This window comes from Shewanella sp. 6_MG-2023 (genome assembly GCF_030547195.1).
Classification (GTDB): domain Bacteria; phylum Pseudomonadota; class Gammaproteobacteria; order Enterobacterales; family Shewanellaceae; genus Shewanella.
Map to the genome: position 1 here is coordinate 57,672 of NZ_JAUOQU010000014.1, position 53,297 is coordinate 110,968.

A 53,297-nucleotide genomic window follows, 5' to 3' on the forward strand; every position below is an offset into this window, starting at 1 on the left:
CTTTTTGACACTTGGATGCCACATTTAGAGCGTAATAACCGCAGCTACCTGACCATTGCCATTGGTTGTACTGGCGGTCAGCACCGTTCGGTTTATATTGCCGATCAGCTCGCTAAACGTTTCAACAACTCTAAGCACAAAGTCAGCGCCCGCCATAGAGAGCTTGGCATTGAATAAGCTAACCACATCGCCAGCCAAAACGGTGGCCTATTCAAAGCAAATTACCATCAGTAACAAGCTAGGCTTGCATGCGCGAGCGGCGACTAAATTGGCAATTTTAGCTACCGAGTTTGACGCAACTATCACCCTTATCCAAGGTGAGAAACAAGCCAGTGCTGCCAGTGTATTGGGGTTATTAATGTTAGAAAGTGGCATTGGTAAAATCATTACTGTTGAAGCTCAAGGCCGTGATGCAGAAAAAGCCCTTGAGGCCGTATGCAAGTTAATCAACGATAAATTTGACGAAGAAAGCTAACCGCCTGCGCCCAGTAACATCTCCAAGGAAACACAGCGACTCACCTTTACCATTATTTTATTAGCTATACTCAACACACCACCAAGCAGTATTAGCGTATTTATGAATTGCGCATCAAGCCATCAGATATTAGAAATTTCTTCATTCTTTCCGGTGAGTTAAGTTAACATTTCATCATCGTCTTTTCAGGAGTAGCCAATGGGTATTGAAGTCATCGACAGCGAACTGACCGAACAACGTCTTAATCAGCTTACACAAGCATTAGGTAGCGGTATGTTTGTTCATGTCAGAAATATGCTTCATGACATGGCCGCCTCCGATGTCGCATTAATTCTTGAATCATCACCGCCGAAAACTCGTCAAGTGTTATGGCAACTGATTGATCATGAGCAAGCGGGTGAAATCCTAGAAGAACTCGGTGAAGAGTTAAAAGATTCACTCATCAGCGCTATGACCCCAGAAAAAGTAGCCCAAGCCACCTCTGGGATGGATACCGATGACTTGGCTTACATCTTAAGAAGTTTGCCAGATGCTGTTTATAAAAAAGTACTGCAATCCATGAGCAGTCAAGACCGCCATCGCGTCGAACAAGCACTGTCATACCCTGATGACACCGCTGGCAGTATCATGAATACAGATACGGTCACTTTGCGTCCTGACGTTAATATTGATGTGGTATTACGCTATTTGCGCCAGCGCGGCAACTTACCCGATACCACAGATACCTTATATGTGGTTGATCGCAACGATCATGTGCTTGGTGGGGTGCGCCTTGCCGATCTACTCACCTGTGATCCTAATTCAACCATTCGCAGCATCATGGATCCTGAATTAGAAAGCATCCCTGTGGACATGCCTGATAATGAAGTGGCGCAATTATTTGAACGCCATGACTGGATTTCGGCCCCAGTGGTAGATGAAGCACAAAAATTATTAGGCCGTATTACCATTGATGATGTGGTCGATGTTATTCGTGAAGACGCCGAACACTCAATGATGGGGATGGCGGGTATGGATGACGATGAAGATACCTTTGGCCCCGTAATGAAAAGCACCTTCAGACGCTCGCTATGGCTTACCATTAACTTGTTTGCCGCCTTACTTGCTGCATCAGTAAGTAATATGTTTGAAGGCACGTTAGAGCAATTTGCCACCATCGCGATTTTAATGACTATTGTCCCTAGTATGGGCGGTGTGGCAGGCAATCAAACCTTAGCTCTGGTTATTCGTGGTATAGCCTTGGGTCATATTGGCCAAAGTAACTCCCGTTGGCTTATCGGTAAAGAATTAGCCATTGGTTTTCTTAATGGCCTCATGTGGTCGGTACTGGTCTTCTTTGCAGTGTGGCTATGGAAAGGTGATATGGCACTGGGCGGTCTCATTGGCGGCGCGATGCTCATTAACATGACCGTTGCCGGACTAGCGGGGGCCAGTATTCCGCTCATACTTAAAAAACTCAATATCGATCCGGCATTGGCTGGCGGTATGGTACTAACCACAGTCACCGATGTGATTGGCTTATTCGCCTTTTTAGGCTTAGCGACCATTTTCTTAATGTAGCGCCGTAAAACCCCCTCTCTCATCAGCATAAAAAGCGGCATTTATTGCCGCTTTTTTGTGCCTTAAAACCATAGAGTTTTAATGGTTACTTTTGTTTACCAATTAAAACCAATTCGCACCAAAATAGTACTTTTGCACCAAGATGTTTCACGCCCACTTTTTAGAGCTAACACTTTAAAAAAATAAGTCACTGTAATAAAAGGGTAAAATATTTATTTCATAATTGGCACAAGTATTCCATTGAGTTACGTATCACTAAAGAGGTAGCTTTTAATTTGACCAATTTAGTGGAGAAATTTAAGCCTTATAAATTTGAATATCAGCAGGAGTCGATGATGAAATTATTACACACATGTTTGAATCTTTGTCGTAATCAGTGCCACTTTTATAAGCATGTAGGCTGTAGCCTATGGGAAGTAGAATAGTCTTATCGTTAAGCCGACGAAGTTAATCGCTTTTAAATGCTTGGAGCTAATATGTCAGCACAAACAAAGTTTTATCCCGAGAGCTTTCAGCAGCAAGTGATCGCTGAAGTGAAGCAACATAATCGATTAATTTCTGATGTTGCTAAGCAATACTGCATCTCAGCAAAAACGGTTTACCAATGGGTTAAAAATAAAGAAACCGCGATGACATCAAAAACTAATGCCGAGGGCGTGACCACTCGCAAGCGTACACAAGCTAAACAGAAAAGCGCTTTAGTGTCAGAGATAGCTCACTTACAACTTAAGTTATCTCAGCTGAATCAGCAGCTGTTATCGATTAATAGCAATTAGTGGGGATTAACACAGTTCCGACAAACTTGATTGAATTAAACGCTGCCCCCATCGGCAATTAATTAGCGACAAATCTATTGTAAAATATAGAGCTGTTCACCCTCAGGTTTGTCAATTTTATTACATAAAAAGCTGATATAAAGCAGCTATGTAAGCTAAAAACCTGCAACAGGGACTAACAATAATAATAGGTCGCAGGAATGCCAAAAGGCAGTGTAAGGCCGGTGCTAATGAAAGGATGTCATTGGTGCCCGTGAATACGAAACGAATTGATTTTATAACGATTCCGGTAGGTTTGATTCGATAAGCGCACCACCCCAAGTGCACTTATTAAGAAGCTAATATTCCGACGATAAAGGCTTTTAAACAATCAAGCTTGTCAATTTTATTCAAGCTCAGTGACTGCATTCCCCCCATGATTGCAGTATCACTGAATTGAAACCTGCAACAAGGCTAACAATAATTATAAGTCGCAGGTATGCCTACAGGCAGGTAAACCACCCTAAAGTAAGGATGTCACTAGGGTGATTGGAGATAGATTCAGGCAGATTTGATGTGTTGCTAACTGTTCCCCAGCAGTGAGCAATAGAGGTTTTATTAGGGCTTAAGCGCCCAAGGTAATACTTCTATCAACATGGCTAATTTATCCGTTTCAACAAGGTGACAGCACTCTCCCCCATGCTTGCATGGTCACTGAATTGAATACCTGCAACAAGGAATAATAACAATAATATGTCGTAGGCAAGCAACAGCGTAACCCTGATGAATGGAAGTCATAAGGGGAAATATTAAAAAGCATAAACTAGGAGATGTATTACGAGTATTAACTAATTTAACAACCAATAGCTTTGATTTGATTGATGGTCGTCCCCAGCGACTATTGATTATGAAAACATTCTATACCCCTTACTTCATGGAATTGCTTTCTACTATCAAACCTATTGAGTCCGTTGACGACTATTTGGACATGAGCAACTGCTTCTCTCCCCAGTTTTCGTAGTGAGCGAATGAATAAGTTTTCATCAACAACAGTTTTAATGCCGATACATTTTGTCGGTAGACAATGCACAAAAAGCCCTGATGGAAGGATCCATCAGGGCTTTTTTATCTTTAAACGTTATAAACGTTCTCAGCCTATGTAGAAACAGCGCCACTCAATTAGTCTTTTTCTGCGGCTAATCTCATATAGCGTTGTGATGACCAGTCAAAGTAATACTCTTGCCCTTGCCACTGATAAATTGTTCTGCCGTCTCTTTGGATAGCGCGGGCATTTTCAGGTAGCTGGGTTAAGCCACTGGCGTATTCAATACTGGTGGTGGATCGTTTCGGTGGAGACACCACTTGATGTTGCTGCGGTTGCACATAGTTTCTGCGGTAATGGCGATCATAGTAATCATAGCGATAGGGCGTTTGCCAGCCGTTATTCCAGCCCCAGCCATTATTCCATCGATTTCCCCACCGATTATAATAAGGGTAACGCCAACCGTTATTCCACCCCACACCGACGCCCCAGCGCACTGATGAACCTGAATGACGTGAATGACGTGAATGACCATGATGACGATCGGATGTAAGATATCGCAGTTGCGGCAAGCCATCAAAAGCTTGCATGCTAGCTGAAATCTTGTGGAGACTCGCGTCTTGAGCATTAGCCCCTTGGGCATTAGTGCTTATGCCAAGCATTAAACTCAAGCCTACAGTTACTGAGATATACCCTTTTAAGCTCATCAGATATAAAGCCGTAAAGCAGGTCTTTGGCAGTGTCTGTTGTGCTTCTTTGTTCATCTCACGCCCCCTTTGTACCTAAGCAGCATTTTCTACAGCAGCTAATATAGGGCAATTAAATGGCAATTACCCTATAAACAAGTCTAGCTCAAAACAACCTATAACCAATAACCATCGCTTAACCCTATTTTAGAAAAATGCTCATAGATACCGGCGCTATCTGGTTAATAAAAATCAACGACCAACAAATAAACATCGCTTAACCCTATTTTAGAAAAATGCTCATAGATACCGGCGCTATCTGGTTAATTCAAATCAACACCTAACCCATAATCATCGCTTAACCCAGTTTTATAAAAATGCTGATAGATACGCGGGCAATAGCTATGAGCAGGTTAATTAAAATCAACGACCAACAAATAAACATCGCTTAACCCTATTTTAGAAAAATGCTCATAGATACCGGCGCTATCTGGTTAATTCAAATCAACATCTAACCCATAATCATCGCTTAACCCAGTTTTATAAAAATGCTGATAGATACGCGGGCAATAGCTATGAGCAGGTTAATTAAAATCAACGACCAACAAATAAACATCGCTTAACCCTATTTTAGAAAAATGCTATAGTGCGCCCCAAAGAGCGATTAACAATAGAGTGAATAAGCCATGAGTTTTAAGGATTTACGTAGCTTCATTGATCACCTTGAAGCTAATGGTGAACTAAAGCGGATTAGTTATGCTGTTGATCCCAATCTAGAAATGACTGAAATTGCCGATCGCGTCTTGCGCTCTGGCGGCCCTGCGTTGTTATTTGAAAACCCAACCAATAACGACATGCCAGTTTTAGTGAATTTATTTGGCACTCCAAAACGTGTTGCTATGGCGTTAGGTAAAGACGACCCACTGGCTTTGCGTGAAGTGGGTGAATTGCTAGCTTTTTTAAAAGAACCTGAGCCGCCAAGTGGCTTTAAAGACGCTATTGCCAAAATACCTAAGTTCAAACAAGCGTTAAACATGCCGCCAAAAACCGTGCGCAACCCACCTTGTCAGGAAGTGGTATTAACTGGTGACGAGGTGGATTTAACCAAATTACCGGTACAACATTGCTGGCCTGGCGATGTGGCGCCTCTAGTGACTTGGGGATTAACCATTACTAAAGGTCCGCGCCAAAAAAGACAAAACTTAGGGATTTATCGCCAGCAGTTATTAGGTAAAAACAAACTGATTATGCGCTGGCTTGATCACCGCGGCGGCGCATTAGACTTTAAAGATTTCAAAGAAAAACACCCAGGTGAGCGCTACCCTGTGGTGGTGGCATTAGGCGCCGATCCAGTCACTATTTTAGGCGCGGTAACCCCTGTGCCAGACTCAATGAGCGAATATGCTTTTGCCGGTTTACTGCGTGGTGAACGCACCGAAGTGTGCAAAGCCATCAGTTGCGACTTAGAAGTCCCAGCCACCAGTGAAATCATTTTAGAAGGCTATATTGACCCTGAAGAAATGGCTGAAGAAGGCCCTTATGGCGATCACACTGGTTACTATAACGAAACAGACAAGTTTCCAGTTTTTACCGTCACCCATATGACCCAGCGTAAAGATGCGATTTATCACAGCACCTACACAGGTCGTCCACCGGATGAGCCTGCCATGTTAGGTGTGGCGTTAAACGAAGTCTTTGTGCCGATTTTACGTAAGCAATATCCTGAAATTATCGACTTTTACTTGCCGCCTGAAGGTTGCTCGTATCGCATGGCAGTAATTTCAATTCGGAAGCAATATGCCGGTCATGCTAAACGGGTAATGATGGGCGCTTGGTCGTTCTTGCGACAGTTTATGTACACCAAATTCATCATCATCGTTGATGAAGACGTCAATTGCCGCGATTGGCAAGATGTGATTTGGGCGATTACCACCCGTATGGACCCAACAAGAGATACCGTAATGGTGGATAATACGCCGATTGATTACCTTGATTTTGCCTCGCCTATCGCCGGTTTAGGTTCAAAAATGGGCTTAGATGCGACCAATAAATGGCCAGGTGAAACTGACAGAGAATGGGGCACGCCAATTGTGATGGACCCAGCAGTCAAAGATAAAGTGGATCAAATCTGGGACGAATTAGGTATTGATGATAGCCCAACGCTATAATGCCCAGCTAAAGAGTTAACCCTCTACCCTACAAATAAAATAAAAACACCCTTCAAAGAAAGGGCTACCAAGGATGTTAGATGAACACCATTCGCTGTAAAGTTGAAAAGATCACCCCATTTAATGATGCTGTTTTTCAGGTCATACTTAAACCAGAAGTCCCTTTTGACTTCAAAGCAGGGCAATACTTATCCATCGTTATGGGAGAAAAAGACAAACGTCCTTTTTCTATCGCCTCTGCGCCTAACGCTGATTTAATTGAGCTGCACATTGGCGCCGCGGTATCAGAAAGCTACCCAATGCAAGTGGTTGAGCGCCTAAAAAACAACGAGTTTATTGATATTGAAGCCCCTGCTGGCGAGGCTTTTTTTCGTCAAGACAGCCAACGCCCTCGCATCATGATTGCTGGCGGCACGGGGTTTTCATACATTAAGAGTATTATTGAGCAGCAAATTGCTAGCGGCCATACAATAAAAACACAGTTTTACTGGGGTTGTCGTAACGAGCAAGCCATGTACTACCAAGACATTGCCCGCCAATGGCATGCAAACCATGAATGGTTAGAGTTTATTCCCGTTGTTGAAGAAGCGACAGCTAACTGGAATGGTAAACAAGCCAACTTGCTTGAGCAAATAAACCAAGATCATATCAGCTTAGTGGGTTACGACATTTATATTGCTGGCCGTTTCGATATGGTTGGCGCCGCCCGTGAAGTCTTTCGCGGTATGGGCGTAGAAGAAGCTCACCTTTATGGTGATGCCTTCGCATTTATCAAATAAGCCTAATTGATTTACCCATTAAAAAGCCGACTATTTTAGTCGGCTTTTTGTTTACCCCCATTATTTCTTCGCACTAAAACTCAATTATTCAGTACGCTAAACTAATGGCTAGAATTGTACTTTCTCATATTTAGACCAAGCTACAAGTCCATCCATAAAAGGGAATATCCATACAGCGGTATTCTCAGTGGAATGCACTCTAAAGAAAATCAATTCGGTTTCTTGAATATCCATTCGACGAATTTCACGGTAAAAGCGCATTGCCGACGGGGTAACGAAGTCTGGCTTTATAAACTCTTTTTGAGCTATTTTGCTATAGAAAACGTCAACCTCATAATCGCCAATGGTTTGTTCATATTGATTAAACGTACCACGGGTTTTCCATTTAATTGGCGTCGTACTGCAATCTTCGTCAGTGATGCAGATCGTGGTATAGATTTGGCCACTCTTTTCACCGTCATAGACAAGTGAGAGACTAAAATCACCACGGATAAGCTTCTCACCTGCTGCGGGAAAATACACGTCAGCATGGTAATGATGCTCGATAATATTGCCAACGCTATCTTTTGGGATCAGCACTCGATTAAATCGAATACGTTCTTCCATTTTTTTAGTTAACGGTACAAATTCACGCATATTCAAGCCAGCAGGCTCTGGAGATAGCGCATTGATATTGATAATCCCAACACCATCACAATCATCTAATGAATAACCAGGACAAGCAGCAAATGAATAATTGTTGCCATTGGTCAATGCAAAAGCACTAAAGCCCTTTAATCCTTGGACAAAGTTACTTTCAGGCGCAATATGTTTCTGCCACTTAGATTTATGCAGTTGATCAGTATCGTTTTTGTATAATAAAGTTGCGCTTTCTTCTAAGCCACCAATATTAATCTCAACTTGCTTGTCACTGCTCCAAAATGCGGTATTTTTAAGGACTTTATGGTACTCACATTGATACCAAGCAAGAATGATTAATCCAATAACAAATAACGCACCAGCAATTTTCACCATCACACTGACATCTAAAAAAGCAGCTCTAATCGTACCGGAGTCAGTTAAAGAAACCATTTTCACATGGCTGCGTTCATCAATATGAAGCTGGTAGCCACGTCTTGCGACAGCTTTTAAATGAATCTCAGAGAAAGGTTCTAATTTACGGCGTAATGTACTAATACACTGCGTTAATGAAGTAGGCGCAACCACCCTATCAGGCCATCCTTCCGCCAATAGGTGCTCTTTTGTCCAGATTTCTTCGCTATTATCTAATAATTTAATTAATACTGCATTTTCAGAAAAAGTCAGACTGGTTTTCTCATCATTAAGATGATTAATCAGCTGCTTGGCTGAAGTATCGAGTGTTAAATATGAAGTGATTTTTAGCACTGCCTGCACCTAAAGTTTTACTATTGAGTCAATTGAAATCACATGAATCATAATTCATATCTTATCAAAAATATGTGATTACCGACTCAGTCTTAAAATATTTTAAAACCAGATAATACAGACACTTATATAGATATACCTCAAAATATATTTTTGTTAATTACTGCTATTAACATTGTGAATGAATAACCATTTCATTCTCTAAAATTAAGCATTGCAGTTAAAATATTTTCCGATGAAATAAACTTTGTGAAATCAACATCATTACCCCAACCCATATTGTTAATGCGATATACAAGTTAGACAGAGGAAATTGAACTAACGACGATAAACTACTGCTAGTATCCTGTTGAGGGGCAGCAACTAACATCAGAGCGCGGAAAATGTCACTTGGATTAAGCAATATCATTACCTGTAAAAGTTGACTAGAAAGCTCCACAGTTTCCGCTACCATAAGTGTGAGTAAAATAAGGTCGTAAACCAATACAACCGCTACCCAAATAAACAATAAAATAGCAATGGCTTTAGCTTTTTCAGCCACCTGCAAACTCACCACATAACCCACTAATACAAAGCACATACTCAGTAAAATACTGCTAAACACTAAATGACAGAACAACGGCAACAATAATGACAATTCAGTGCCAGTAAACACATGAATAAGTGCAGCTGTTAATCCAAAAGAAAATACAATAGTGCAAGCTAGCACAGTGATATGGCCAACAAACTTACCTAATAATATCTGACTGCGGCTTAAAGGGTATGACAATAGCAACAGCAAGGTACCAGACTCTTCTTCACCAATAAAACTGTCATAACTCAACAAAATAGCCGTTAATGGTAAAATAAATACTCCAATGGAACTTAGACTGGCCATTAACATTGGCAGCTCTGGAACAGCTAACTCACCCGTGACAACTGAACCTGAAAATGAAATTATTAAGGATAAACTAGTTAATATCAGACCGATAAACACAACCCAACGATTACGAAAGTTGTCTTTAATTTCTTTACTGGCGATGGTTAAAATAGGTGTAAACATCATAATTCCTCAAGCAACGTTTTGCTGACGGTTATTCATGCAGTGATGATAAATATCACTTAAACCAGGTTCTTCAATAGAGAAGTTATAAACGCCACAATGCTGCGTGAGATACTGCATGACTCTTGGCTTATCTACCTGATGAATCAATAATTGATTATTCACAGCCAATGTATTTAAAAACTCATCCTCTGCTATCGCTTGATTAATTTCCTCTCCTTTAAACAACACTTTTAAGTCTGTTAATTGGCGCAACGTCTCTACACAGCCAGAGGCTAATTCCATGCCGTTAGCCATAATAAAAGCACGATCAATATTATCTTCAACAACTGCCAACTCATGGGTACACACTACAATGGCGCAACCTTGGCGTTTGAGTTCATCAATCTTTTGATACATAAACAGTGAGGCCTGTGGATCAAGTCCAACTGTAGGTTCATCAAGTAATAAAATATCAGGAGATGACAATATTGCTTGGGCAAAACCTAGACGCTGCTTCATGCCTTTTGAATAGCTTTTAACCGGATTATCTTGCGCATGCTCAAGGCCAAACTCTTCGAGTACTTGTAGAACTTTTGATTTATCAATCCGCTTTAACGCGGCAAAATAATTCAACACCTCTTTGCCGGTGAGCTTTTCATATAAACTGATATTTTCAGGTAGGTAACCTAGATTGATCTGACGGCGATCTTTCTCATGAGTCACCGTTTTACCCATCATGGTAATTTGGCCCGATGTGGGTTTTACTATGCCTAACAGCATTTTTATCAGGCTAGATTTACCTGCACCATTATGCCCCAGCAATGCTAACGTTTCCCCCGCATGTACCTGTAAACTGATATTGCCTACGGCAGTAAATTCACCGTACTGTTTAATGAGGTTCTGAACCTGAATAACTGAATTTCTTGGCATAAAAACCTACTTATTTAACGAATGCTCAGAAGGCTGAATTGTTGAAACTATGTTTGAATTTACATATGAATAATCTGCTAGTTCAGCGGCATAACCAATATTGGAATTTGCAGTCGGACTCATCATTGGAAAACTATCCATCACACCTGCTTCCGGCATAATTTGAAATTGCTGCTGAGTCCAGCGCAGCAAAGAAGCCACAGGACTTTTCAATAAAAAATGCGCTTCAGGATAAAGCCAATACAAACGATCTAAATGATCGCTTGGCTGATAAGCTTGCTCGCTAAACCCATCACCTGTTCGATCCCAACCGATAAAACCGCTCCAATAATTCCCTTGTTCTTTATGACTCCATTCAACAATCGTATCGCCGACATACTTCACATGAGCTTGATTATTAATAAACTGGTTACGATATATTTGATTGCCTTCGCCGCCCATCGCCATATAAATACCAATTTCGCTATTAGCAAATTCATTGTTATAAACACGGTTATCACGGGCGCCATAAATGAACATGCTTTTACCTTCATCGCCCGTTGGCATTTTAGGGTTTGCATTAACGATATTATTCACATGATTGGCTTGAACGTCTGAGTCATTGGTCATGTTTAGCAACACACCAAATATCGCAGCACCATTAACTTGATTATGATGTAGATTAATCCGCTTAGAGTTCATTAATGCGTAACCACCATCGACTTTTGTGGCTGCATTATTAAAGGCTTCGTCATCTTCGGTATACATGTAATGAATACCGTATTGCTGCTTAGAAAATTGATTATTGGTGACTAAACTGTGTTTACCTGATTCTAGATACACGCCATCTCTTACATCTTTAATTACATTGCCATTGATAACAGCATGATCCACACGTTTTAGATAAATACCATCGCCTCTATCCAATACAAAGCGTTCAGCATCGCCGCTAATCAGGTTGTGAGAAATTTCAATATGATGGCTATTATCGGCGCGAATGCCAAAGCCATCGCCAGTGAGTACATTGTCAGCGATCACAATGTTTGTCATGCCATCATTAATCAATATGCCTGCATTCAGTTCATATTGATCGTCTCCCCAATTGAGAATGTTTAATTGCTTAATATTGACGTCATTACTGGCAATCGTGATGGCGCTACCTTGACCTTGAGCATCAATAATTGACCTGGGATGACCGATTAATGTGAGGGGCTTATTAATAATCGCATTACCAAGATAGGTTTGATTACTCAAAGCAATGCGGTCATGAGCACTCGCGTCGTCAATAATCTCTTGCAATAAAACAGATTTGACTAGTGGATTAACATTTATTTCCATTGAATCAGCAAGCGTAATAGGTGCAGTAAATACACCAATAATCCACCACCAAATCAATACAAATTTACCCATGGAGTTTCTCACTTTCATCTAACCAATTATCTGAATTTGCTTAGCTAATGACTTTTAATAAATTAAAAACATTAATACTTTACCAAGCTAGCACCTTTGTTTTTATAGGCTTAATGATGGCTCATATTCTCGCCTAATAATTCAATGGTAATGTCGTCAAACTTCAATACAGCCCCACCAAACTCACGGGCAAAATCTTGCGCTGCTTGTTCAGTACTAAATGAGGCTACAGCTGGGCCCATCACCGCTTGTCGACTGGTGCCATAAACATATGTCGCTGTTTTACCGTCAATAAAGAATTCATCTTTGGGATTATCCCAGTCTGTTTTGGCCATATCATGCACCCAAACTTGGTTCACCTGACGGGTATTTTCTGGCTGTAACAAAAAGCTGAACATGTCTCGTGTTGAGCAAAATGATGGGGCATTAGCGACATTATTCAGCTTTAATTGGCCTTTAGGCCCAGGATATTTGGTGATTATCATGCCGCACATATGACAGCGATCATGCTCATGAATTTGGTGAGCATGACGGTCAACTTCAGCCACTATGTTTTCGGGAGTACAAGCAAATAAAAATGGCACCAATAATAAAGATAGTATTTTTTTCATATCAATTTCCAACTGAAACACTGGGTAAATCATTCATATTAAAAAGAATCACCCTCAAAAATAACTAAAGGAAGTCATGTGGCTTGAGGGTGATTCAGGCAAACGTTAAATTGCGTATGTTTGTCCTGCATACAGGATAAACATGCGTAAACACATCATGCCGCTAATGGCACAAAATCCTGATAAGTAAAATGCTTTAGCTGAATGGCTAAAGGTTTTACCTGTGGCGAAGTTAAGCAAGATAGGCCCTAAGAACCCAACACCTACAACACCAATCCAGAATAGATTTGCCCATACACCAGCTGTAAATGCTTCAAAAGCTGATTGCGCACCAGCATTACCCGTTGCAAGCGACATTGCGATCATGCAGATAAACAAAATTTCAGCAATCATGATTGGCCATTCAGCCCCATGAAGGATTTTAAGTTCACTGCTGTGCATGTCTTCTTTGAACAAGAATACCGACAACATTTTTGATGCAGCCGCACCTGCTGAGACACCTGACGCTATAAATAGCGCTGGTAAAACTGCAGTATTAATCAGTGGGAAGCGGATTAACGCTGAAATCAAGAAACCGGTATAAGCACATACAGATGCCGCTAAAATTAATGCTGTCACTTCACAAGGTTTGCGAACTGGTTTAAGCATATTAATAATAGGTAGCAAGAAGCTTAATGCTGGAATCGATTTGATTTCATCTTCAAAGGCATAAAGACACAACACTGCCGTAAGTGGGATGTACACACATAAAGCGATAACCCCTACTGACATCACAGATGTGAAGTTGTAGAACACCAAGATACGCCAGAAGAACAATGGGTTGGTTAAGTCTAAAACCAGACATAACATACCCAGTGCAATCGTCACAAACGAGATTAAGCTGGCAGCTTTATACAGTGGGGTAGTTTCAGTTTGGCCTTTAAAAAAGCGAATTGCTAAAGCAACCACTAAAGAACCGCCTGAAATACCGGCTAAGAAAAGGTAAACAGCAATTGGCCAAGGCCATGCAACCCCTTCAGATAGCCCCATGGTAAACTCCATTGAACCGTCCATCTTATACCCCCAACTTAACAACTGGAATGTAACGAAGGCTTGGTTCAGTACCAAATTGAGGCTTCATACGCACAGAGTCTTTCACCGCTAATAATTTATTAACGTATGAGGTTGGATCGTTAGCATCACCAAAGATCAACGCATCATATTTACACTGTTGTACACAAGCTGGTAACTCACCTTTTGATAATTTGCTGTTTAAACAGAAATCGCAATTATCAGCCACATCAGTTTCTTCATTAATAAAACGTGCATTGTATGGGCAGGCGCCAATACAGTATTTACAACCTGCACATTTACTTGCGTCCATGGTGACGATCCCTGTTTTAGGATCTTTATGTGCCGCACCTGTAGGACATACACTGACACATGGCGCGTTTTTACATTGCTGACAAGAAACACGAACAAACTTACGTTCGCAGTTACACTCTTCTTTGCCACAATGTGGACATGCTTGCCCTTCAACACCGCCAGATTGATGTTCCATCAACATTCTTGATTTGCCGTCAGGTAAGTTATTTGCGACATTACATGCCTCTTTACACTCACCACAACCGACACATTTATTTTGATCAAACACCATAACGTAATGAGGTTTGTTAGCATCTTCGTTGTCATCTTTAACTGAAGTACAGCCCATAGGGCCCAGAATTAAAGAAGCAGCTCCAATACCTTTTAGAAACCTCCGTCTTTCTATATTTTCACTCACAACATCCTCCCTAGTGCAGCTATCGCTGACTGGTATTTATTGGTTCGCTGCAAATTCAAATGACGAATCATCGACTCAATTCATCTAATTTAAATTCGGCTTTCATAATTGCGTTATTAATAGATTGTCTATTAAAAGATTGAGTTTGATTGGACAGTAAGATGCGCCAGTGATCTATCGCGTCAACATATTCACCCTTAAGGTAAGCATCTGTTGCGAGTAGCAATCTGGTATTAAGCTCATCACGTTGAAAACTCAACGCTGTATCAATGACCATTTTGGTCTCAGGTAAAAACTGACGACTATCTCGGTAATACATTGATGTCGCTTTTATGCCTAATAACTCAGCATCAGCACCCACTAGCTCAATTAACTGATCTAGCGTCGTCACAGAGTCAGCATATAAACCGCCTTCTGCATATGATTGTGCTAACGAAATAAGCGCTAATTCATTTTGTGGTTGTTGCTGAACTTGATCTCGCCCTTTAGTAATACTGGCTGCAATCAAGTAATCCACCGATTCATCTGCCTGACCTTTATCCCAACCTTGGAAATGTCCTCCACTAGCATATATAGATAACGAAAAAATCAATACAGCGACTGACATCCATAATGGACTTTGATAAGAACCAGCAAGCTTAAATTCATCATATTTAAGGCAATGCTCGCCATTGTTACCGTCAGCCACTTTATTGGCTTGTTTCATCACAGTGCTGCTCAAATTACGGTTATATACACTGTGATGAAACCAGAAGAGTCCGATAAATATACTCAGACATACTGCTATACCTAAGACCAGAATATTCATAAGTGTCTCTTCTTTCTTGAATTTAATTAATGAGTTATCACCAAAATTTCAATGACAACTTGTTGTTAGTAAAAGCTTAGTGAGAGCCCATCATGCCGTTCATGCCCATACCTGTTAGGCCCATACCTTTTGCGTTTTCACTCGGTGCTTCAGACTTAACTAATTCCACTTCAAAAATTAATGCGGTATCACCAGGAATATCACCAGCACCGTCTTTGCCATACGCTAGCTCAGATGGAATGGCAAAACGAAAGGTTGAGCCTTCAGGCATCAAGCGTAAACCTTCTTCCCAACCAGCAATGGCTGTCAGTAATGCAAAACGAACTGGATCTGTCGTTTCATCAAATACAGTCCCATCAACTAATGTGCCTTTGTACTTCACAGTGACCACATCTTCAGGGTTAGGTTTTCTGCCTTCACCCATTTTTATCACTTCATACTGCAAGCCAGAACCCGTCACCTTAACGCCATCTTTCGCTTTGTTTTCAACTAAGAAAGCATCACTGGCTTTTTTACTTTCAAGGGCAATTTGTTGCATTTTTTGGCTACTCAATAAATTAAGTAGTTCACTTCGATCGTTTAAGTAAGTCAGCACATCTTCATCAGACATTTTTTGTTCATTCTTAAGCGCATCAATCACACCATCAATCACCAATTGAACATTAATTTGAGCGCCAAGCTCCGTTTGGTTATAAATTTGGCTTGATAGGTAATTACCAATAGAAGCGCCCATGCTGTAAGACTGTTTTTCAACATCGCTTTCTACGTTTTGAGCAGCAAAACTGCCTGCTGATAAAACCAATGTCATACACGTTGCAATGGCTAAGGTACTTTTCTTTAATAATTTCATTTGGCACTCTCTCTTGGAAAATAGATTGACCCAGCGACAACACATCATCAGGTCTTAAATAGGTAATAAAATGGTTAAGGTAATTCTGTTACTCTTCCTGACAATCGCCAGCCGTAAATTCCATCGGCCATATGTCTAACCCCTGTGTAACCTAGTTTTACTGTTTCTCGTGCAGCCATCGCACTTGAAGTACATAAAGTGTTAGCACAGTAGAACACCATCACCGCATCCTTATTTTTTGGAAGTAACTTTTTCCAGTTCTTAACGTTGAAGTACACCGCACCAGGGATAAACCCTTCAGCCCATAACTCCAATGTGTTTACATCAAAAAAATAAACATCTTCATTGCCCACTAACGACTCAGCTTCACGCATTGAAATCGGATTAAGCTGAATGTCATTAATAGGAATTGGAATGAGATCCCCACCCGCACCAGCAAACACTTGTGCTTGCACTGCGACGAACAACGATACTGAAATCAAAATCTTGCTAAGTAGTTTTTTCATGGTTTTCTCTCAAAATATCTCGGCATCGGCTGACGCCGAGTTATTAAAAAATGGCTACTCACATACGTGAGTAGCCATTAGGGTTTTACATTTTTTTACCATTAATAATGGCTTGAGCTTGAGTCACGTAAGTGAGTGCTGCATCAATACGTTTATGGGTATAACGCGCACCATGGACACCCCAAGAACCATCTTTTTCAAGCAGCGTCACTGCATCTTGTGCTTTATCAGCCAATAGAAGAACTTGTGATTTATCTTCAACAGATAACTTAGTCACTTCTAATAATTGGTCGATAGTGTCAAGAGCGCCGACAACTTGAGCGTAAGTTTCTTTGATAGGCGTTTGGAACTTCATCACTTCGCCGTAGATCTCTTGTTGATCTTCGTAGTGTAGGCTTGGATCAAGTTCTGATTGGAACTGACTGTGACAACCTTTACCATTAACGACATTATCATCAGAGATAGCAGTACGAGCACAAGACCACATTAAATCTAAGTAGTTATTACCATTAGCATTCTTCGCAACAGTCCAACCTTTCACAGTAGATTCACGAGGTTTGCCTTCTGGTGGGTTCAATGTCTTCTGAGTTGGGTCGATTTCAATCTTCCACATGTGCGACTTACGAACCGCGTCGAAACCAGCTTGATCAGGGAACTGCATTGCGGTGAAGTTTTCACAACTGCCCATGTTAGGCATGTGACAACTTGTACAGCTTTGGTCGCTATGAGTCTTAGTGTTTGCTGCGATTTCAGCTTGCGCTGCGTGACAGTCAGAACACTCTTTCTTCATTTTCGGTTTGGTATAACCAGACTTCCAATCGTTGCTTGTAACTTCATGTGGATCATGACAGGTCGCACAACGCATGCCTTTTTCATAATGCATAGAAGCGAACATTTGCGAACCTTCAGTACCACATGATGGACATGCAGACTTCATTTTCACACCAAAAGCATACTCAAGTTTATCTTGGCCTTCTTCAGTATCAGCTAGCTCATCAACGAAGTTAAAACGTTGGTGACAACGTTCACAATTCGAAGGCATTCCGCCGCCATTACCACCATCGAGATGACCACCTGCTCCGTGACATTCTTCACAAGCAATACCTTTAGAAATGGTATGTTCTTGTAGTTTTTTAGGGTCACCTAAAGCAGCTAAGTATTCATCTTTAGTTTCGAAGTCGAACTTGAAGCTATGACACACTTCACAGTAAGAGCTTGCAGGTTGGAACAACATTTCTTTTTCATACTTCGCACCGTATGAGCTCATGCCCACTTGGTGAGAACCACTTGGACCAAATGCTTTACCATCGTTAGTTTCAGGAAATTCTGGGATAACTGCGTTAATTTTGGCAGCCATTTCAGGCGTTAACCATTCAGCCCAACCACGTGAGAATTGGTTACCACCAGCGACCATTTTACCGCTGCCATCTCTCAATAAGCCGTCACGAATATGGTAAGTACCACGGACTAACCATGCATCAATGAAGCCGTATTTAGTACGTGGTGTACCCACAGTTGCGTAGATCATGTCAGGCGTAATACCATCAGCCAAAATAGAGGTATCTTTGGTGTTGTACATGGTCTTGTTCAAATCGTTATCCACTTCTGGATGTTCACCAGGGAAACGAATTGTTTTAGAGTGACGAGAACGATTCCATGCTTCGTATTGAACAGCATGACATTCACCACATTTTTCAGGTCCAACAAACTTGTTTGGATAATCAAGAATTGATTTAGCACCTAAACGATATTGAACAGCGCTTGGACGACCCACACGTTTGCTATATTTAGGGCTATTACCTGTATCTAAATACTCTTCACCACGATCACTAATGTGGTAATCACCCACTAAGTTACCTTCTTCATGGTATTTAAATACTGGATGGTTCTGGAATAAATAATCAAAAAGTTCTTTTTCTTGAACAATATAATCTTGTAGCGTTTTAACGCCTTTTGATTCTTCATCTCCATTTGGATTTGAAATAACTTTCTGTGCTGTCTTACCCATTTCTGGCAAACTATTATACTTGCCACCAGCAGCTGTTGCATTGCCAACAATGCCAAGACAAACTAGCACACTTAGTGCTGCTATCTTGTATTTAGCCTGTTTCATTGTCCCACTCCTAATCATCATTATTTTATATGTTGCAGTCGAACCTGGCAGTTCAGCTAGCGATATAATTAATTTGAGCAAGACTAAGTTTAAAGATAAAAACCAATAATTTGTTGATCTAGATCACATCATAAAACGCCTCAGACCTAACAAAACCTAAAAACAATATTAACCAATAAAAACAACAATATAATTGTATTTTTATTTTTATTTTTTATATAAAAATGCCATTTTTTATCTATGAAAAATCATAAATATGTTTTTTACAAAATAAAAATATCTCAATATTAAAATTAGCAAAATTATTAAGATCAACCTCACAGAAAAATATCCTCAACATAGATAACCTTCAGTTGCTTCTTATTTAATTGATGATATAAGTCGCTAGAAACAAGTCGTTTAAAGACAACAAAACGTCTAATTAATATTGATATAACTTTCTCATTAACAAAATAGATTTATTTGATATTAATTATCAACCCCTCCACACAATATATAGGTAATAATATGATCCCAGAGATTGGACATTTACTGTTAATAATAGCCGCTGCGTTATCATTATTATTAGCCGTTATTCCTATGGTAGGTTTATATAAGCGTAATGCTTATTTAATTAGCTATTATCGCCCTATCAGTAATATGATGATTAGTGCTTTTTTAGGTGCGATTATTTGTTTAGCTATTAGCTTTATTAGCAATGATTTTTCAGTAGCCTATGTCGCTGATCACTCTAATACTCAGTTAGCGACTTTCTATAAAGTCGCTGCTATTTGGGGCAGCCACGAAGGCTCAATGTTATTTTGGGTGAGTGCTATCGCGTTATGGACGGTTATTATTGCCAATACTCATAACAATGAAGCTGATCATGCTTTCTTTATCCGAACAATTTCAGTGCTAGCAGCTGTTATCTGTGGCTTTAGCTTATTCATCATTTTCACCTCAAACCCATTTGTTAGGTTATTACCCAACTTCCCTATCGAAGGTCGAGACCTCAACCCTATCTTGCAAAACATTGGCTTAATTATTCATCCACCGTTATTATTTCTAGGTTACGTTGGTCTCACGGTGTGCTTCGCTGCGGCAGTTGCTGCACTCATGGGAAAACAGTTCACACAACAGCATGTGCGCTATTTACGTCCTTGGGCTATTTTGGCGTGGGTTTTCTTAACAGGGGGTAATGCGTTTGGTTCTTGGTGGGCATATAACGAACTAGGCTGGGGTGGTTGGTGGTTTTGGGACCCGGTTGAAAATGCCTCTTTTATTCCTTGGCTAGTTGCCACTGCATTAGTCCACTCAGTGGTGATGACTGGACGCTTCGGACAATGTAAAAAGCTCACCTTGTTTCTGGCTATTTTAGCATTCTCATTAAGCTTACTGGGCACTTTTATCGTACGCTCAGGTGTGGTGCAATCCGTTCATGCATTTGCTGCGGATCCAACTCGTGGTATGTCAATACTGCTATTGTTGGTACTGTTTTCTGGTAGCGCCTTAGCACTTTTTGCCACTCGGGCTCAATATATACAATCTACCGATAAGTTTGCCTTAATTTCACGCAATAGCTTGATATTAATCGGCAACTTGTTACTGGTTATTGCAGCTTTATCGGTACTACTAGGTAGTTACTATCCGATTATTTACCGAGTTATTACTGGCGTCACCATCTCTGTAGGCGCTCCTTATTTCAACAGTATTTTTGTCCCTATCCTGGTACTACTCAGCTTATTAATGGGGCTAGCCCCTCTACTGCGTTGGCAACAAGATAGCGCTAAGAATCTGAAAGTGCCTGCGTTTTTGCTAGGTATCTCAATCGTATTAGCAGCAATCATCAACAACTCATTTGAACAAGCAAATGCTTGGTTCTTCATCGGTTTAATGTCTGTGACTTGGTTAGTGCTCACATTGATCATTGCCATGATCCAGCATCAACTTCATACCAGTTCAATAACACAGACTCGTCGATTTTATGCTATGTGTGTCGCTCATCTTGGCGTCGCAGTGGCTATTTTTGCAGGCTCTGTTGTATCAAACCTTGAGCAAGAAGAAGTGTTGAGCATGGGCCCTAATCAAGGGCGAACACTAGCAGGTTATACCTTCGTATTTGAAAACACCCAGCAAGTTTCAACCAACAGTTACGATGCGCTACAAGCCAACATTCGTATTATGGATGAGGAAGAAACGACGGTAGGTTATGCCTACCCGCAACGTCAAACCTTTAAAACTAACGGCATGCAGATGTCTGCAGCAGGAGTCTATTCAACCTTAGGTAAAGATTTATATGTCTCAATGGGCAACCAGCTCAACGACACAGAGTATTTAGTGCGTATCAGTTACAAACCTATGGTGAATTGGTTATGGATTGGCGCAATCTTGATGATGTTAGCAGGCGTATGGGTTGTCATAGCTTGCCGTGACAGCACTGCATCAAAACACTCACCATGTCGCACTAATGATCAGAAAACATCTCGACTAGAGGAGGCAACCTCATGACCCCATTCTATCGAATGCTCCACCGCATGTTCAGCCCTATTTCAGTGGCCATATTAACCGTGTTATTGATATTTAGCGTGCAAAATGTCACGGCTTCTGAGGCATTATCCCACCGAAATTATTCTGCTGATGAAAAACGTCAACTTGGTTTTGAAATTGCCCAAGAACTGCGCTGCCCAGCATCTGATAATCGCAGTTTATTTGATTCGGAAACCCAAATAGCAAACGAGCTTAAAGGGCACATATTTCAAAAACTCGATCAGGGTCAATCCAAACAAGAAATCATTGATTTTATGGTAGCCCGTTTCGGCGAACGAATCCGCTATCAACCTAGCCTGCACTCAGGCACGTTAGCTTTATGGCTCATCCCAATTGGGTTGTTTTTTTTCACAATAATCGGTGGTATCGCTTGGATTATTAAACAACCCCAAACGCCAATTAAACTCCATTTAAACGAGAATGAATATGAATAAATTAATGCCAATCACGTTACTGCTTTTAACTGGCTGCGTTACTTTTAATGCTGCTGCAAAGCCTGTGGATGTGAAAGTCTATGAAACGGGTGAACAAATAGAGAAACCTATGGTGATGTCGCGTTTTGTTGAGCTGCGAAATGCGCGCAAAATTCAAGACATTGACTTTAGCGATCAGCAACAAAACAAGGTCAACCTAGCACAACACCACGGCAAGCTAGTCATGGTGAACTTATGGGCAACTTGGTGTGCACCGTGTATCAAAGAAATCCCAGCGATGCAGGCAATTAAAGAGCGAAATCAAGATAAAGACTTTGCACTTGTGCCAATTTCTATTGATGAAAATCCAGATGATATAAAACCCTTTTTCGAACAACATGGTTTTGATAATTACGCGACTTGGATTGATCCTGACAAGAATGTTGATTACATCATGCCTGCAGATTTACTGCCTGCTAGCTTTATTTTAGACGGCAAAGGAAACCTAGTCGGCTTTGTTCGTGGATACATTGATTGGACAGATGAAGGTATCCAACCTTATTTAGATGGTCTGATTGAAAAATACGCCCATCGATAATTAATTTGAAAGTTTCATCATCACAAAAGGTTGTCTATTAACCTCCGCCTAACATCCCTGATTCATCCTAGGCGGTTTTTTTATTCACAAACGGTGTCCCTGTGCAATTGGGCCGCCGTTTATCTTGAACAAGCCCTGTCAATTCATTACCATATTCGCCTATTTACTACTTTCTAGGCTTAATAAATAATGAAGTTATCTGTTTTAGACCAAACCATTTTTGACCACTTGTACCGTGATATCAAAGAATTTCGCAGCACCTTTGATTTACCTATCGAAAATGCATCAAGTCTAGATGACAAAGCCGATACCCTGCACACTTCACTTATCATTGAAGAGCTCACAGAGCTTGCTGAAGCGGATTGCCGCGTTGAACAAGCTGATGCCATCGTTGACTCTGTTTACGTATTAATGGGCCGTTTAGTCCACTTAGGCGCAGCAAAAGTTAGTGACCGTCTAGAAATTAGTTATTTAATTGATTTATTACTGTCTGTTGCTAAAAACCGTGAAGTTAACTTCATTGAATGCTGGGATGAAGTTCACTCTAGCAACATGAGTAAAGTGTGTCGCAATGAGCAAGAGCTGAATGAAACCATTGCTCACTATGCTAAACAAGGTGTTGAAATCGTGGGCAGCACTAAGGGTGAATTCATCATCGCTAAATGCGCTAAAGATGTTGAAATGGCCGGTAAAGTGGTTCGCCAAGGTAAGGTATTAAAATCCGTTTATTACCGCCCAGCTGATCTCGAAAAATTAGTAAAAAACTAAACAACCACTAAATCAGTTGTTAACCAAAAAATGCGTCCACAGTGGACGCATTTTTTTATGGGTTACGTTTAGTGTAAATATGAATTTTTAAGCCGCTTCAGACTGCTCAATATCAGTTAGTGCCGCGACCACCTTTTCAGGTTCAGCCACATTAATATGCACCACAGTAAGCTTTTCAACTAACTGCCCTAACCCACCAAAATACCATTGTGGCACTTTAAAACGGATAGTGAGATTAGTCTGCTCGCCTCGCCCTATTGATAGTTCATCATCGGCAACTTTTTTGGCCACTTGATTCACTGCAACCGCTTCAATTTCGTTAATGTCGATCGCCATAAAGCCCCAAATGGCATTATTAACCACTAACCTGTTACGAATTCGATACATGGAATAACGGCGTGATATACGATAATTTGCCACCAGCATCACCAAGGTTAAACTGATGATTGAAGGAACAATAATCGCCGCTAACTCACTCCAGTTAACCAAAATCATATAGCTGGCAACACAACTAGTGAAACAACCGATAAGCATTAATAACAAATGCCAAGGCTTGGCACTCAATAACTTAATGTGGCTAATGGCAGTGGGGTGATTGCGTGAAAACCATGGGATAGCGTAATACCAGTTAGTCGGCTCTCCAGCGACGATGAAGGCGATAGACAAAGCCTTTTCATCTTCATCTGCGTACACCTCAACCGCACTCACTCGGGGGTCGCCCTTGACCTTTCTGACCTTCAACAAACCGCGAATGATAGTGAAAACCAGAAATGATTCAATGATCAACAACACCCCAATAATGGGGTACTTTAACCAAGCTACAAACTCAAAATAGTCGGCGATATCTGCCGGAAAGCTCAGCCTCGCCACCAAGCTGCTGGTACTTAAAATAATAATCAGCTTCCACCATTTCTGGCTGCCTTTTTTGATAATGCAGTACCAATATGCCAACGGTATTAAGCCAAAGTAGCCGATAGCGATAAGGCTTAGTCTTAGCTCGTCATTAGCAGTCGCTAGGGATTCTGGGGTTAACTGCACGCCAATAGTAAACAGTACTATCGCAAAGGCTAAAAACAGCAGTCGGTACTTAACTATGGGTCTCATATAACAATCCTTGTTATTGTTCTATAACTTAAAATTATGTTTATAACTTATGTTTATGGCTTATGTTTATGGCATAAATGTCTTATTTTTTGATAGAACTATTATTGCGCCTAATCAGTGACCACTAACCCCCGTTTTAGCATCAAACAGCCAGTCTAAGCCATAGATCGCCGACATCGGAAACGCCATACTGTGATTGGCTACAGGCATTAGCATTAACTTGGCATTGATACCTGAACCATTAGCTGCAGTTAAGCGATTTTTTTGTTGTAGCAGCTGATAAAATGACTTGGCATCTGCCACCATATCTTGCCCAAACTCGCTGTTTTCTGCCGTTTCTAACTCTCCGACACCAATAAATACATTGGCATTTATTGATTTAGTGATAAATTCCGGCTCGCGAAATTGCTTTAGTAACTGCTGGTTATCAAACCAAAATGGCGGACTCGCCAGTACATAGTTATTAAATAATGCGGGCTTATTACGTAAGATATAGGCGCCAAACAAGCCCCCTAACGCATGGCCAACATAGGTGTTTTGCCATGGCTGAGTGCGATAATGCTGATTCATATAAGGGATAATTTTATTGGCAAACAACTGCATGTGGCGCTGGGCCTCACCGGTGGCTTGGGTTCTGTTAGTATCAACTGACGGGGTGTAATCACGCATACGACTTGCTGCGGGGCTGCGGCCTTGCTGTCCTGATACTGCCACTAAAATAGCCTGCTGCATATCAGTACGGTCCATAGACAAACGAGTCACACCCGAGACCACTTGCAAGCTGTACACAGCATCAGTCATATAAATAACCGGATAGCTTTTTAGCTTATCAATTTGGTTATAGCTATTGGGCAGTTTGATATAAAGATTATAGGTGCGATCGCTATCCTCTACCTCAACCACTGTGGTATTCGGTATGGTAAAGCTTGCAAACGCGGCGGGCACCGCGCTTAAAAAGAGGCTACAGCATACGATACTGCGAAAAAGTATCATAAAGCGAGAAATGGTCATCAGCTATCCTTGTTGATGTAATTTTTCGCCCTATTCTACGCACTTATTGAAGAAAATAAATAATCTGCGCTCAATGCCATAAATAAAGCAAATCCGGCCCAGTTATTATTTAGAAAAGCCTTAAAACATGGCGCGCGTTCGCGGCCATAAATAAGCCATTGCTGATAACTGCTAAAGGCAATAAAGGTGCTAATGCCAATGCCATACAATAACCCACGTTCCGCTGACCAACCGGCCATAATAAAACACCCTAGGGCCGCTAACTGAAACGCGGCAATCCATTGGCGGTCGTATCGGCCAAATAAAATGGCTGTAGATTTAATGCCGACTTTTAAGTCATCATCTCTATCAACCATGGCATACATGGTGTCGTAAGCTACCGTCCAACACCAATTGGCAACAAATAACCACCAAGCTTCCATGGGCACATAACCTAGCTGCGCAGCGTAGGCCATAGGAATTGACCAGCTCCACACTATGCCTAAAAACATTTGCGGCATATTGGTTACCCGTTTCATAAACGGGTACATGATGGTTAAGATAATGCCGACAACCGATAGTTTTACCACTAGCGGATTTAAAAATAATACTAAGCTAAACGCGATTAATGCCATCACCACAAATAATATCAGCGCTTCCTTACTGCTGATTTCACCTGAGGCTAAAGGCCGCATCTTAGTGCGCTCAACATGGGCATCAAGTTTTCGATCTGCAAAGTCGTTAATCACGCAACCACAAGCACGCATAACGACCACCCCTAGCATAAAGATGATCAACACCTTCACATCAGGCATGCCACCCGCTGCAAGCAATAACGCCATTAAACACGGCCACATTAGCAACAAGGTACCAATGGGCCTATCAAGGCGCGTTAAGCGTTTATAAACCGATATTTTTTGTTGTAACGTCCATGAGACTGCTGACATGGTTTACTTCACTCCTGCAATTGAAGTTGTATCACTTCTTATTTGTCATCTCGCATAACCCACGAGTGACTTTATTATTTCGCTTAGAATTATGTCCGCTCTAGTAAAAAATTACCCTAACACGCTTCAAGTTTTGCCAATGAAACCAGTAACCATTTGCTACCAAAGTCTGTAAAACTGACTTGAACACGCGCTTTATCTGCTGTGCCTTCAAAATCTGTCACTATGCCTTGGCCAAATTTAAAGTGTTTTACTTTTTGACCCACTTTAAAGCCACTGTCATTGGCAATAGATTGTCTTGGCACATTAAAACGGCTGCTCATTTTAGGCGCTGACACTGACGCTTTCATGCGAATTTCTTCAACATACTGGCTGGGGATTTCACCAATAAAACGCGATGGACTGGCATAGTCCTCACGGCCATAAATGCGGCGTGACTCAGCATAACTGATATACAATTTTTGCATCGCACGGGTCATGCCTACATAACAAAGACGGCGTTCTTCATCTAAACGATCACCTTCATCTAATGCCATTTTACTTGGAAAAATACCTTCCTCAACCCCAGCCATAAACACCACTGGGAACTCCAAGCCTTTAGCTGAATGCAAGGTCATTAGCTGCACGGCATCGGTAAACTTGTCTGCTTGGCCTTCGCCCGCTTCTAATGCTGCGTGAGATAAAAAGGCATTTAGCTCGCCCATATCTTCAAGTTCTTCTGGCATTTCAAAACTGCGGGCAGCGGTGACCAGCTCATTTAAGTTTTCGACTCGTGATTGGGCTTTTTCGCCTTTTTCGGCTTCGTACATAGCCCGTAGCCCTGAACGGTCAATGACCTTGTCGGCCATACCATATAGACTCATATCGGCAGTATCAGTGCGCATGCCAATCACTAAATCCATAAAGCCATTCACGGCATTGGCAGCGCGGCCAGTAAGGACTTTTTCTTCAATTAAGCGCAAGCTTGCCTGCCACATAGTCATTTCTTGCTGACGTGCGGTTGAGCGAATGATATCAAGGGTACGATTACCAATACCGCGAGTTGGGGTGTTAACCACCCGTTCAAAAGCTGCATCATCATTTTGATTATTGATAAGACGCATATAACCCATGGCATCTTTAATCTCTTGGCGCTCGAAGAAACGCAGGCCACCGTAAATTCGGTAAGCTAGCCCTTTATGGAGTAAGGCTTCTTCTAATACTCGCGACTGGGCATTGGAGCGGTATAAAATGGCACACTCTTCTAACTTGCCGCCGTTATTTTGCCACTCAGCCATTTTGCCAACAATAAAGCGCGCTTCATCCATTTCATTAAAGGCGCAATAAACCGCAATAGGCTCACCCGCATCGTCTTCAGTCCACAGTTTTTTACCTAAACGCTCAGGGTTGTTGGCAATTAGATCATTGGACGCATTAAGGATATTGGCTGTGGAGCGATAGTTTTGCTCCAGCTTAACCGTGGTGGAACCTGGGAAATCGGTTAAGAATTTATGTAGATTCTCAACTTGAGCACCGCGCCAGCCGTAAATAGATTGATCGTCATCGCCAACAATCATCACATTGGCTTCTTTGCCTGCCAGCACTCGGATCCACGCATATTGAATGGCGTTGGTATCTTGGAATTCGTCCACCAAGATATGCTTAAAGCGTTCTTGATAATGGGCTAATACATGGGGCTTATTGAGCCACAACTCATGGGCGCGCAATAAAATTTCAGCAAAATCAACAAGGCCAGCTCGGTCGCAAGATTCTTGATAAATTTTATAGATGTTTAATAAGTTTTGCTCAATAGGAAAGCCACCCGCATCGATATGCTTTGGGCGTAAGCCTTGGTCTTTTTTGCCATTAATGTAACCTTGGCACTGACGCGGCGGATATTGCTTGTCATCTAAATTGAGACTTTTAAGAATACGTTTTAATAAACGTAACTGATCGTCAGAATCAATAATTTGGAAGCTTTGGGGTAAATTGGCATCTTTAAAGTGAGTGCGCAGCAAACGATGGGCTAAACCGTGGAAAGTACCAATCCACATACGGCCCATGTTACTGCCAACCACTTTCTCAACCCGCTCACGCATTTCTGCGGCGGCTTTATTGGTAAAGGTTACCGCAAGGATAGAGTATGGACTTTGTTGTTCGACCTGCATAAGCCAAGCAATACGATGGGTTAATACCCGAGTTTTACCACTGCCTGCTCCAGCTAAAACTAACATGCTTGAAAGCGGTGCGCCCACTGCTTCACGCTGCTTTGCGTTTAGGCCGTCTAATAATGATGATACGTCCATTGGTCCTCCCAAAAATCAAGCTGGAAGTATACCAGTTCCTAGGCGGCTGCGACTAGGAACTGTAACGGATTCTTTATGGGGATTTTATTGTGATGACTTGTGAGCTAAGTAGCGGGCTGAACTAAAACCACTGCGTAGCAATTTAAGCAATCTCAGCGGCCACTACCGAGATTTCAACCAATAATGCCTCGCGGGCCATTTTAGCGGCAACGCAAGCTCGAGCAGGGGCGTAACCTTCAATAACCCATGCATCCCACACCGCGTTCATTTCAGCAAAGTAAGCCATATCTTTTACGTAAATGGTTGCCGATAACATATGCTTTTTATCACTGCCTGCTTGCAGTAATAGTGCTTCGACTTTATCCAACATTGTTTGAGTTTGTTCAGTGATATCTTTGGTAGCATCTTGGCAAACTTGACCACATAAATAGATGGTGCCGTTATGTTTGACAATCCGGCTCATACGGGTTTTAGTTTCAATTCTTTCAATGCTCATGGTGCGCTCTTTTAATCTGTTAATGTCGCTATTATCAGTTAAGTCAGCTCACAATGACAACTGAGAAAATATCGCTATCCAATAACTCGCGCATTTAAGCAGGCTGTTAATCAAAAATAAAAATGCCTTGTCAGCAGTATCTGGCTAACAAGGCATAAGATTGAAATACGATTGATTATTTGAATATTAGTTAATCACTAAGACTTGTGGGTCATTGGTTAAGCTATGACTCCACTGCTGATAGATAGGCTCACTGCCATCATAAAACCATACCACTGCCATTAATGCTCGTTGATGGTTGGCCACCAATAACTCTTCAGACAATGCGCCTTCATCAAGGGCGCCACGTAATAAGCAAGATTCAAAGTTCACGCTCACTTGGGTGCCATTTTGCTGATAATCGTCACACAATGAAAAGTAACCACGCTTACTTGATGCTAGCTGCACATCAATGCTTAAAGTAAACGCCGCTTGTAGATCAAAATCGGCATCAACCACCAAGTCATCAATTGAGGTTGCTGGCGGCGTTTCTGGCTCTGTAGGTGTTTCAGGTTCCGTTGGCGTCTCAGGTGTCGTTGTCTCTGGTGTTGTATCTGTCGTGGTATCTGGTGTTGATGTCGCAGGTGTTGTCACCGCAGGCGTCGTTGCTGGTGCAGGCGAGCTATCATCGCCACCACCGCCGCCACAGGCTGTTAAAAAGCTTAATGATAGAGCCATGGCTAGGCTAGTGGCTCTTTTAGTCCCTATTTTAGTGCCTGTGTTACAAGCCGTGTTAATGCCTGTTTTCATGCCTGTGTTAATGGCATTCTTCGCTGTTAATAACGTATTTGCTGCCACTTGAGTTTGAGTTAATGTATTCATAATATTCACCTTAAAATTCCATTTCTTGCTTAAATTGATTGATTAAATTCACACTAATTACTGTCAGGGTTAATCCTTAAACAGTAGCGAGTCAGTGGCGGTCAAATACCAATAAGGTTTGGTCTCACCGCTGGCATCTGCAGCAAACTCAATAAACTCAACATAAGCGGCATCAACACGTTGTAGCTCTGCAGGGTGCTGCCATGTATCAGGCACCTCAATTGCCCAACTCATACCGTTTTTATCTTGGAAATAGTGCCCTTGTGATGCCGTTGAAGCATCGTCATGCATCCCTAAAAATCGCGTATCAAATTTATCGGTTGGGGCTTTGTTTTTCAGATGGATCTCTAATTTACGTCCTGGGTTTTTACCATCAGTAATATTCTTAGCCGCTAGGCTATGATCCGTACCTGGAGTGGCAAAAATGAATGGGTCATAGGGGAATTCGGGCATCTCATCAACATGTACCGCATCAACAAACGGCACTGTCATTTGCCATGTTGCGCGGTATTGGGTGCCGCAACCCGGTTCAGTTCTGAAATATTGACAGCCATTACCCGCACTGACGTGTTGCCATAAGTCTTCAGTAAATAACAACACCGCATTGGTTTGCCCGTCTTCAAGTGGTGAGTGGGTTTGCTTAACCCCTTGGGCGATCCACTCAATGGCTGACTCTTGCACATTGCCGCGGCCAATATCATGTAATTGCACCGCAAAGCCATTGTGATACCAAGCGCCCATTGCCACTAATTGCGCATCAAAGCCCACGCGGCGAACCATGTCATTTTTACTGTATTGGCTAATACGTAACTGCATCACCACATCGTTCATATCAAAGTCACCTTGATAAGGGTATAAATCCTCATAAGCTAACGTGGTGTATTCTGACGATGAGGGGTAATAGCTGATAGTGATGCCGGTTTCAGTGACAGTGATTGGATAATCTTCCACTTCACCATCACTGACACCACCGGTTGGTAATAAGCTGGCCTCTGAGCTCAAACGAAAACGTGACCAGGTTGCGCCAGTTTTAGCCCAATTAGGTACGTTAATCGTCACAGTTGATGTGCCGCTACTCACTGAGCGGGCAATAATCACTTGGTCTTCACTATCAAACTGACCATCTTGGCCCCAATCAATCCAGCCGTTAATATAAGCACCATCCCCTTCTACTGTGACTAATAACACCGCCTCTTCACCCACTTCAAAACCGGTTGGCATGCTGATACCATCTTCATCATCAATACCATCACTTTCATCATCTGATAACGGCGCAGGATAACCGTCGGACTCATTATCAATAACACTGCCTAATGACATGCCGGCAACCATATTATGGCGGGCACCATTTGAATCAATTAGGGTACCGTAACTGTCTGGCGCATCACCAAAATCAACATTGTCTCCCACTGGCACTTCTGCTAATGCACAACGAGCACCATCATTTGAAGAAGATGACGGCCCGTATGAAAACAACTCTGCGGTAGGGTTATCACTTTCAACGTTGACCTTATACACATTGCCATCGCCGTTGTTACTTAAATAAAGGTTGCCATCGGGGTCAAAAAACTGCGCCCCAAAGGTAAAGCTACCACTGCTTTTAGTAATAACGGTTGCTAAGGTTTCAGCGGCACCTGTTGCGGGGTCAATCTTGAGTAATTTGCCTGTGCTGCCGTTAGTCACTGCGTATAAAAAGCCGTTGCTTGGATGAAAGGCAAAATCTGTTACGTTGTAAGTGGCATTGGTTTTACTGCCTGGGACAATGTTCATTGGGTGATTATTGCCATCTAACGGCACAGTAAATAAGCCTTGGTTTTTACGGTAGCCGTACCAAACGTTTTCATTGATGGCGACATCACCTACGTAGAAGTTACCCGCTGCAGCAGCTGAGCTGTCTTTTACGATCGTTAGTGGTTCAACTTGGTAATCTTCACCCACCTTACCGACAGTGCCATGCTGATAATCCCAGCCATAAAGGTAATTATCTGTGTAGCTGAAACCAACACCATTAAATCCTTTGGTCAGTCCCATATCAGGCGACAATACCGAATAACTACCGGTACCAAGTTCAACTCCAAAGGTTTTTGGAATGCCTGCTGGCGTTTGAATAATAAATGCTTCGGTAGGACAGGCATTGAATGGCTCAGCGGCATTGGTATTAGCACTGAACAAAGCCATGCTAGTACCAATAGCAATACTGCTTAAACCAAGAATATTGATGATTTGAGAGTGAAGTGGTTTCACGTTAACTGTTGTTGTGTTTAATGTTTGCATATTGGCATCTCGCTATTTCGTTATCAGGATGTATTGGGGATACTGCATAGTGGATGCCAACTTTTATTACCCTTTAAATACAATGCTTTATGATTGAGGCAAGATTGTAACTCAATACTAAAATGCATTCTGCAACGCATTATGAATTTGAGACTTTGTGATTTTTTGGGATTGAGAATGGTTTGATCTGTATTGTTCCAAACTCCGTTTGGATTAACGTCGTGGGTTGTCCACCCACACCCGACCAAAAGGGTATCAACAGCAATACCCTCTTGGATCACCCTGCCGCCCCTAACGAAAAATGCTGAAAGCGCATGATTTTCGATGGGGATTGATCCAGCTTTGGACTTCGTTTGTTGCTAACTTCGGACCCTGTTTATTATAAAGAGTGAAAATGCTAACGCTTCCGATGGTGCATCCCTGCACCGCGAAAGCTATGCTCACATCCATGTGAGCATCACGCTATTTTCTTCAACGTCCTCAATTCAAATTGAGTCTTTTAGACTCTTAAATTTTTAAGTTTTCTAACTTTAGCTCTTTTAATTGCTGCCAATGAAGTCAAATCGAAGCGGTGACAATTCGGGTGTAAGCGCGGCTGTGACCGTCCATGACATGGACGTCATGGCCGAGCTTTCAGGGACGAACTTGCAGCGTGTCACAGTCGTGCTTGCACATAAGGTCGCTCTTTCACATCCATGTGATCGCGACATTCCGTTCATCCTGAACATCCCAGCGGCAGGCAATGGATTAGATTGAAGTGATGGTCTTAGATAGGCTAGCCAACAAAAACTAAGTAAAACATTGAACTAGGCTCATAAGTTATATTAAGGTAGAACCACTTAAGGACAGAGTAAGCTAACCTCGAACGCAATCTTCGAGCACGCCATTTAGGGAAGAAAAAGCCATTAAATAATGGTGTGCCTATCAACTCCCTTATAAAGTTTACTCTGACCACACTAGTTAAGGAGTTTTCATGGGTAGCATACATAATTACTATTTAGTTGGGTTCATGCTCTTATCCGCAATTTTAAATGCATTCATAGAAAATGAGAGTATCGGAATAAAGTTACTTTGCTTACTTTTATTATTCACAACTTTCATCTTTGCCTCTCTCTTTCATTCTTTAAAGGTTAAAGTTGCAAAAGAGAAAACGACGAACAAAGCACACATAATAAGCTGATTAATAGGAAAATTTAACTATTCACCCCTAAAAATTTTAGCCAACTATTTTTTGCCAATTAGTAGGGCTTTAGGAGATTTGCGATGATTTCATATCAATCAACAGCCGATCTTTATGCATCGGCAGATATTACATTTAAAAACATGCGCTCATATTATGAACACTATTCTGTAAATTGGGAACAGTCTAAGATACATGAGCAAATTGTTGACCTAGAAAACTGGGACATTCTTTACAACGCTTCGGTCGTGGGTGCAATTCGTTTAGCCTTTGATAATGATGGGTGTTATATCCGAGATTTACAGGTTAGTGAAAAATTTCAAAATAATGGTATTGGTGCAGCAGCCCTAACAGAGTGTGAACGGTTAGCAATTAAAGCTGGTGTAAATAAACTTAGGCTACGAGTTCTCAAAATTAGTCCTGCATATCATCTATACATTAAGAATGGCTTTGAGGTAGATAAAGAAGAAGATAGGTTCTTTTATATGTCGAGAAAAATCTCCTAACAAGAAATCAATCACATTAACCATTTAACACTCAACCACGCTTATCTTCCAATAGCTGCACAAATAAGCTTTTCCATGCTTGTTGAAGCTGCAGCCATTGTTGAGTGCGCCAATCCTCGATTTTGGCATACTGCTGTTTTTGACCATGATTGTCGACTTGCTCATGAACGTAAGCAGGCACATGGCTTGATAATAGAGCGCTTGATGAGTTAACACTCGATAAGTAACGCTCAATAGCATCGGCCAGTGAGTTAACAAATTGCTTATCATCTTGGCCGCTAACCTTAGCCTCAACGATATTACCCATGTTTTGCAGTTGATGCTGACGAATTTGATCCCCCAAACCATCCACATCGGTTGAGATAATGGCTTTACTCATTGCCATAGATTCAATAAATACTAAACCAAAAGGCTCCCAGCGTGATGGGATAATAACCCCGTCACTTTGGTCTAAAAAGCGAGGCACATCGTCAACCTTGCCCACCAGCTCTACATTATCAAGCTGAGAAACTAACTGTTGTAGCAAAGGTAATTGCTCACCTTCACCGGCTAACAATAATCGACACGGTGACTTAACCTGATGCATGGCTTTGAGTAATAAATCAAAGCCTTTTTGTGGATGAAATCGGCCATAGGCGGCTAACACAGGAACCCTATGATTAGCATTTTTTGGGGAGTGGCTTTTGTTGGCGATAAAACAGCTTAAGTCTCGCCCCTGCCCTAACTGAGCGATTTTGTCTGCAGGTAATAGCTTATTAGCTAGCATCCATCGCTGCTGTGAGGGTGAAATGGACACCACTTTATTCATTAACCGATAGCTTAATTTCAGCATGAAATAGAAACGTTGCGGATGTGCAATTTGATGGCGAACAAATTGTTCGCTGTAGTGATGTTCTTGCAGGATAAATATGATCTTAGGATGACGCAATCTGAGCCATGCAATATTTAGCAGTTTGCGCCAGTTTGAGGCGCCATGAAAACAGACAATATCAGCGTCCAATGTCGTATTCTGCCAACGGCTAAAATCCAGCTGACGAATGTCAAATTCAAATGCCAAAGTGAGGATGTCAGAGCCACACAAACTGTGCAACGCAAAATTAACGCCGCCCATATTAGGGTCATCGACACAATGCAAAATTCTCGCTTTCACTCTGACTCCTTGAGCTATCAATAACCGGCTTATTAAATTAAAGCACTGTTAAAACAATATACTTGTCTCAGTTAAATCGCAAAATTTACTACGCGTTCAGCTTCAGTCCGTCGTTAAATACTTTTGCTAAATACATAATGTTAAATACATAAAAAAAGAGGCTAAACTTAGCCTCTTTTAATTAAATTTTACCACTAAACAATTATTTGGCTTTCTTATTATCTTCCAGACCCATGCTATCCATCCAATAATCAAAATTAATCATATTGCCGGGTAACACCACACGGTTATCTTTATCTTTTAAGCCATCAAGCTGTTTGAGGTATTGTTCACCTAACTGCAGTCTTAAGGCACTCTGACCGCCGGGTTTAGAGATCACTACCGCCAAGCGCTCAATGGATTCTGCAGTGGCTTTAGCAAGCGTTAAAATCTCTTCGCCTTTACCTTCAGCCTCATTGATACGGCGCTGCATTTCACCCTCTGAGCGGTTAATGGTTTCAGCCATCACACCTTCTGAGCGGTTAATTTTACTCTGCTTGTCACCTTCACTTTGGGCTAATAATGCACGGCGCTCACGCTCAGCATTAACCTGCATTTCCATGGCATTTTTAACGGTTTCTGGTGGGGTAATGTTTTTAATTTCATAACGATGCACTCGAATCCCCCAAATCGCGCCAGCTTCGTCCAGCACTTGTACGACCTTGGCCGAGATAATGTCGCGCTCTTCAAACGTGCGGTCTAAATCTAAGGTACCAATGACTGAACGTGTGGTGGTTTGCGCTAATTGGATCGCTGCATAACGATAATCCGTTATGCCGTAACTGGCTTTAACGGGATCGGTAATCGAGATATAAATGACGCCGTCTACTTCAACGTTAACTTCATCGCTAGAAAAACACTCTTGCGGTGGCACATCGATAGTTTCTTCTTTTAGGTCATGGATATAGGCCACTTTATCAACAAAAGGCACTAAAGCATGAAAACCGGCATCTAAGGTGCTGTGATATTTACCTAGTCGCTCAACAATGTAAGCTGACTTAGTGGGTACTAAGCGGATAGATTGGAATAATTTCAGCACAAAAATAACAAAAATCACCCCCCAAATACCCATAACAATTAAATCGGTATCAATTCCATTCAACATTAGCGTGCTCCTTTTACTGGGCTGTTAGTTACGGCATGGGTCACTTGCTCCATCCCTTCAAAGAAGCCTTCTAACTTGGCCATTTCAGCAGGCACCACTGAGACTTGTGTTTCAGTTAAAATGTCACCCACTTGGCTAATAAACTGCTCTTTCAGCATCATATTCATCGCATCGTTACCACCTTGGTTAGCCAGTGCGGTGCAAATCATATCCATGCCTTCAGCTTTCGCTTTGGCAATAATGGTAATTTCTTGGCCAGAGCCAATCGCTTCATTAATGCGTTTTCGCTTTTGCCCTTCTGAGAGGTTAATGGCCTCTTGGCGCTCACCTTGAGAGATATTAATCATGGCGTCTTTTTCAGCATTGGCTAAAGTGATTTCAGCCCGTTTTCTACGCTCAGCTTCCATCTGTTTTTCAAGGGTGTGGATCACGTGTATTGATGGGGAGATATTTTTAATCTCATAGCGAAGCACTTTAATGCCCCAAGGATCTGACGCTTTGTCAATTTCACGAACAATAGACTCGTTCAAACTGTCACGCTCTGAAAAGGTTTGCGATAGGGTCAATTTACCAATTTCTGAACGCATGGTGGTTTGCGCGAGGTTAACCGCAGCTTTACGGTAATTTTCGATACCGTAACTGGCTAACTTGCCATCCATCACTTTAAGGTAGACCAAACCATCAACTTCCAGCTGGGTGTTATCTTTTGAAATACAACTTTGTGGTGGTACATCTAGTACTTCTTCACGAGTATCGTGGCGATAAGCTACCCGATCAACAAATGGCACTAAAAAGTGAAACCCTGGTTGTAATACGGTTCTAAATTTACCTAAGCGCTCAATCACATTGACCTCTCGCATCGGTACAATCAACATCAATTTATATAAGATAAAAAATATAAATAAAATGGCTATAGTTAGTTCAAACATATGTCCCCTTCCTTTTGCAAAACATGTTCAGGTAGCGTAGCCCCCTATACATGACTTAATTCCTTTACTCAGTTGGCACTCTGTGTGGTGACCAAATCAATAAAACCTAATTCTGCTATTTTGTGACTAATCTTGTTTATCAGTGAAGCTTTCGCCCATTAACTCAGTTTCTGCATATGGCTCAACCACTAAGGCAATATTATCTCGGCAAATAATTCGCACTTTAGTGCCTGCTTTTATTTCAGTGCCATCCCCTAGTGCTGACCACTCAGTACCAGAAAACAACACCCGACCGGTTTTTTCACCCGGGCCAATATCAGCTTTAACTGTGACAACTTGATTATATAAATCCATTTCCTCATCGGTATTATCCACATGCTTGTCACCACCAATCATTTTTTGGGTGATATGGCGAAAACTAAGCAATAGAACCATTGAGGTGATAAACCATAAAGTGAAGCTTTGCGCGGTGCCATCGACGATACCGGTAAATAAGGCTGCGGCCACAATGACACAGGCTGCACCTAATAAAATGACGATGCCACCGGGAACAATAATTTCCGACAACATCAGCCCTATACCGACGATTAACCAGATACTGGTTGGATTAGAAAATTCCATATACCCCCCTGTAAAAACGTTATCATATGTTCCTTTAAGCTATAAAACCCGAACTTGGATAAGGTTTTATAGAGCTGATAACTTTAAATTGATAACTACTACACAGTGGTAATAGTGGTGCTACCTCAAGCACAGGATATGGGTCATGCTAACCCCATATATTGGTCGTCAATATCACGACATATTATGTCAACAATACAGGATATTGATGATATTGCAATCATATTTCATTGCTAAAGCTTAGCAGTAACTGTATAAAAATCGGATAAATCAATAAAAAGAAGGTAATAAAAAAGGTGCCTAAGCACCTTTATATTCAATTAGTTAAATATATTAAGCTAATAGTTTTTTCGCAGCTGCAACCACAATTGCAACCGCACTGCCTTCGGTTTTCTTCATCATGGCTTCATCAGGAATTTCTTGCTGGGTACGATTAACGATAACCCCAGCAACACACGCTGCGCGCCAGCCTTGTGTTGCACACATAGTAAATAGCGTTGCTGACTCCATTTCGTAGTTCAATACGCCCATGGCTTGCCACTCTTGCATTGAGCCCACAAAGCGGCTGGTTACACGTCCTGAGACCGTATCGTAACGTTCTTGGCCTGGGTAGAATGTATCTGATGATGCTGTAATACCAACATGAGGTTCTTGGCCTGCGTCACGACATGCTGCCACCATAGCGGTAGTACAGTCAAAGTTAGCAGCCGCTGGAAACTCAAGTGGGGCAAAGTGTAAACTGGCGCCATCTAAGCGCACTGAAGCTTGCGTGACAATAACATCACCGACATTTACATGTGGTTGAATCGCGCCAGTGGTACCAACGCGTAAGAAAGTCGTCACACCTAGTTGTGCTAACTCTTCTACTGCGATAGATGTTGATGGTCCGCCAATACCTGTTGAACATACGACAACCGCTTTGCCATCAATATAAGCAAGATAGCTGGTGTATTCACGGTGACTTGCTAAAAAAGTCGCATTTTCCATTAATTCGGCGATGCGCTTAACGCGCTCAGGATCCCCTGGAACAATCGCTAAGGTTGCGCCATCAAGCATTTGCTTGGTTAATCCTAGGTGAAATACGTCGGCCATATTGAAAACCCCTTTCATATTTGAAGATATCATTCTAATTGTGACGACTGTAACCCACAAGCCACGCTATGAAGGTTAACTGGGTCACATAAATTCTGTTATTAAACATTCGAGTGATGATTAAAAATTACAAATGTAACTAACATCACTAATTTACAGCACCATAAATCAGCAAAGGCTAAATAGCCAATTTTAGTTGATTAAAAAGTTTTTGGGGCAATCAATTAATTAGTGATCCCGGTCACATTACCTACAGCCAAGTAGCGCTAATTTGTAGTTAACATTAGATAAAAGGAGTAAGTCGATGTTTCCAGAGTACCGTGAGCTAATCAGTAAACTTAAAATCTCAAATGCCCATTTCTCAAAGATTTTTGATGAACACAATCAGTTAGATGAGCAAATAAAGCATCATGAGCAGCATTACAGTAGCGATAGCACCCCAGAGCTGAAAATACTAAAATCAAAGAAGCTGCATTTAAAAGAAGAAATTTTTACCATGCTGCAAAAGCAGTAATGGCTATTGCGTATTAATCGCCAATATTGGCGATCAAAAAAGGACGCTTGAAGCGTCCTTTTTGTTGGCTCATGTAAACCATCTGTTTAGCGAGAGCAGTTATTTTGCGGCGCTAAGCGCTTTGATTAAGGTTTCGTTTGAATCAAAGTTCTCGATGCTAACAACGGTTAGCTTATCTAGGGTCACCATAGTGGCCATATCTTCTTCAGTAGGCCAGTTTGCAGTTGCATCGCCTTCACGATCGAGTCCCATCGCAAAAGGTAAATCCTTCATTTGGGGGATAGCCACAAAGCGAGCAATCAATGATGGCATACCGCTGATATCAGCAATATACACCAAGTTTGCAGGTTGCTGCTCAGTCGTTGTAGCTTCTAATGCCGCTTGAATGAACTCGCCACCTTTCATGCCGCGACTAAACAAAACCACTTGAGTTTGTTCATTAACCACTAGCGGTTGTTCAAATTGATCTTCTAAGGTAATTGGCTCAATTTTATCATTCACGACAAACACATTCGCCTGTGCTGAAGCCATAAAAAGTACACTAACTGCAAATAAAAGCGCTTTCATGTTATTTTCCTGAATTAAGTGATAAGCCCTTATTTGAAATGACAAATTGTTTGGGCATTTTTGCTAATAAGGTCTTAAATTAAAAATAGCCAACTCACTATACTCGAATCTGTGATTCGACTTTATTACATTGGATTAGAATCATGATGCACCTCACGGATTAATACAGACTTAATTATTCGCAATAACAGAGGCTTCAACAATAAAGTAGCGACAGCAATAAGTGTTAATTAATTGCAAAAATGACTTTATTACCATTGGAATATCACGCATTATTTCTCTGTTAATTCGTCAAAAATAAGAACATCATCATGAATGAAACAAGCTTAGATCAAGAACTGCAGCAAATACAGAATGTCTACGACCTTCTTACTGAATTTATTGTGCAATACAGCTTTCAAATTGTTGGCGCTGTCATCATCTTACTTATCGGTATCTGGATAGCGAATAAAGTATCAAACCTGGTTGTTAGCCAATTTGAAAAGCACAATATTGATGTCACTTTAGGTAACTTTGTATCTAACTTAGTGAGAATTTGCATCATTGCGATGGTGGCAATTATTTCGCTAGGGAAACTCGGTATTAGCGTCACCCCAATGGTGGCCGCAATTGGTGCCGCATCATTAGGTGCGGGTTTAGCACTTCAAGGGATGCTGGCCAACTATGCTGCTGGGGTCACCATTATTGTTACCCGACCTTTTGTTATTGGTAACACCATTGAAATTAAAGGTGTGGCTGGAGTGGTAAAACAAATTCAGCTCGGCTTAACCATATTAACCAATGAAGAAGGCGAGTTAATCAGTATCCCTAATAAACATATTGTCGGTGAAATACTGCATAACTCTCATGAATATAAGCTAGTCGACACTCAATTTAATATTGATTATCAAACCGATCCCCAGCAAGTGATTAAATTGATTTCAGATGCTGTCATGAGCCATGGAGGCGTCAGCCAAACGCGCACTCCACAAGTGGGCATTAATGATTTCAACAGTATCGGGATGGAAATCGGTGTGCGTTATTGGGTGCCAACCAATAGCTATTTTGAAGACAAGTACCAAGCGAATTTAGCCATAATCAAAGCGCTTAAATCAGCTGATATAACCATTCCATGTCCTGTAAGAGAAATACATTTGCAGCAGTAGCTTAGCCCGTAAAATATGTCTTCAGGCGAATGCTAAAAGCTAAGTAAACAATCGTTATTTCAACGTGAAATATCTAAGTATTCTCAGCCAGTTTATATAATAACTGGCTGAATTCAGCTTTATATTGTCACCGTTATAGTCATCAGTAAAAGTCACCATTTGCTTACTAAATGTCATCAAAACTTGACATGAGTAATTTTTAGTCACATAGTTAGGTCAAGTTTACTTTACTTAAAGACAAGCTAACTTGAAAGGAATGATTTATGAATACACCTAACTCAACAGAAAATGATTGGAAAAAGTGCAATAACGTCAACAGCAATCGTTTAGCCAAATGGACCGCTGCATGGGTCATCACACTCGCGATATCGACTTTTGGTCCAATGTTTATTTGGTCGCAACATGACATCATTACCGCCGCTGCGATTGGATTTAATTTTTTGGTTGGTATCGGGATGATATTAGCCAACAAAAAACATTTAGCTTCCCTTGATGAGCTACAACAAAAAATTCAGCTCAGTGCCATGGGACTGAGTTTAGGCGTCGGATTAATTGTAGGCATCAGTTATTCAACGCTGGACACCACAGGGCTTATTAATGCTCATGCAGAGATATCTCACTTAGTCATCGTGATGAGTTTGACCTACATGGTGGGGATAATTTTAGGCAATAGGAAGTATCGATGAAAAACAAATTAAAAGTACTGCGCGCAGAGCGAGACTTAACCCAAGCGCAACTGGCAGAATTACTGCAAGTATCAAGGCAGACGGTAAATGCCATTGAGAAAGGAAAATTTGACCCTAGTTTACCGTTGGCATTTAAAGCGGCGCGGCTTTTTGGTTTAACCATTGAAGATATCTTTCAAGATGAGGCATAACCTGCCTCTTCGTCAGCTCAATACCACTCAGGCCGTTAAGGTTTTATGCATAAATAGGCTGCTAGGGTCATTATCATAATCAGCAAACTTAGCGCCAATGTCAAAACCAAAGCTTTGATACAATTGCCTTGCGGGTTTAACAAAATCCATTGAGCCGGTTTCTAGGCTTAACTTCTCATAACCCTGACATTTAGCAAACGCTAGCATATGTTGCAGTAAGTGCTTAGCAACACCTTTACCGCGATGTGCATTAGCAACCCGCATCGACTTTATTTCACCGTGGCTGGCAGTTAATTGTTCAATTGCGCCGCAGCCAAGTAGCTGCTGATTTTCCCACACAGTCCAAAAGGTAATATTAGCTTGCCGCAGTTAAATCTAGCGCATGGACACTTTCTGCTGGCGACGTGGCGTACATGTCCTGCAAGTGTTCATTTAATAGTGCCGCCACCTCAACGCCAGACAAATCATCGACGCGAATATCCATATTTGAACTCATGCTCATAAACCTTCTATTTTTAGTCTTGTTTAACCAAAAGCCATAATTCAAACACTGACTCTGAGCGCTAAATCTATTATTGACTCTGCAGTGATAGCTGCCATATTTATTAGCACAATATACATTAATGGATTGATTATATGCGCAAGACTTATTTAACTGCTAGCCCCTTAATTTGCTTGATAGCATTCACTCTCATGGGCTGTGCATCGGGGCCTGCCAGCCTGCAACAAGGACCGGACGCTGAAATAACCAAAGAAGGTTTAGTTAAAGTCGATAACTCCAGACTGGCCTTATCGTACGCAAGACCCGATGTAAATTGGCGCCAATATACCAAACTGTACTTTGAACCGACCCAAGTCACCAATGATCATCCTGAAGGTTATCGAGCGCCTCGAATTAATAAACAAACTGAAGGGCCTAATGCCACCTACGACTTACCCCAAGAGTCCCTTGATAAAATGGCGCTGCAATTTAGTAAAACCGTTAGCGATGTGTTCAATAGTGAGCAGCCCTTTGAGTTAGTCACAGAAAAAGGTCCTAACACCTTAGTGATTGAAACCGCTGTAACCGATATCCGCTTAAGCGCGCCAATTGAAAAATCCCGCCGAAGCTATAATTCCATGGGAAAAACTTATACGCAGAACTCAGGCTCAATGGTGTTATTGGCGGTACTTAAAGATGGACAAAGCGGTGAAGTGTTAGCCAAAGCGGCTGATCGCGGTGTGGGCTTTGATCAATGGCGTCAAAACACCCAAGTATTCAATTGGGGTGATGTTAAAACGGTTTATCGTCACTGGGTCAATGATTTCAAAAATGCCTTAATGACTGCGGCAGCAGAAGAAAAGAGCCAATAGCAATAAGCCTTGAAAACATACTAGATAAGCTCTGTGCCAATTGTGATACCACAATTGGCACTGTTAATTACAAGCCCCGCTGCCATTCTTGGCGTAACGGAATACTGCCTTTAATCGCTTGTTCTACTTGAGCCAGTAATTGCGGCTTATCTTTGCCTAAAACGCCTTTCAGCACTAAATAGTTTGAGGCATGATCAGAACGAAAAATAGTTTTCTCCAGTGCAAGGCCCGATAACAAAGTTTGCATTTCGGTCAACAGCCCCAGTTGATCGGGCAACACAAAATCACCATCAAATGCCTGATCCATTCTCTCGGTCCCCAATGGCAATGTCACCACCAAGGTAGATAAATACTCAGGCTGAGCTTGATTCATCAACTCTGCAGATGCCTTAGCGTGCTGAATAGAAAGCGCCTTGCCCCCTAGCCCCATTAAAATCATCACTGATGACTTGATTCCGGCTTGCTTTATTTTGCTTAAAGCAGCTAAAGAGGATTCAAAGGTTTCGCCTTTTTGGATACGGGTTAACACTTCATCGTCACCACTTTCACAGCCGATATAAAGTAAAGACAAGCCTAAGGCTTTAAGCTCCGCCAACTGTTCAACGGTTTTGTTAGTTAAATTACGCGGTAAGCAATAACTACTAATGCGAGTGACACTGGGTAAATGTTTATTAATCAGCTGGCAGATTTCTTTTAAGCGCTTAAACGGCAACGTCATTGCATCACCATCAGCTAGAAATACTCTAGAGATTGGTACCCCTGAAGCGGAAGCGCTGAGAATATCTTGCTCAATAGCATCGACTTTGTGGGCGCGAAATTTTTTTTGCTCTTGGGTATACATATCGCAAAAGGAACATTGGTTCCAGCTACAACCATTGGTCACCTGCAATATCAGCGACTTCCACTCTGATGGTGGTCGATAAACCGGTTCAATATAGTGAATCATCTAAATAACCTCTAAATCCCTATCAATGACAGTTTTTGTATTAAAAATACTCGTTAAGATTGTTTTTTATTCTATTTTTTGCAATAAAACGTTTGAATTGATCATTTTGCTTGTTTATAGTCGATTAATAAAAATAATTATTCAGGCCAATTGATTTATGAATCAAGTCGCATATCAGCTCAGTGAAAGACGTGAAAACCCTCGTTCTCATGAAGAGCATTGGGAGTTGCTGACTGCAGATCAAAAAGTTGCCCTATACGATTTAAACCGCTTTGGTTACAGATTGCTTTTTGTGAGAAGCATGCCAGAAGGCCCTCTGGCTGTAATTTCTCAGCAAGATGACATCGCCATTATTGACCATGAAGGTGAGTTAAATTTACACCCTAATTTAACCTTAAGGGAATTACCTAAGCCCCATTAAACTTAGCGATTAACAAAGCTATCATCGTATAATCGAAATAATTTAAAGAGTGCACTCGCACTCTTTTTTTCATTTTGCTAATCAGTTTAATGCTTAAGCAATCACTTCATTGAACACTTCAACCTTATGTGACTCAACAAGCTCAGGCATAACATTGTGGAAATAATTTTGAATGTAATCAGTCGCATTATGTTTATCAAATACTGCTCTGTCGGCAAATTTTTCCACAAAGGCCACTTTGCTATCATCATCTAAACTGATATTTAACTCGTAGCGAATACAGCCTAATTCTCGGCGAGTCGCTGGGATCAGCTTAGCAAGAGCTTCAACCAGTAAATCACGTTTACCTTCTTTAGCAACAAACTGAGCAACGCATACGATACGGGTATTATTGATGATAAAATCTGACATTATTTTTCCTTAATACTGATAATATAAATACGCTAATACAAACTAAATAAACTGTTCCTATAGCAGTCTTAAATGACTAGTTATTTTGTAAATTAAGTAGCATATCGATATGCGGTATGCCGTCTTCAAGATACATTTCTGAATTTAAGATAAAGCCCTGCTGCTGATAAAAATCGCTGAGATGTTGTTGCGCGCCTATTTGGATGCTGGTTTGCGGCCACTGAGTTTTAACAACATTAATTGAGCGCATCATTAAGTCATGTGCAATACCATGGCCACGGCCCTTTTCTGCCACAATCACTCGGCCAATACTGGCTTCATCATAACTGACACCTGCCGCTAAAATTCGCGTATACGCAATGATTTCACCTTGCTCATTAATCCCTAACAAATGCTTGGTTTGCGGTAATCGGTCTTTATCATCAAGCTCGGGATAAGGGCAGTTTTGCTCTACCACAAACACATCGACTCTGAGTTTTAATAACTCGTATAACTGATCAAGGCTAAGTTCATTAAAGCTCAGTAGTTTCCAATGCATTAACTCTTTTAACGACATGTATTATTACCATAAAATTAATAGCTATTAGAGCAGTCTAGCATGATTAAATAGGCTGATTAACCAGTGAATTTCAGACAAAAAAATACCGAGCATAAGCTCGGTATTTTTAGGTTAAATTAGCTCAATTTAGAACTTGTATTTAACACCAACTTTTAACTGCCAAGTAGACTTGTTTACGTCATAGCTATTGTAATTGTCAGTCTCTAACCCATCTTGCCCGTAAGGCACTGAGTAAGAGTAAACACCCGTTTCTGGGTTATAATTATGGTCTACCAACTTCTTACTACCATAGCTTTGTGTTTCTACACGGCCCCAATCATCATTCATCAGGTTAAGTACGTTTTTCACGTCAAAGTATAAAATACCTTTATGCCCATCCATAAATCCTGGTAGTTCCTGAGTGAAACGGAAATCTAATTGATGTACCCATGGTTGGTTACTAGTACCCTTACCTGCAATACCACCTGCGTACTTACTCAGACCGATTTCATCAATCGCCTTCTTGAACTCTTCGTACGTTAAACCGTTATATTCTACTAACGGATCATCCGCGTCCGTTGGTATATAAGGTAGATAGTATGAAGAACCATAAAACGCACTTTGATCCCCGAAACCACCGTCTTTATAAGAGCCAAGCACCCAAGTTAACGGCTTACCTTCACGGGCTTCGTAGAACATATTGAAGCTAGATGCATAACCAGCAACAAACTCAGTTTCATAACCTAGGCTAACAGTGAAACGGTGTGGCGTTTCATAGTAACCAGGACCCATTGTCGTGCCATTTCGGTCAGAACCAACCGGCGTAAACTGGTAATTAGACGTCGCTGTTGAACTAGAGCCCTGGTTACCTTCGTCTAATGAGTTATATGCATAACTTGCACGCATATTAAGACCCATATCCCAATTCTTAGCTAATGAGAAGGTTAGTGTTTTACTAGTTCCATCTTCTTCAGCATTGGTTAGCATCAAGTCGTAACGTTCAGTGTTGCCACCGGCGCCGTTATTCGCTAATGGATCCCATGTTTCATAAATAACGCGGCCAGTATCATCCGTTTTCACTTCACGACGAGCTAAATCTACCCAAGCAACATCATTTTCTTTTTGGATATATAAGAACTCACCGCCGAAGAACCAGTCTTGACCTAGGGCACCGAAGTCCCAAGTACTGTCAAAACCAATGCTTGCACGCCAATCTGAAGGAAGCTCAAAGTTCGGGTCTAGTGAGTTAGTGTTACCATCGCCGCCCACTAAGCCATCTTGTGCGCCGTTTGGCACATTACCAAAATCAGGCGTTCCCCAAGAAGTATCCCAACCATCGTTGAAACTTAATAAGCTGTTACCATCATTTGAGAAACTGTTTGACATCCAAACTGTTGGCTGACCACCACTGTAACGGCCTACGCCACCACGAAGAGATACATCATCAGTTAGCAGGTATTTAAAGCCAATACGCGGTAACCAGATATCTTTACCATCGAAAGTACTGTTATTAGCAAAATTATAACGGTCTACAAAGTTTTGATTAAGAGAAGGCGCCTCTGTCATGCTAATGGTTTCGTAGCGTAAGCCAAAGGTCATTTCTAAGTCGTCATTAATATTCCAAGTATCCTCAGCAAACAACGCTAAAGTACTCATATTAAATTCTGCTCCTACGTCTTTTGGATTGCCTGACTTTGCATTTGAATAAAAGAAGTCATCAACAATGGCCTGCTCAAAGTCTTCAATTGATTTGAAACTCCAGTTACCCAATACGTTTTGTGCGAACAAATTGAATACTTCAATTTTATTGTATTGCACACCAAAGCCTATTTCATGATCACCTAAGTAGTAATCACCCACAAAACGAATTTCTAAATTTTGGTTATTTAGCTCATTAGCTTGGCGTGATTTATCTGTACCAAAGGTAATTTTGTCGCCTGAACCAAAGCTTTTCCATGGTTCATCAGCATTTGGGAACCAGTAAGTTTGTACTTCAACTTGGCCAATACCTAGGTCATCAATGGTGTTTGAGTTTGAAGTGGTATCTTTGTATGCCACTTTAATTTCAGTACTGAAATCTTCAGTCCAGTCGCTGTATAAATTGGCAGCATACGTCTCTAAGATTTCTTCTTTGTTATACCAAGTGCTTGATAACTTAATGCTGCTTGAGTTGCTTGCTAAGTTGTTAGTTAAGTTACCTTTGGTATTTTGATAAGTAAAACTGGCACGGTGATCGTCGTTAATATTCCAGTCAATTTTAGCCAGAATTTTCTTATCTTCTTCTTGAGGGGTTTTATCGTAAGCACCAATATTTTCTAGACCGTAAATGCTTGCTGCTGCATCTCTCACACGCTGCAATTCGGCTTCTGTTATGTCAGAGTTGTTGCCAAAACCAGCTCCTTCAGGTCCCCATTCAGCAGATTTTGGCGCATCAAAGCTTTCATAAGAACCAAAGAAAAACAGTTTATCTTTGATGATTGGGAAGCCAATGGTGCCTCCAAAGGTTTTTTCTTCGAATTTTTGTTCTACCTTTTCACGAACACCATCTTCATCTGCGCGAGTAAGACCTTCACCAGCCATGCTGTCATTGGTCATTTCGTAAAAAACGGTACCTGAAACTTCGTTAGTACCAGACTTAGTTACCGCATTAATCTGCGCGCCAGTAAAGCCACCTAATCGTGCTGTATAAGGAGATACATTTAACGCAACACTTTCAACAGCATCAATTGAGATGGGTGAGCGTTGAGTTGGATAACCGTTTGAGTTAAGGCCGAAATCATCATTTTGAGAAATACCATCAACAACGAAGGTGTTAAAGCGAGGGTTCATCCCCGCTACACTCATTGAGATACCATCAGTGCCGACAACAGCCATTGGATTTTGACGCAGAATATCTTTCAAGTCACGGCTAATGCCTGGTGCGTTAGCAATTTCTTTTGCGCCAAATTCACTATTAGCGCCTGCGCTGCGATAGTAACTCGCAGTTCCGACAACACCGATACGTTCCATATCAGCTGCAGATTGCAGAGTACGGTTAAAACGTAATGTTTCACCGACGTTTAGATATAAATCTTGCTCTATATCATCAGCAAATTTACCTGAATCAACTTTGATCAGATAAGGACCACCAACACGAAGACCACGAGCAAGGAATTGACCATCAGCGCCTACTGACACTTCAGTGACTGTCCCAGTTGGTTCATGGATGATAGTAATTGTTGCATCTGTAACAGCATTTCCTTGAGGACCAACAATCTGACCGCGGATGTTTGATGCTGTATCTGCTGCCATGGCTGGTAGAGAAACGCCCATAGCAAAGCATGTCGCTAGCGCTAAGCGACTGATTTTATTGTTTAACATTTTCAGACCCCTGAAATATTTTTATATTTATTTATGTACTAGTTAATCTAGCTTTATAAAGAAGTTTGTAGAGTAAAAACTTCAGGCGCTAGTTTATAACCAATTTGTTTCAAAATCATGTCATTGTTGAACTATTTAGCAACAAAACTTAAACTGCGACCGTCAACTTCGCGCAACATCCACAACAAAGCATGAATAACAACCGCAAAGTAGACTCTTTAGTCACAAAAAAATAATCTAAAAAGTGACTTTCATCATTCGCTGTCTAACCTCATTTAAGTGGTTTACTAGGTCCAAGCTACTTAAATGCCAATGGAATAATAATAATGAAACCTGCTATATTGTTAATCAGTGCCACACTAGCTTTATCTGCTTTTGCCAGCCAACAAGCACAGGCATTTGGCCAATTAGGTCACCGTATTATTGGTGAAATTGCCCAAAATAATTTATCCAAAACCGCTCAAGAAAAGATTAATCAACTAACTCAAGGTGAATCTCTTGCGCAGATGTCGACTTGGGCAGATGAGATCCGTTCAGACAAAACTTGGTATCACTCATCGCCTTGGCATTATGTGTCAATTGACGATGGCAAAACCTGGGACACAGTCACCCGAAACCCGAAAGGCGATATTATTGAACGTCTTGAAAAGTATGAACAAGTGCTAAAAAATGCCACGACTTCTGAACAAGAAAAATGGCAAGCTTTAGCCTTTTATGTGCATTTTGTCGGCGATATTCATCAGCCATTACACGTAGGTCACAGCCATGATCGCGGCGGTAATTCAGTTAAATTGAAGTGGTTTGGCGACGACACTAATTTGCATTCAGTGTGGGATAGCAAGCTGATTGAGCATCAAAAATTAAGCTATACCGAATACACTAAATTTATTAGTCGTATTTCAGCAAAAGATATCAGCGACTGGCAAGGCCAAAGCTATTATGTGTGGGCGGATGAATCCAAAGCCTTGCGTGATGCAGCGTATGAGTTAGAAAAAAATCGTGATGATCAACCTGATTTGCGCTTCCAATATATTTTTGATCACACCCCAACTGTGGAGCTAAGAATGCAGCAAGCAGGTATTCGTTTAGCCGAAAAGTTGAATATTATTTTTAGTCAATAATATTAAAGCGTCTTTTAACTGACTTATTTACATTATTAAATTGCACTAATGTTGCAACACAAACGTAAAAAAAGAGCCACTAGTAATAGTGGCTCTTTTTGTTTCTAACATCTCAATATTAAGTCATTGTTATCAACATAACCTTGCAGGGCAATTATGTCGATAATGAATCATTAACGTTCGAAGTTATGGAACTTCTCGATACCGAATGATTTACCTTCAGCATGACACGTTGCACAAGATTCTGATGTAGGGGTTAAATGCCAACCTGGTGAAACAACAGGCTCGCCCTTGTCATCTGGATAAGTCGCGACTTCTTTATTGAGCTCTCCACCGTTAGCTTCCATGTGACTTAAAGCTGTAGGTGTAGTATGACACGCATAACAATTAGCCGTAATAGGGCTAGTTACAACACCACGAGTTCCACCATAAAACGCTCTTGAAAGCATGTACTGGTTTGGGATTTTATATAAATCGATACCATCAGCGTGACAAGAAACACAATTTTCTGCATTTAATTTAGTTGCTGAATTAGCTTCATCTTCCCCGATACCACTGCCGACGCCCCAATGCTGACTGTGAACCATTGGTCCAAAACCTGGCGCAGAGCCTCCCGAGTTTCGATCTTGACCATTGTTATGACATGCTACGCAGCCTAAACCGCCATCATCAAAGCTACCGCCTTTGTGGAAATCTGCCTCAGAGTTGTGACAAGAAGTACAACTATCACTAGTCACACTATGACGACGATCGAACGCTTTTAAAAACTCACCTTCAGCACTCACAATTTCGGAGTGAGCAGTAATACTCATCAAACCATCAAAAGTGATACGAGCTGATGTGAATAACTCAGTTCCTGCAAAGTCAGGGCTTAACGATCCACAAAGTGAGATGTGCTCTTGAGTTGAAGTTTCACTCATTGACGCAGCACGACCAATAACAGAACCTTCAAAATAACCATGTAAGTAACTAGAAACACCAACGTTTTCTAGCTCACTTAGATTTTGCTGATTCCCATTAATATCTTGCAAAGATACGTCAGTACACCATTTAGCATCCGCAGCTACAAAGTAAGGTGCAGTCACTGATGCGACATAAGCCTCTTTCAGTTCTTTCCGATCGGCCATTACAGTGTGGAATTGACGCCAATCGTCACCAGAATCATTAAAGCTGTTAAATGTCGCTTCAATTTCAGTGTTCAGAACACCTGCTTCGATATGACAATCAAGACAAGTCTGTTGCCTATAAACGTTAGTAATTGGTTCTACGTGGCAAGTTTGACAGTTAGAGATTTCAAAACCAGTGTCAAAATCTTGGTGATTGATATGACCAATTTGTTGCATGTGGGTGTTAGCACCGCCATCATCACGAGTAACGTGACCATGACAAGTCATACAGCCAGCAACAAAGTCAGTTTCCCCCTCAAGATCAACAGCTACACGAGAAGGATGTCTAAAGCTTGAAGTTGAATAATCTACGTGACAGGCATAACAAGCTTCAGTAGAAGTTGTTAGAGTGGCTTCAGGCTTTTGAATTACAATGTAATCAGAAGTCGCTATATCGCCGCCACCAACTTGTAAACGAAAAATACCATCAGTGTCAGCTTGAATCGCAGCCATTGGGCCAACAAATTCATAATTACCGTTATCAAGTAACGTTAGCGTTGCAGCTTCATCACTTGCTTTGGCTACGCCACCTACAGGGTTTTCATCGCTGCTGTTACTGCGCTTGATACCTTGATCAGTTAAGGCTGCAACGTAAAGCTCTGCATCTTCTAAACCAACAATTTGAATATCGTCTTCGTTAGTAATACCAAACTCTACTATTACCTGGCCTTCATTAACCTGATGATCAATATACTCAACATTGGTGACTTCTGATGTTTCTACTACTGGTGGGTTACTTGGTTCACCTGGTGCACCATCTTCACCGTCTTTGCCATCACTACCACAACCCGCAATCCCCATTGCTGCTGCGATAACGAATGCTAATTTGCGTTTCGTTAAATGTTTCATCATCATCATCACTCCGATTGTTAGTACCACTTAATGGGTACGGAGCGCATACTAAGTAGGTAGCATGCAGGAATGAGTGATTAAGTTCACGAATAAACAGTAACCTAACAATAACGATGTTATTTAAAGTTAAAGTTTGAACCCGATCTCATTAAGCATTTACTTATATTAACAATTAAAACCTAAGCGCTAACTTAACAAACAAAAAGCAACAAACTAGGTTACAGGGTGTATCAGTAATTTAGACAAGCCTACTATTGATAACTAAATGACACAGAAGCATAAAAAAGGCCCTTCAAGGGCCTTTGTGGTTTATAAGGGACAATCAAAGCTTATGAACAGCAATCTCGTTTTATGTTCATTTTAGGCAGTTTATCCCAAACGACTTTTGCCATTAGTACCGCTAACACAATGCCAGAACTTAGCACTAACCAGTGAGGGAGTAATTCATGGTGTTCACCAATTTGCGGCATCACTACAAAGCCAAACTCAGCCACAAGATAGTTAACCAATATCCCTGCAACCAAAGCCACACCTAATACCCCGCCCAGGTAACCAAACAAGGCGCGCTTTCCTAACTCTTTCGCTACCACACCTAAAGTGGCGATATTAGTCGCAGGCCCTGCCATCATGAATACCAGAACTGCCCCCGGTGATACCCCTGCTAACAACAAGCCTGCCGCTATCGGTGTTGATGCGGTGGCGCAGATATACATAGGCACTGAAATTAACACCATGACTAGCATAGCGAGAATGCCATCACCCCATTTTGCTAAAAAGTCAGTCGGCACATAGGTTTGTACTAACGCAGCAAAGAATAATCCGACTAATAACCACAACGTCGTATCTCGCACTAAATCGGTTGCGGCATACTTAAGTCCAGTGAAGATACGAGACAGAATAGTTTCTTGTTTAAGCTCGGTCGCCATGTCTTGGGTTGATGCACAGCAGCTTTCTTCACTGGCAGCAGACGTTGTCTCACTTGAACAACAACTACTTTTCCCTTCTTTAGCGGCCTCTGACTTGCTTGAACAGCAACTTGTAGCCTCAGCCTTAACGGATTCAGACTTGCTCGCACAACAACTCGACGCCTCAGCCTTAACGGATTCAGACTTGCTCGCACAACAACTCGCTGCCTCAGCCTTAACGGATTCAGACTTGCTTGAACAGCAACTTGTAGCCTCAGCCTTAACGGATTCAGACTTGCTCGAGCAACAACTCGCTGCCTCAGCCTTAACGGATTCAGACTTGCTCGAGCAACAACTCGCTGCCTCAGCCTTAACGGATTCAGACTTGCTCGA

General features: G+C 41.4%; 49 protein-coding genes and 1 pseudogene (1 of these 50 only partly in view). 18 read left to right on the top strand and 32 right to left on the bottom strand.

The window, feature by feature from the left end:
* The 4 genes from rapZ to Q4533_RS10120 all read left to right on the top strand — a co-directional run.
* On the top strand, window positions 1-177 hold the 3' portion of the coding sequence (rapZ, locus tag Q4533_RS10105) for an RNase adapter RapZ (RefSeq protein WP_102475893.1). The gene continues 672 nt to the left of window position 1, outside the view; only the last 177 of its 849 coding nucleotides appear in the window; the start codon falls outside the window, past its left edge; its stop codon occupies window positions 175-177.
* Between the two features lie 25 nt (window positions 178-202).
* Entirely contained in the window at window positions 203-475 is a 273-nt protein-coding gene (locus Q4533_RS10110; RefSeq protein WP_102440123.1) for an HPr family phosphocarrier protein, read from the top strand.
* A 198-nt stretch (window positions 476-673) separates the two neighbouring features.
* Window positions 674-2,035, top strand: a complete 1,362-nt coding sequence (mgtE, locus tag Q4533_RS10115; protein WP_102440096.1) for a magnesium transporter — start codon at window positions 674-676, stop codon at window positions 2,033-2,035.
* 476 nt (window positions 2,036-2,511) lie between these two features.
* Window positions 2,512-2,811 carry a transposase gene (locus Q4533_RS10120; RefSeq protein WP_102440095.1) on the top strand — a complete coding sequence of 100 codons (300 nt, stop codon included), beginning with the start codon at window positions 2,512-2,514 and terminating at the stop codon, window positions 2,809-2,811.
* Between the two features lie 1,158 nt (window positions 2,812-3,969).
* Here Q4533_RS10120 and Q4533_RS10125 read toward each other — a convergent pair.
* A complete protein-coding gene (locus Q4533_RS10125; RefSeq protein WP_303502685.1) occupies window positions 3,970-4,596 on the bottom strand; it encodes a hypothetical protein in 627 nt (208 codons plus the stop codon).
* Window positions 4,597-5,204: 608 nt separating this feature from the next.
* Between Q4533_RS10125 and ubiD the strand changes: the two genes are divergently transcribed.
* Together ubiD and fre are read left to right on the top strand one after the other, a co-directional pair.
* On the top strand, window positions 5,205-6,686 hold the full coding sequence (gene ubiD / locus Q4533_RS10130) for a 4-hydroxy-3-polyprenylbenzoate decarboxylase (protein WP_102440093.1): 1,482 nt from the start codon (window positions 5,205-5,207) through the stop codon (window positions 6,684-6,686).
* A gap of 80 nt (window positions 6,687-6,766) precedes the next feature.
* Window positions 6,767-7,465 (top strand): NAD(P)H-flavin reductase, encoded by a 699-nt coding sequence (gene fre / locus Q4533_RS10135; protein ID WP_102475889.1) that lies wholly within the window; start codon window positions 6,767-6,769, stop codon window positions 7,463-7,465.
* 108 nt (window positions 7,466-7,573) lie between these two features.
* On the opposite strand, the gene Q4533_RS10140 is transcribed toward fre, so the two are convergent.
* The 11 genes from Q4533_RS10140 to Q4533_RS10190 all read right to left on the bottom strand — a co-directional run bounded on the left by Q4533_RS10140 (window position 7,574) and on the right by Q4533_RS10190 (window position 18,844).
* Window positions 7,574-8,851 (bottom strand): winged helix-turn-helix domain-containing protein, encoded by a 1,278-nt coding sequence (locus tag Q4533_RS10140; protein ID WP_102475888.1) that lies wholly within the window; start codon window positions 8,849-8,851, stop codon window positions 7,574-7,576.
* A 220-nt stretch (window positions 8,852-9,071) separates the two neighbouring features.
* Window positions 9,072-9,896 carry an ABC transporter permease gene (locus tag Q4533_RS10145; protein WP_102440250.1) on the bottom strand — a complete coding sequence of 275 codons (825 nt, stop codon included), beginning with the start codon at window positions 9,894-9,896 and terminating at the stop codon, window positions 9,072-9,074.
* 6 nt (window positions 9,897-9,902) lie between these two features.
* On the bottom strand, window positions 9,903-10,805 hold the full coding sequence (locus Q4533_RS10150; RefSeq protein ID WP_102440249.1) for an ABC transporter ATP-binding protein: 903 nt from the start codon (window positions 10,803-10,805) through the stop codon (window positions 9,903-9,905).
* Between the two features lie 6 nt (window positions 10,806-10,811).
* On the bottom strand, window positions 10,812-12,194 hold the full coding sequence (gene nosD / locus Q4533_RS10155; RefSeq protein ID WP_303502686.1) for a nitrous oxide reductase family maturation protein NosD: 1,383 nt from the start codon (window positions 12,192-12,194) through the stop codon (window positions 10,812-10,814).
* 110 nt (window positions 12,195-12,304) lie between these two features.
* A complete protein-coding gene (locus tag Q4533_RS10160) occupies window positions 12,305-12,805 on the bottom strand; it encodes a nitrous oxide reductase accessory protein NosL (protein WP_303502687.1) in 501 nt (166 codons plus the stop codon).
* Window positions 12,806-12,910: 105 nt separating this feature from the next.
* A complete protein-coding gene (gene nrfD, locus Q4533_RS10165) occupies window positions 12,911-13,858 on the bottom strand; it encodes an NrfD/PsrC family molybdoenzyme membrane anchor subunit (RefSeq protein ID WP_303502688.1) in 948 nt (315 codons plus the stop codon).
* Between the two features lies 1 nt (window position 13,859).
* Window positions 13,860-14,567 (bottom strand): 4Fe-4S dicluster domain-containing protein, encoded by a 708-nt coding sequence (locus Q4533_RS10170; RefSeq protein ID WP_102475886.1) that lies wholly within the window; start codon window positions 14,565-14,567, stop codon window positions 13,860-13,862.
* A 67-nt stretch (window positions 14,568-14,634) separates the two neighbouring features.
* Window positions 14,635-15,375 carry a nitrite reductase gene (locus tag Q4533_RS10175; RefSeq protein ID WP_303502689.1) on the bottom strand — a complete coding sequence of 247 codons (741 nt, stop codon included), beginning with the start codon at window positions 15,373-15,375 and terminating at the stop codon, window positions 14,635-14,637.
* A 76-nt stretch (window positions 15,376-15,451) separates the two neighbouring features.
* Window positions 15,452-16,225, bottom strand: coding sequence for an FKBP-type peptidyl-prolyl cis-trans isomerase (locus tag Q4533_RS10180; protein WP_102475885.1), 774 nt, complete (start codon window positions 16,223-16,225; stop codon window positions 15,452-15,454).
* A 74-nt stretch (window positions 16,226-16,299) separates the two neighbouring features.
* The gene (locus Q4533_RS10185; RefSeq protein WP_102440243.1) at window positions 16,300-16,731 is read right to left on the bottom strand and encodes a rhodanese-like domain-containing protein; all 432 of its coding nucleotides are present in this window, start codon (window positions 16,729-16,731) and stop codon (window positions 16,300-16,302) included.
* Window positions 16,732-16,816: 85 nt separating this feature from the next.
* Window positions 16,817-18,844 carry a cytochrome C gene (locus tag Q4533_RS10190; protein WP_303460435.1) on the bottom strand — a complete coding sequence of 676 codons (2,028 nt, stop codon included), beginning with the start codon at window positions 18,842-18,844 and terminating at the stop codon, window positions 16,817-16,819.
* Window positions 18,845-19,351: 507 nt separating this feature from the next.
* Here Q4533_RS10190 and Q4533_RS10195 point away from each other — a divergent pair.
* The 4 genes from Q4533_RS10195 (at window position 19,352) to Q4533_RS10210 (ending at window position 23,149) form a co-directional block, all read left to right on the top strand.
* On the top strand, window positions 19,352-21,331 hold the full coding sequence (locus Q4533_RS10195; RefSeq protein WP_303502690.1) for a heme lyase CcmF/NrfE family subunit: 1,980 nt from the start codon (window positions 19,352-19,354) through the stop codon (window positions 21,329-21,331).
* Window positions 21,328-21,804, top strand: coding sequence for a cytochrome c-type biogenesis protein CcmH (locus Q4533_RS10200; protein WP_241903470.1), 477 nt, complete (start codon window positions 21,328-21,330; stop codon window positions 21,802-21,804). Before Q4533_RS10195 ends, Q4533_RS10200 begins: the two co-directional genes overlap by 4 nt.
* Window positions 21,797-22,381, top strand: a complete 585-nt coding sequence (locus Q4533_RS10205; protein ID WP_102436891.1) for a TlpA disulfide reductase family protein — start codon at window positions 21,797-21,799, stop codon at window positions 22,379-22,381. The genes Q4533_RS10200 and Q4533_RS10205 overlap by 8 nt, the downstream gene beginning before the upstream one ends.
* A gap of 189 nt (window positions 22,382-22,570) precedes the next feature.
* A complete protein-coding gene (locus Q4533_RS10210; RefSeq protein ID WP_102436893.1) occupies window positions 22,571-23,149 on the top strand; it encodes a nucleoside triphosphate pyrophosphohydrolase family protein in 579 nt (192 codons plus the stop codon).
* Window positions 23,150-23,236: 87 nt separating this feature from the next.
* Here Q4533_RS10210 and Q4533_RS10215 read toward each other — a convergent pair whose 3' ends face one another.
* The 7 genes from Q4533_RS10215 to Q4533_RS10245 all read right to left on the bottom strand — a co-directional run bounded on the left by Q4533_RS10215 (window position 23,237) and on the right by Q4533_RS10245 (window position 32,106).
* Window positions 23,237-24,253 carry a hypothetical protein gene (locus Q4533_RS10215; RefSeq protein ID WP_303502691.1) on the bottom strand — a complete coding sequence of 339 codons (1,017 nt, stop codon included), beginning with the start codon at window positions 24,251-24,253 and terminating at the stop codon, window positions 23,237-23,239.
* Between the two features lie 114 nt (window positions 24,254-24,367).
* A complete protein-coding gene (locus Q4533_RS10220) occupies window positions 24,368-25,264 on the bottom strand; it encodes an alpha/beta hydrolase (RefSeq protein ID WP_102436897.1) in 897 nt (298 codons plus the stop codon).
* A gap of 35 nt (window positions 25,265-25,299) precedes the next feature.
* On the bottom strand, window positions 25,300-26,190 hold the full coding sequence (gene ubiA, locus Q4533_RS10225) for a 4-hydroxybenzoate octaprenyltransferase (protein ID WP_102476510.1): 891 nt from the start codon (window positions 26,188-26,190) through the stop codon (window positions 25,300-25,302).
* A gap of 116 nt (window positions 26,191-26,306) precedes the next feature.
* The gene (gene uvrD, locus Q4533_RS10230) at window positions 26,307-28,475 is read right to left on the bottom strand and encodes a DNA helicase II (RefSeq protein ID WP_102476511.1); all 2,169 of its coding nucleotides are present in this window, start codon (window positions 28,473-28,475) and stop codon (window positions 26,307-26,309) included.
* A gap of 142 nt (window positions 28,476-28,617) precedes the next feature.
* Window positions 28,618-28,971, bottom strand: a complete 354-nt coding sequence (locus tag Q4533_RS10235) for a RidA family protein (RefSeq protein WP_102436903.1) — start codon at window positions 28,969-28,971, stop codon at window positions 28,618-28,620.
* 186 nt (window positions 28,972-29,157) lie between these two features.
* Window positions 29,158-29,832, bottom strand: coding sequence for a hypothetical protein (locus Q4533_RS10240; RefSeq protein WP_241904105.1), 675 nt, complete (start codon window positions 29,830-29,832; stop codon window positions 29,158-29,160).
* Window positions 29,833-29,901: 69 nt separating this feature from the next.
* The gene (locus Q4533_RS10245) at window positions 29,902-32,106 is read right to left on the bottom strand and encodes an LruC domain-containing protein (RefSeq protein WP_303502692.1); all 2,205 of its coding nucleotides are present in this window, start codon (window positions 32,104-32,106) and stop codon (window positions 29,902-29,904) included.
* A gap of 1,263 nt (window positions 32,107-33,369) precedes the next feature.
* On the opposite strand from Q4533_RS10245, the gene Q4533_RS10250 reads away from it, so the two are divergent.
* Window positions 33,370-33,792 carry an N-acetyltransferase gene (locus tag Q4533_RS10250; RefSeq protein WP_102436908.1) on the top strand — a complete coding sequence of 141 codons (423 nt, stop codon included), beginning with the start codon at window positions 33,370-33,372 and terminating at the stop codon, window positions 33,790-33,792.
* 31 nt (window positions 33,793-33,823) lie between these two features.
* Here the strand turns inward: Q4533_RS10250 and Q4533_RS10255 are convergent, their stop codons facing one another.
* The 5 genes from Q4533_RS10255 to udp all read right to left on the bottom strand — a co-directional run bounded on the left by Q4533_RS10255 (window position 33,824) and on the right by udp (window position 38,728).
* Entirely contained in the window at window positions 33,824-34,942 is a 1,119-nt protein-coding gene (locus Q4533_RS10255) for a glycosyltransferase family 4 protein (RefSeq protein WP_303502693.1), read from the bottom strand.
* Window positions 34,943-35,144: 202 nt separating this feature from the next.
* Entirely contained in the window at window positions 35,145-36,086 is a 942-nt protein-coding gene (locus Q4533_RS10260; RefSeq protein ID WP_102436912.1) for an SPFH domain-containing protein, read from the bottom strand.
* Window positions 36,086-37,015, bottom strand: coding sequence for a slipin family protein (locus Q4533_RS10265; RefSeq protein ID WP_102436914.1), 930 nt, complete (start codon window positions 37,013-37,015; stop codon window positions 36,086-36,088). Before Q4533_RS10265 ends, Q4533_RS10260 begins: the two co-directional genes overlap by 1 nt.
* Before the next feature lie 126 nt (window positions 37,016-37,141).
* The gene (locus Q4533_RS10270) at window positions 37,142-37,636 is read right to left on the bottom strand and encodes an NfeD family protein (RefSeq protein WP_102436916.1); all 495 of its coding nucleotides are present in this window, start codon (window positions 37,634-37,636) and stop codon (window positions 37,142-37,144) included.
* A 333-nt stretch (window positions 37,637-37,969) separates the two neighbouring features.
* The gene (gene udp / locus Q4533_RS10275) at window positions 37,970-38,728 is read right to left on the bottom strand and encodes a uridine phosphorylase (protein WP_303460450.1); all 759 of its coding nucleotides are present in this window, start codon (window positions 38,726-38,728) and stop codon (window positions 37,970-37,972) included.
* Window positions 38,729-39,032: 304 nt separating this feature from the next.
* Between udp and Q4533_RS10280 the strand changes: the two genes are divergently transcribed.
* On the top strand, window positions 39,033-39,242 hold the full coding sequence (locus Q4533_RS10280; RefSeq protein ID WP_303502694.1) for a YdcH family protein: 210 nt from the start codon (window positions 39,033-39,035) through the stop codon (window positions 39,240-39,242).
* Between the two features lie 99 nt (window positions 39,243-39,341).
* Here Q4533_RS10280 and Q4533_RS10285 read toward each other — a convergent pair whose 3' ends face one another.
* Complete coding sequence (locus tag Q4533_RS10285; RefSeq protein WP_102477131.1) at window positions 39,342-39,809, bottom strand: hypothetical protein; 468 nt, start codon at window positions 39,807-39,809, stop codon at window positions 39,342-39,344.
* A 311-nt stretch (window positions 39,810-40,120) separates the two neighbouring features.
* On the opposite strand from Q4533_RS10285, the gene Q4533_RS10290 reads away from it, so the two are divergent.
* The 3 genes from Q4533_RS10290 to Q4533_RS10300 all read left to right on the top strand — a co-directional run bounded on the left by Q4533_RS10290 (window position 40,121) and on the right by Q4533_RS10300 (window position 41,831).
* Entirely contained in the window at window positions 40,121-40,954 is an 834-nt protein-coding gene (locus Q4533_RS10290) for a mechanosensitive ion channel family protein (RefSeq protein ID WP_303502695.1), read from the top strand.
* A 263-nt stretch (window positions 40,955-41,217) separates the two neighbouring features.
* A complete protein-coding gene (locus Q4533_RS10295) occupies window positions 41,218-41,640 on the top strand; it encodes a hypothetical protein (protein WP_303502696.1) in 423 nt (140 codons plus the stop codon).
* Window positions 41,637-41,831, top strand: a complete 195-nt coding sequence (locus Q4533_RS10300; RefSeq protein ID WP_303502697.1) for a helix-turn-helix transcriptional regulator — start codon at window positions 41,637-41,639, stop codon at window positions 41,829-41,831. Before Q4533_RS10295 ends, Q4533_RS10300 begins: the two co-directional genes overlap by 4 nt.
* 27 nt (window positions 41,832-41,858) lie before the next feature.
* Here Q4533_RS10300 and Q4533_RS10305 read toward each other — a convergent pair.
* A pseudogene (locus Q4533_RS10305) lies at window positions 41,859-42,315 on the bottom strand (GNAT family N-acetyltransferase).
* A 152-nt stretch (window positions 42,316-42,467) separates the two neighbouring features.
* Between Q4533_RS10305 and Q4533_RS10310 the strand changes: the two are divergent.
* Window positions 42,468-43,184, top strand: a complete 717-nt coding sequence (locus Q4533_RS10310) for a DUF3313 family protein (protein WP_303502698.1) — start codon at window positions 42,468-42,470, stop codon at window positions 43,182-43,184.
* A gap of 67 nt (window positions 43,185-43,251) precedes the next feature.
* Here the strand turns inward: Q4533_RS10310 and Q4533_RS10315 are convergent, their stop codons facing one another.
* The gene (locus Q4533_RS10315) at window positions 43,252-44,130 is read right to left on the bottom strand and encodes a radical SAM protein (protein WP_303502699.1); all 879 of its coding nucleotides are present in this window, start codon (window positions 44,128-44,130) and stop codon (window positions 43,252-43,254) included.
* Between the two features lie 157 nt (window positions 44,131-44,287).
* Between Q4533_RS10315 and Q4533_RS10320 the strand changes: the two genes are divergently transcribed.
* Window positions 44,288-44,551, top strand: coding sequence for a hypothetical protein (locus tag Q4533_RS10320; RefSeq protein ID WP_102436930.1), 264 nt, complete (start codon window positions 44,288-44,290; stop codon window positions 44,549-44,551).
* A 93-nt stretch (window positions 44,552-44,644) separates the two neighbouring features.
* On the opposite strand, the gene Q4533_RS10325 is transcribed toward Q4533_RS10320, so the two are convergent.
* From Q4533_RS10325 to Q4533_RS10335, 3 genes are all read right to left on the bottom strand, one after another.
* Window positions 44,645-44,962: a putative quinol monooxygenase gene (locus Q4533_RS10325; RefSeq protein WP_102436932.1), complete on the bottom strand. Its 318-nt coding sequence runs from the start codon at window positions 44,960-44,962 to the stop codon at window positions 44,645-44,647.
* A 76-nt stretch (window positions 44,963-45,038) separates the two neighbouring features.
* Window positions 45,039-45,518: a GNAT family N-acetyltransferase gene (locus Q4533_RS10330; protein ID WP_241905025.1), complete on the bottom strand. Its 480-nt coding sequence runs from the start codon at window positions 45,516-45,518 to the stop codon at window positions 45,039-45,041.
* Window positions 45,519-45,647: 129 nt separating this feature from the next.
* A complete protein-coding gene (locus Q4533_RS10335) occupies window positions 45,648-48,860 on the bottom strand; it encodes a TonB-dependent receptor (protein ID WP_303502700.1) in 3,213 nt (1,070 codons plus the stop codon).
* A gap of 326 nt (window positions 48,861-49,186) precedes the next feature.
* Between Q4533_RS10335 and Q4533_RS10340 the strand changes: the two genes are divergently transcribed.
* Entirely contained in the window at window positions 49,187-49,981 is a 795-nt protein-coding gene (locus Q4533_RS10340; protein WP_303502701.1) for a S1/P1 nuclease, read from the top strand.
* Between the two features lie 173 nt (window positions 49,982-50,154).
* Here the strand turns inward: Q4533_RS10340 and Q4533_RS10345 are convergent, their stop codons facing one another.
* Together Q4533_RS10345 and Q4533_RS10350 are read right to left on the bottom strand one after the other, a co-directional pair.
* Complete coding sequence (locus Q4533_RS10345) at window positions 50,155-52,002, bottom strand: hypothetical protein (protein WP_303502702.1); 1,848 nt, start codon at window positions 52,000-52,002, stop codon at window positions 50,155-50,157.
* A gap of 326 nt (window positions 52,003-52,328) precedes the next feature.
* The coding region (locus tag Q4533_RS10350) for a permease (protein ID WP_303502703.1) at window positions 52,329-53,297 on the bottom strand (969 nt) is incomplete at its 5' end.

What these genes read in the sequence shown, in the direction of transcription:
- Q4533_RS10245 (WP_303502692.1), bottom strand. Translation starts at nt 32,106, where the DNA reads ATGCAAACATTAAACACAACAACAGTTAACGTGAAACCACTTCACTCT.
- Q4533_RS10345 (WP_303502702.1), bottom strand. Translation starts at nt 52,002, where the DNA reads ATGATGATGAAACATTTAACGAAACGCAAATTAGCATTCGTTATCGCA.
- Q4533_RS10210 (WP_102436893.1), top strand. Translation starts at nt 22,571, where the DNA reads ATGAAGTTATCTGTTTTAGACCAAACCATTTTTGACCACTTGTACCGT.
- Q4533_RS10285 (WP_102477131.1), bottom strand. Translation starts at nt 39,809, where the DNA reads ATGAAAGCGCTTTTATTTGCAGTTAGTGTACTTTTTATGGCTTCAGCA.
- Q4533_RS10320 (WP_102436930.1), top strand. Translation starts at nt 44,288, where the DNA reads ATGAATCAAGTCGCATATCAGCTCAGTGAAAGACGTGAAAACCCTCGT.
- mgtE (WP_102440096.1), top strand. Translation starts at nt 674, where the DNA reads ATGGGTATTGAAGTCATCGACAGCGAACTGACCGAACAACGTCTTAAT.
- Q4533_RS10120 (WP_102440095.1), top strand. Translation starts at nt 2,512, where the DNA reads ATGTCAGCACAAACAAAGTTTTATCCCGAGAGCTTTCAGCAGCAAGTG.
- Q4533_RS10235 (WP_102436903.1), bottom strand. Translation starts at nt 28,971, where the DNA reads ATGAGCATTGAAAGAATTGAAACTAAAACCCGTATGAGCCGGATTGTC.
- uvrD (WP_102476511.1), bottom strand. Translation starts at nt 28,475, where the DNA reads ATGGACGTATCATCATTATTAGACGGCCTAAACGCAAAGCAGCGTGAA.
- Q4533_RS10315 (WP_303502699.1), bottom strand. Translation starts at nt 44,130, where the DNA reads ATGATTCACTATATTGAACCGGTTTATCGACCACCATCAGAGTGGAAG.
- Q4533_RS10300 (WP_303502697.1), top strand. Translation starts at nt 41,637, where the DNA reads ATGAAAAACAAATTAAAAGTACTGCGCGCAGAGCGAGACTTAACCCAA.
- Q4533_RS10150 (WP_102440249.1), bottom strand. Translation starts at nt 10,805, where the DNA reads ATGCCAAGAAATTCAGTTATTCAGGTTCAGAACCTCATTAAACAGTAC.
- Q4533_RS10200 (WP_241903470.1), top strand. Translation starts at nt 21,328, where the DNA reads ATGACCCCATTCTATCGAATGCTCCACCGCATGTTCAGCCCTATTTCA.
- fre (WP_102475889.1), top strand. Translation starts at nt 6,767, where the DNA reads ATGAACACCATTCGCTGTAAAGTTGAAAAGATCACCCCATTTAATGAT.
- Q4533_RS10265 (WP_102436914.1), bottom strand. Translation starts at nt 37,015, where the DNA reads ATGTTTGAACTAACTATAGCCATTTTATTTATATTTTTTATCTTATAT.
- Q4533_RS10175 (WP_303502689.1), bottom strand. Translation starts at nt 15,375, where the DNA reads ATGAATATTCTGGTCTTAGGTATAGCAGTATGTCTGAGTATATTTATC.
- Q4533_RS10180 (WP_102475885.1), bottom strand. Translation starts at nt 16,225, where the DNA reads ATGAAATTATTAAAGAAAAGTACCTTAGCCATTGCAACGTGTATGACA.
- ubiA (WP_102476510.1), bottom strand. Translation starts at nt 26,190, where the DNA reads ATGTCAGCAGTCTCATGGACGTTACAACAAAAAATATCGGTTTATAAA.
- Q4533_RS10125 (WP_303502685.1), bottom strand. Translation starts at nt 4,596, where the DNA reads ATGAACAAAGAAGCACAACAGACACTGCCAAAGACCTGCTTTACGGCT.
- Q4533_RS10195 (WP_303502690.1), top strand. Translation starts at nt 19,352, where the DNA reads ATGATCCCAGAGATTGGACATTTACTGTTAATAATAGCCGCTGCGTTA.
- Q4533_RS10250 (WP_102436908.1), top strand. Translation starts at nt 33,370, where the DNA reads ATGATTTCATATCAATCAACAGCCGATCTTTATGCATCGGCAGATATT.
- Q4533_RS10145 (WP_102440250.1), bottom strand. Translation starts at nt 9,896, where the DNA reads ATGATGTTTACACCTATTTTAACCATCGCCAGTAAAGAAATTAAAGAC.
- Q4533_RS10260 (WP_102436912.1), bottom strand. Translation starts at nt 36,086, where the DNA reads ATGTTGAATGGAATTGATACCGATTTAATTGTTATGGGTATTTGGGGG.
- Q4533_RS10215 (WP_303502691.1), bottom strand. Translation starts at nt 24,253, where the DNA reads ATGAGACCCATAGTTAAGTACCGACTGCTGTTTTTAGCCTTTGCGATA.
- Q4533_RS10280 (WP_303502694.1), top strand. Translation starts at nt 39,033, where the DNA reads ATGTTTCCAGAGTACCGTGAGCTAATCAGTAAACTTAAAATCTCAAAT.
- Q4533_RS10270 (WP_102436916.1), bottom strand. Translation starts at nt 37,636, where the DNA reads ATGGAATTTTCTAATCCAACCAGTATCTGGTTAATCGTCGGTATAGGG.
- Q4533_RS10160 (WP_303502687.1), bottom strand. Translation starts at nt 12,805, where the DNA reads ATGAAAAAAATACTATCTTTATTATTGGTGCCATTTTTATTTGCTTGT.
- nosD (WP_303502686.1), bottom strand. Translation starts at nt 12,194, where the DNA reads ATGGGTAAATTTGTATTGATTTGGTGGTGGATTATTGGTGTATTTACT.
- Q4533_RS10340 (WP_303502701.1), top strand. Translation starts at nt 49,187, where the DNA reads ATGAAACCTGCTATATTGTTAATCAGTGCCACACTAGCTTTATCTGCT.
- Q4533_RS10205 (WP_102436891.1), top strand. Translation starts at nt 21,797, where the DNA reads ATGAATAAATTAATGCCAATCACGTTACTGCTTTTAACTGGCTGCGTT.
- Q4533_RS10330 (WP_241905025.1), bottom strand. Translation starts at nt 45,518, where the DNA reads ATGTCGTTAAAAGAGTTAATGCATTGGAAACTACTGAGCTTTAATGAA.
- nrfD (WP_303502688.1), bottom strand. Translation starts at nt 13,858, where the DNA reads ATGGACGGTTCAATGGAGTTTACCATGGGGCTATCTGAAGGGGTTGCA.
- Q4533_RS10310 (WP_303502698.1), top strand. Translation starts at nt 42,468, where the DNA reads ATGCGCAAGACTTATTTAACTGCTAGCCCCTTAATTTGCTTGATAGCA.
- Q4533_RS10240 (WP_241904105.1), bottom strand. Translation starts at nt 29,832, where the DNA reads ATGAATACATTAACTCAAACTCAAGTGGCAGCAAATACGTTATTAACA.
- Q4533_RS10335 (WP_303502700.1), bottom strand. Translation starts at nt 48,860, where the DNA reads ATGTTAAACAATAAAATCAGTCGCTTAGCGCTAGCGACATGCTTTGCT.
- Q4533_RS10190 (WP_303460435.1), bottom strand. Translation starts at nt 18,844, where the DNA reads ATGAAACAGGCTAAATACAAGATAGCAGCACTAAGTGTGCTAGTTTGT.
- Q4533_RS10325 (WP_102436932.1), bottom strand. Translation starts at nt 44,962, where the DNA reads ATGTCAGATTTTATCATCAATAATACCCGTATCGTATGCGTTGCTCAG.
- Q4533_RS10185 (WP_102440243.1), bottom strand. Translation starts at nt 16,731, where the DNA reads ATGAAAAAACTACTTAGCAAGATTTTGATTTCAGTATCGTTGTTCGTC.
- udp (WP_303460450.1), bottom strand. Translation starts at nt 38,728, where the DNA reads ATGGCCGACGTATTTCACCTAGGATTAACCAAGCAAATGCTTGATGGC.
- Q4533_RS10290 (WP_303502695.1), top strand. Translation starts at nt 40,121, where the DNA reads ATGAATGAAACAAGCTTAGATCAAGAACTGCAGCAAATACAGAATGTC.
- ubiD (WP_102440093.1), top strand. Translation starts at nt 5,205, where the DNA reads ATGAGTTTTAAGGATTTACGTAGCTTCATTGATCACCTTGAAGCTAAT.
- Q4533_RS10295 (WP_303502696.1), top strand. Translation starts at nt 41,218, where the DNA reads ATGAATACACCTAACTCAACAGAAAATGATTGGAAAAAGTGCAATAAC.
- Q4533_RS10220 (WP_102436897.1), bottom strand. Translation starts at nt 25,264, where the DNA reads ATGACCATTTCTCGCTTTATGATACTTTTTCGCAGTATCGTATGCTGT.